At 64.2% G+C, this 56,605-nt stretch carries 55 protein-coding genes (2 of these 55 only partly in view); 31 read left to right on the top strand and 24 right to left on the bottom strand.

Annotation, left to right across the window (positions count from 1 at the left end; translation table 11 throughout):
- From LB554_RS08915 to LB554_RS08890, 6 genes are all read left to right on the top strand, one after another.
- Positions 1-509, top strand: partial view of a carbohydrate ABC transporter permease gene (locus LB554_RS08915; protein ID WP_015314489.1) — the 3' portion only. 316 nt of this gene lie to the left of the window's left edge; the window shows 509 of its 825 coding nt (coding positions 317-825); the start codon falls outside the window, past its left edge; its stop codon occupies positions 507-509.
- A 50-nt stretch (positions 510-559) separates the two neighbouring features.
- Positions 560-1,564 carry an ABC transporter ATP-binding protein gene (locus tag LB554_RS08910; protein WP_015314488.1) on the top strand — a complete coding sequence of 335 codons (1,005 nt, stop codon included), beginning with the start codon at positions 560-562 and terminating at the stop codon, positions 1,562-1,564.
- A gap of 38 nt (positions 1,565-1,602) precedes the next feature.
- Entirely contained in the window at positions 1,603-2,373 is a 771-nt protein-coding gene (locus tag LB554_RS08905; RefSeq protein ID WP_224584159.1) for an L-iditol 2-dehydrogenase, read from the top strand.
- 164 nt (positions 2,374-2,537) lie between these two features.
- Positions 2,538-4,016, top strand: a complete 1,479-nt coding sequence (locus tag LB554_RS08900; protein ID WP_224584158.1) for a mannitol dehydrogenase family protein — start codon at positions 2,538-2,540, stop codon at positions 4,014-4,016.
- Positions 4,017-4,031: 15 nt separating this feature from the next.
- Positions 4,032-4,715 carry an HAD family hydrolase gene (locus LB554_RS08895; protein WP_141905986.1) on the top strand — a complete coding sequence of 228 codons (684 nt, stop codon included), beginning with the start codon at positions 4,032-4,034 and terminating at the stop codon, positions 4,713-4,715.
- Positions 4,712-6,298: an FGGY-family carbohydrate kinase gene (locus LB554_RS08890; protein WP_224584157.1), complete on the top strand. Its 1,587-nt coding sequence runs from the start codon at positions 4,712-4,714 to the stop codon at positions 6,296-6,298. The genes LB554_RS08895 and LB554_RS08890 overlap by 4 nt, the downstream gene beginning before the upstream one ends.
- Before the next feature lie 10 nt (positions 6,299-6,308).
- On the opposite strand, the gene LB554_RS08885 is transcribed toward LB554_RS08890, so the two are convergent.
- The 6 genes from LB554_RS08885 to LB554_RS08860 all read right to left on the bottom strand — a co-directional run bounded on the left by LB554_RS08885 (position 6,309) and on the right by LB554_RS08860 (position 12,684).
- Positions 6,309-7,394 carry an ABC transporter ATP-binding protein gene (locus LB554_RS08885; protein WP_141905988.1) on the bottom strand — a complete coding sequence of 362 codons (1,086 nt, stop codon included), beginning with the start codon at positions 7,392-7,394 and terminating at the stop codon, positions 6,309-6,311.
- Positions 7,395-7,396: 2 nt separating this feature from the next.
- Positions 7,397-8,443: an NAD(P)-dependent alcohol dehydrogenase gene (locus LB554_RS08880; RefSeq protein WP_224584156.1), complete on the bottom strand. Its 1,047-nt coding sequence runs from the start codon at positions 8,441-8,443 to the stop codon at positions 7,397-7,399.
- A gap of 15 nt (positions 8,444-8,458) precedes the next feature.
- Positions 8,459-9,271, bottom strand: a complete 813-nt coding sequence (locus tag LB554_RS08875) for a carbohydrate ABC transporter permease (protein WP_140824224.1) — start codon at positions 9,269-9,271, stop codon at positions 8,459-8,461.
- Positions 9,268-10,134 carry a carbohydrate ABC transporter permease gene (locus tag LB554_RS08870; RefSeq protein ID WP_224584155.1) on the bottom strand — a complete coding sequence of 289 codons (867 nt, stop codon included), beginning with the start codon at positions 10,132-10,134 and terminating at the stop codon, positions 9,268-9,270. The genes LB554_RS08875 and LB554_RS08870 overlap by 4 nt, the downstream gene beginning before the upstream one ends.
- A gap of 118 nt (positions 10,135-10,252) precedes the next feature.
- Positions 10,253-11,524: an ABC transporter substrate-binding protein gene (locus tag LB554_RS08865; RefSeq protein ID WP_140719264.1), complete on the bottom strand. Its 1,272-nt coding sequence runs from the start codon at positions 11,522-11,524 to the stop codon at positions 10,253-10,255.
- A 242-nt stretch (positions 11,525-11,766) separates the two neighbouring features.
- Positions 11,767-12,684 carry an AraC family transcriptional regulator gene (locus tag LB554_RS08860; protein WP_015314478.1) on the bottom strand — a complete coding sequence of 306 codons (918 nt, stop codon included), beginning with the start codon at positions 12,682-12,684 and terminating at the stop codon, positions 11,767-11,769.
- 241 nt (positions 12,685-12,925) lie between these two features.
- On the opposite strand from LB554_RS08860, the gene LB554_RS08855 reads away from it, so the two are divergent.
- Both LB554_RS08855 and LB554_RS08850 read left to right on the top strand, forming a co-directional pair.
- Entirely contained in the window at positions 12,926-14,329 is a 1,404-nt protein-coding gene (locus tag LB554_RS08855; protein WP_224525221.1) for an MATE family efflux transporter, read from the top strand.
- Between the two features lie 173 nt (positions 14,330-14,502).
- On the top strand, positions 14,503-15,420 hold the full coding sequence (locus LB554_RS08850; RefSeq protein WP_224584154.1) for an NADP-dependent oxidoreductase: 918 nt from the start codon (positions 14,503-14,505) through the stop codon (positions 15,418-15,420).
- 147 nt (positions 15,421-15,567) lie between these two features.
- Here LB554_RS08850 and LB554_RS08845 read toward each other — a convergent pair whose 3' ends face one another.
- The 4 genes from LB554_RS08845 to speB all read right to left on the bottom strand — a co-directional run bounded on the left by LB554_RS08845 (position 15,568) and on the right by speB (position 18,807).
- Positions 15,568-16,215 (bottom strand): amino acid ABC transporter permease, encoded by a 648-nt coding sequence (locus tag LB554_RS08845; RefSeq protein WP_224525224.1) that lies wholly within the window; start codon positions 16,213-16,215, stop codon positions 15,568-15,570.
- Complete coding sequence (locus LB554_RS08840; RefSeq protein WP_015314474.1) at positions 16,212-16,868, bottom strand: amino acid ABC transporter permease; 657 nt, start codon at positions 16,866-16,868, stop codon at positions 16,212-16,214. Before LB554_RS08840 ends, LB554_RS08845 begins: the two co-directional genes overlap by 4 nt.
- Positions 16,869-16,874: 6 nt before the next feature.
- Complete coding sequence (locus LB554_RS08835) at positions 16,875-17,672, bottom strand: transporter substrate-binding domain-containing protein (RefSeq protein WP_411962619.1); 798 nt, start codon at positions 17,670-17,672, stop codon at positions 16,875-16,877.
- Positions 17,673-17,745: 73 nt separating this feature from the next.
- Positions 17,746-18,807 carry an agmatinase gene (gene speB / locus LB554_RS08830; RefSeq protein WP_140711757.1) on the bottom strand — a complete coding sequence of 354 codons (1,062 nt, stop codon included), beginning with the start codon at positions 18,805-18,807 and terminating at the stop codon, positions 17,746-17,748.
- Positions 18,808-19,017: 210 nt separating this feature from the next.
- Here speB and gcvA point away from each other — a divergent pair, with 210 nt between their 5' ends.
- The 8 genes from gcvA to LB554_RS08790 all read left to right on the top strand — a co-directional run bounded on the left by gcvA (position 19,018) and on the right by LB554_RS08790 (position 27,819).
- A complete protein-coding gene (gene gcvA, locus LB554_RS08825; RefSeq protein WP_224584150.1) occupies positions 19,018-19,986 on the top strand; it encodes a transcriptional regulator GcvA in 969 nt (322 codons plus the stop codon).
- Between the two features lie 118 nt (positions 19,987-20,104).
- Positions 20,105-21,409 (top strand): nicotinate phosphoribosyltransferase, encoded by a 1,305-nt coding sequence (gene pncB / locus LB554_RS08820; RefSeq protein WP_015314470.1) that lies wholly within the window; start codon positions 20,105-20,107, stop codon positions 21,407-21,409.
- Positions 21,410-21,486: 77 nt separating this feature from the next.
- Positions 21,487-22,857, top strand: a complete 1,371-nt coding sequence (locus tag LB554_RS08815; RefSeq protein ID WP_224584148.1) for a hypothetical protein — start codon at positions 21,487-21,489, stop codon at positions 22,855-22,857.
- Between the two features lie 158 nt (positions 22,858-23,015).
- Positions 23,016-24,320, top strand: a complete 1,305-nt coding sequence (locus tag LB554_RS08810) for an ABC transporter substrate-binding protein (RefSeq protein WP_140824215.1) — start codon at positions 23,016-23,018, stop codon at positions 24,318-24,320.
- A gap of 217 nt (positions 24,321-24,537) precedes the next feature.
- Entirely contained in the window at positions 24,538-25,419 is an 882-nt protein-coding gene (locus tag LB554_RS08805) for a branched-chain amino acid ABC transporter permease (protein ID WP_224584146.1), read from the top strand.
- Positions 25,416-26,378, top strand: a complete 963-nt coding sequence (locus LB554_RS08800; protein WP_224584144.1) for a branched-chain amino acid ABC transporter permease — start codon at positions 25,416-25,418, stop codon at positions 26,376-26,378. The genes LB554_RS08805 and LB554_RS08800 overlap by 4 nt, the downstream gene beginning before the upstream one ends.
- Positions 26,375-27,100 carry an ABC transporter ATP-binding protein gene (locus LB554_RS08795; protein ID WP_224584142.1) on the top strand — a complete coding sequence of 242 codons (726 nt, stop codon included), beginning with the start codon at positions 26,375-26,377 and terminating at the stop codon, positions 27,098-27,100. The genes LB554_RS08800 and LB554_RS08795 overlap by 4 nt, the downstream gene beginning before the upstream one ends.
- Complete coding sequence (locus tag LB554_RS08790; protein WP_140875858.1) at positions 27,097-27,819, top strand: ABC transporter ATP-binding protein; 723 nt, start codon at positions 27,097-27,099, stop codon at positions 27,817-27,819. Before LB554_RS08795 ends, LB554_RS08790 begins: the two co-directional genes overlap by 4 nt.
- On the opposite strand, the gene LB554_RS08785 is transcribed toward LB554_RS08790, so the two are convergent.
- Together LB554_RS08785 and pncA are read right to left on the bottom strand one after the other, a co-directional pair.
- Complete coding sequence (locus LB554_RS08785) at positions 27,820-29,202, bottom strand: sodium:proton antiporter (protein ID WP_224584231.1); 1,383 nt, start codon at positions 29,200-29,202, stop codon at positions 27,820-27,822.
- Positions 29,203-29,268: 66 nt separating this feature from the next.
- A complete protein-coding gene (gene pncA, locus LB554_RS08780) occupies positions 29,269-29,883 on the bottom strand; it encodes a bifunctional nicotinamidase/pyrazinamidase (protein ID WP_224584140.1) in 615 nt (204 codons plus the stop codon).
- A 333-nt stretch (positions 29,884-30,216) separates the two neighbouring features.
- Between pncA and LB554_RS08775 the strand changes: the two genes are divergently transcribed.
- From LB554_RS08775 to LB554_RS08750, 6 genes are read left to right on the top strand one after another with little or no spacing between them, the layout of a single operon-like run.
- Positions 30,217-31,071 carry an FAD binding domain-containing protein gene (locus tag LB554_RS08775; RefSeq protein ID WP_140789972.1) on the top strand — a complete coding sequence of 285 codons (855 nt, stop codon included), beginning with the start codon at positions 30,217-30,219 and terminating at the stop codon, positions 31,069-31,071.
- Positions 31,068-33,821, top strand: a complete 2,754-nt coding sequence (locus tag LB554_RS08770; RefSeq protein WP_140789970.1) for a molybdopterin-dependent oxidoreductase — start codon at positions 31,068-31,070, stop codon at positions 33,819-33,821. The genes LB554_RS08775 and LB554_RS08770 overlap by 4 nt, the downstream gene beginning before the upstream one ends.
- Complete coding sequence (locus tag LB554_RS08765) at positions 33,818-35,359, top strand: 6-hydroxynicotinate reductase (RefSeq protein ID WP_140789968.1); 1,542 nt, start codon at positions 33,818-33,820, stop codon at positions 35,357-35,359. Before LB554_RS08770 ends, LB554_RS08765 begins: the two co-directional genes overlap by 4 nt.
- Entirely contained in the window at positions 35,359-36,243 is an 885-nt protein-coding gene (locus tag LB554_RS08760; RefSeq protein WP_224584138.1) for a UPF0280 family protein, read from the top strand. The genes LB554_RS08765 and LB554_RS08760 overlap by 1 nt, the downstream gene beginning before the upstream one ends.
- Complete coding sequence (locus LB554_RS08755; RefSeq protein WP_140660161.1) at positions 36,236-36,820, top strand: amino acid synthesis family protein; 585 nt, start codon at positions 36,236-36,238, stop codon at positions 36,818-36,820. Before LB554_RS08760 ends, LB554_RS08755 begins: the two co-directional genes overlap by 8 nt.
- Positions 36,817-37,278, top strand: coding sequence for a MarR family winged helix-turn-helix transcriptional regulator (locus LB554_RS08750; RefSeq protein WP_140660160.1), 462 nt, complete (start codon positions 36,817-36,819; stop codon positions 37,276-37,278). The genes LB554_RS08755 and LB554_RS08750 overlap by 4 nt, the downstream gene beginning before the upstream one ends.
- 116 nt (positions 37,279-37,394) lie before the next feature.
- Here LB554_RS08750 and LB554_RS08745 read toward each other — a convergent pair whose 3' ends face one another.
- From LB554_RS08745 to LB554_RS08735, 3 genes are read right to left on the bottom strand one after another with little or no spacing between them, the layout of a single operon-like run.
- A complete protein-coding gene (locus LB554_RS08745; RefSeq protein WP_224584136.1) occupies positions 37,395-38,363 on the bottom strand; it encodes a substrate-binding domain-containing protein in 969 nt (322 codons plus the stop codon).
- Complete coding sequence (locus tag LB554_RS08740; RefSeq protein WP_224584134.1) at positions 38,360-39,673, bottom strand: ABC transporter permease; 1,314 nt, start codon at positions 39,671-39,673, stop codon at positions 38,360-38,362. Before LB554_RS08740 ends, LB554_RS08745 begins: the two co-directional genes overlap by 4 nt.
- Positions 39,670-41,256, bottom strand: a complete 1,587-nt coding sequence (locus LB554_RS08735) for a sugar ABC transporter ATP-binding protein (RefSeq protein WP_224584132.1) — start codon at positions 41,254-41,256, stop codon at positions 39,670-39,672. The genes LB554_RS08740 and LB554_RS08735 overlap by 4 nt, the downstream gene beginning before the upstream one ends.
- Before the next feature lie 221 nt (positions 41,257-41,477).
- On the opposite strand from LB554_RS08735, the gene LB554_RS08730 reads away from it, so the two are divergent.
- Positions 41,478-42,497, top strand: coding sequence for a LacI family DNA-binding transcriptional regulator (locus tag LB554_RS08730; RefSeq protein ID WP_224584130.1), 1,020 nt, complete (start codon positions 41,478-41,480; stop codon positions 42,495-42,497).
- A gap of 47 nt (positions 42,498-42,544) precedes the next feature.
- On the opposite strand, the gene LB554_RS08725 is transcribed toward LB554_RS08730, so the two are convergent.
- From LB554_RS08725 to LB554_RS08705, 5 genes are all read right to left on the bottom strand, one after another.
- Entirely contained in the window at positions 42,545-43,339 is a 795-nt protein-coding gene (locus LB554_RS08725) for an inositol monophosphatase family protein (RefSeq protein WP_140711725.1), read from the bottom strand.
- Positions 43,340-43,416: 77 nt separating this feature from the next.
- On the bottom strand, positions 43,417-44,418 hold the full coding sequence (locus LB554_RS08720; protein ID WP_140719225.1) for an LLM class flavin-dependent oxidoreductase: 1,002 nt from the start codon (positions 44,416-44,418) through the stop codon (positions 43,417-43,419).
- The gene (locus tag LB554_RS08715; protein WP_224584128.1) at positions 44,415-45,248 is read right to left on the bottom strand and encodes an arylamine N-acetyltransferase family protein; all 834 of its coding nucleotides are present in this window, start codon (positions 45,246-45,248) and stop codon (positions 44,415-44,417) included. The genes LB554_RS08720 and LB554_RS08715 overlap by 4 nt, the downstream gene beginning before the upstream one ends.
- 70 nt (positions 45,249-45,318) lie before the next feature.
- Positions 45,319-46,488 (bottom strand): AI-2E family transporter, encoded by a 1,170-nt coding sequence (locus LB554_RS08710; protein WP_015314446.1) that lies wholly within the window; start codon positions 46,486-46,488, stop codon positions 45,319-45,321.
- Between the two features lie 395 nt (positions 46,489-46,883).
- Positions 46,884-47,945: an LLM class flavin-dependent oxidoreductase gene (locus tag LB554_RS08705; protein ID WP_015314445.1), complete on the bottom strand. Its 1,062-nt coding sequence runs from the start codon at positions 47,943-47,945 to the stop codon at positions 46,884-46,886.
- A 339-nt stretch (positions 47,946-48,284) separates the two neighbouring features.
- Here LB554_RS08705 and LB554_RS08700 point away from each other — a divergent pair, with 339 nt between their 5' ends.
- The gene (locus tag LB554_RS08700) at positions 48,285-48,713 is read left to right on the top strand and encodes a DUF6481 family protein (protein WP_015314444.1); all 429 of its coding nucleotides are present in this window, start codon (positions 48,285-48,287) and stop codon (positions 48,711-48,713) included.
- 156 nt (positions 48,714-48,869) lie between these two features.
- Here the strand turns inward: LB554_RS08700 and sugE are convergent, their stop codons facing one another.
- Positions 48,870-49,184 (bottom strand): quaternary ammonium compound efflux SMR transporter SugE, encoded by a 315-nt coding sequence (gene sugE, locus LB554_RS08695; RefSeq protein WP_140615240.1) that lies wholly within the window; start codon positions 49,182-49,184, stop codon positions 48,870-48,872.
- Between the two features lie 197 nt (positions 49,185-49,381).
- On the bottom strand, positions 49,382-49,507 hold the full coding sequence (locus tag LB554_RS29425) for a hypothetical protein (protein WP_015314442.1): 126 nt from the start codon (positions 49,505-49,507) through the stop codon (positions 49,382-49,384).
- Between the two features lie 211 nt (positions 49,508-49,718).
- Here LB554_RS29425 and LB554_RS08690 point away from each other — a divergent pair, with 211 nt between their 5' ends.
- The 3 genes from LB554_RS08690 to LB554_RS08680 all read left to right on the top strand — a co-directional run bounded on the left by LB554_RS08690 (position 49,719) and on the right by LB554_RS08680 (position 52,131).
- A complete protein-coding gene (locus LB554_RS08690; RefSeq protein ID WP_015314441.1) occupies positions 49,719-50,528 on the top strand; it encodes a transglutaminase-like domain-containing protein in 810 nt (269 codons plus the stop codon).
- Positions 50,529-50,646: 118 nt separating this feature from the next.
- Positions 50,647-51,600, top strand: coding sequence for a cation diffusion facilitator family transporter (locus LB554_RS08685; protein WP_224584126.1), 954 nt, complete (start codon positions 50,647-50,649; stop codon positions 51,598-51,600).
- Positions 51,601-51,726: 126 nt separating this feature from the next.
- Entirely contained in the window at positions 51,727-52,131 is a 405-nt protein-coding gene (locus LB554_RS08680; protein WP_015314439.1) for a GFA family protein, read from the top strand.
- 3 nt (positions 52,132-52,134) lie between these two features.
- Here LB554_RS08680 and LB554_RS08675 read toward each other — a convergent pair whose 3' ends face one another.
- Complete coding sequence (locus tag LB554_RS08675) at positions 52,135-53,391, bottom strand: DNA recombination protein RmuC (RefSeq protein ID WP_224584125.1); 1,257 nt, start codon at positions 53,389-53,391, stop codon at positions 52,135-52,137.
- A gap of 103 nt (positions 53,392-53,494) precedes the next feature.
- On the opposite strand from LB554_RS08675, the gene def reads away from it, so the two are divergent.
- The 4 genes from def to truA are packed head-to-tail and all read left to right on the top strand — an operon-like array spanning position 53,495 to position 56,262.
- Positions 53,495-54,025, top strand: a complete 531-nt coding sequence (def, locus tag LB554_RS08670; RefSeq protein ID WP_140711713.1) for a peptide deformylase — start codon at positions 53,495-53,497, stop codon at positions 54,023-54,025.
- Between the two features lie 4 nt (positions 54,026-54,029).
- On the top strand, positions 54,030-54,983 hold the full coding sequence (gene fmt / locus LB554_RS08665; protein WP_224584123.1) for a methionyl-tRNA formyltransferase: 954 nt from the start codon (positions 54,030-54,032) through the stop codon (positions 54,981-54,983).
- Positions 54,980-55,486 (top strand): GNAT family N-acetyltransferase, encoded by a 507-nt coding sequence (locus tag LB554_RS08660; RefSeq protein WP_015314435.1) that lies wholly within the window; start codon positions 54,980-54,982, stop codon positions 55,484-55,486. The genes fmt and LB554_RS08660 overlap by 4 nt, the downstream gene beginning before the upstream one ends.
- Positions 55,487-55,509: 23 nt before the next feature.
- On the top strand, positions 55,510-56,262 hold the full coding sequence (gene truA / locus LB554_RS08655; RefSeq protein WP_224584121.1) for a tRNA pseudouridine(38-40) synthase TruA: 753 nt from the start codon (positions 55,510-55,512) through the stop codon (positions 56,260-56,262).
- Between the two features lie 31 nt (positions 56,263-56,293).
- Here the strand turns inward: truA and LB554_RS08650 are convergent, their stop codons facing one another.
- Positions 56,294-56,605, bottom strand: the 3' portion of a protein-coding gene (locus LB554_RS08650) for a transporter (protein ID WP_140711709.1). It continues 321 nt past the right edge of the window; only the last 312 of its 633 coding nucleotides appear in the window; its start codon lies off the right edge, out of view; its stop codon occupies positions 56,294-56,296.

Raw genomic sequence — 56,605 nt, 5'->3', positions numbered from 1 at the left:
TATTGATGTGGATGCTGTCCACCAAGATGATGCCGGCAGTCGCCGTGCTGTTCCCGATCTACCTGATCTTCCGCAATCTCGGCCTGCTCGACTCGCGCATCGGCCTGATGATCATGCTGATGCTGATCAACCTGCCGATCGTGGTGTGGATGCTCTACACCTACTTCCGCGAAATCCCAGGCGAAATCCTGGAAGCCTCGCGTATGGACGGCGCATCCTTGTGGGGTGAAATCTGGTACGTGCTGACGCCGATGGCGGTGCCGGGCATTGCTTCGACCATGCTGCTCAACATCATCCTGGCCTGGAACGAGGCGTTCTGGACGATCCGGCTGACCACCACGGAAGCCGCCCCACTCACCGCCTTCATCAGCTCCTTCTCCAGCCCGCAAGGCCTGTTCTGGGCCAAGCTTTCGGCCGCCTCGACCCTCGCCATCGCGCCGATCCTGATCATGGGCTGGTTCAGCCAGAAGCAGCTGGTGCGCGGCCTGACATTTGGCGCGGTGAAGTGACGGAAATTGCCTGAAGCAATCGGCGAAAAACAGCCCTCGGGGAGGAAACCATGGGAAACATCACGCTCAAGAACGTCTCCAAGTCCTTTGGTTCGACGTCCATCATCCCCGGCCTCGACCTGGTGATCGAAAACGGCGAGTTCGTCGTCTTCGTCGGCCCGTCGGGTTGCGGCAAGTCCACGCTGCTCAGGCTGATCGCTGGCCTTGAGGACACCAGCGGCGGCACCATCAACATCGATGGCCGCGACGTCACCGGCGAGGCGCCGGCCAAGCGCAAGCTTGCCATGGTGTTCCAGTCCTACGCGCTCTACCCGCATATGACGGTGGCCAAGAACATCGCTTTCCCGCTGAAGATGGCGGGCGAGGACCAGGCGACCATCGACAGGAAGGTGAAGGACGCGGCGCGCGTGCTCAACCTTACCAACTACCTCGAACGCCGCCCCGGCCAGCTCTCCGGCGGCCAGCGCCAGCGCGTCGCCATCGGCCGCGCCATTGTGCGCCAGCCCTCGGCCTTCCTGTTCGACGAACCGCTGTCCAACCTCGACGCGGCACTGCGCGGCACCATGCGGCTGGAGATCAGCGAACTGCACCATCAGCTGAAAACCACGATGATCTACGTCACCCACGATCAGGTCGAGGCGATGACCATGGCTGACAAGATCGTCGTGCTCAACGCCGGCAATATCGAGCAGGTTGGCTCGCCGATGGAACTCTACAAGACGCCGAAGAACCTGTTCGTCGCCGGCTTCATCGGCTCGCCCAAGATGAACCTGATCGAAGGCGCGCCGGCTGGCAAATACACCGCCAAGACCATCGGCATCCGGCCCGAACATATGCAGATATCGACCACGGCGGGCGACTGGAAGGCGACGGTCGGCGTGGCCGAGCATCTGGGCTCCGACACGTTCCTGCACGTTCAAGCCGACGGCGTCGGGCCGCTGACGGTGCGCGCCGACGGCGAACTGGCGGTCCGCCATGGCGACACGATCTATCTCACCCCTGACAAGGCCAAGCTGCATCGCTTCGGCGCTGACGGCAAGGCGATGGCCCAGTGAGGGTGGGCCAGTGAGGATGGGCCGGTGAGGATGGGACAGTGAGGCTGCAAGGCAAATCGGCGCTGATCACGGGATCGGCGCGAGGCATCGGCAGGGCTTTCGCCGAAGCCTATGTGCGCGAGGGCGCCACTGTCGCGATTGCCGATATCAACCTTGAAGCAGCGCAGAAGACGGCCGCCGCGATCGGCGACAACGCCTATGCCGTGAAACTCGACGTCACCGACCAGGCCTCCATCGATGCGGCGGTGAAGGCGGTGGAGGACAAGGCGGGCGGTCTCGACATCCTGATCAACAACGCCGCTTTGTTCGACCTGGCCCCGATCGTGGAGATATCTCGGGCGAGCTATGAAAAGCTTTTCTCCGTCAATGTCGCAGGCACGCTGTTCATGCTGCAGGCAGCCGCCCGGTCGATGATCGCGCGGGGCAAGGGCGGCAGGATCATCAACATGGCAAGCCAGGCCGGGCGACGAGGCGAGCCGCTGGTCGCGGTCTATTGCGCCACCAAGGCCGCGGTCATCTCGCTGACCCAGTCGGCCGGGCTCGATCTGATCAGGCACCGCATCAACGTCAACGGCATCGCGCCCGGCGTCGTCGACAGCGACATGTGGGACGAGGTCGATGCCTTGTTCGCCAAATACGAGAACCGGCCGAAGGGCGAGAAAAAGCGGCTGGTCGGCGAAGGCGTGCCTTACGGCCGCATGGGCAAGCCGGAAGACCTCGCCGGCATGGCCGTGTTCCTCGCCAGTGACGAGGCCGAATACATCGTCGCCCAGACCTACAATGTCGATGGCGGCCAATGGATGAGTTGAAAAGAACGATTTGAGGGGGACGGCGCCTCTTTCTTTCCTCCGGAGAAGGCGCCGCGGGGGCGGGTGAGGGGCCGCATGCTGGAACACCAGGTGCGGCCCCTCATCCTCGCCCTCCCGAAGGAGGCGAAACAGTCGGGCGGCAAATCGGCCAAAGGGTAAAGCAGATGACCGTGAAACTTTCGTCCTCGAGCCTCGTCAGGCTTCCGCCCAAGGTCGCAGGTCCGAACTATGACCGCTCGGCGCTGAAAGCCGGCATCGTGCATTTCGGTGTCGGCAATTTTCACCGCTCGCACCAGGCCGTCTATCTCGACGACCTGTTCGGTCAGGGCATCGGTCATGATTGGGCGCTGGTCGGCGCCGGCGTGTTCGACGGCGAGAAGATCGGCCGCGGCAAGCTTGAAGAGCAGGATTGGCTGACCACAGTGGTCGAGCAGGACGAGGGCCATATGAGCGCCCGCGTCACCGGCGCGATGATCGATTTCCTGATGCCGGGAGATGCCGCCGCCATCATCGATCGGCTGGCTGATCCGGCGATCAGGATCGTTTCGCTGACCATCACCGAAGGCGGCTATTTCATCGACCCGGCCTCCGGCGTCTTCAACCCGACCCATCCCGACATCGTCGCCGACGCGCAGCCGGGCGCCACACCGAAGACTGTGTTCGGCATTATCCTGGCCGGGCTGGTGCGACGCCGCCAGGATGGTATCGTGCCGTTCACCGTGATGTCCTGCGACAACATTCCCCACAACGGCCATGTCACGTCGGATGGTGTTATCGGCCTTGCCCGCCTGATCGACGAGGATCTGGCGAGCTGGGTCAGCGAGACGGTCGCCTTCCCGAACGCCATGGTCGACCGCATCACGCCGGCCACCAGCGACCGCGAGCGCAAGATCCTCGCCGACGATTTTGGCATCGAGGACAACTGGCCGGTGTTCTGCGAGCCGTTCCGGCAATGGGTGCTGGAAGACCATTTCACCGATGGCCGCCCGCCGTTGGAAAAGGTCGGCGTGCAGTTCGTCAAGGACGTCGCCCCTTATGAGCTGATGAAGATCCGCATCCTCAATGGTGGCCATGCCACGATAGCCTATCCGGCTGGGCTGATGGACATCCACTTCGTCCATGAGGCGATGGAGGAGCCGCTGGTGCGCGGGTTCCTCGACAAGCTCGAGCACGACGAGATCATCCCGACGGTGCCGCCGGTGCCGGACACGGTGCTGGAAGACTATTACCAGCTCATCGAGAAGCGCTTCTCCAATCCCAAGATCGGCGACACGGTGCGCCGGCTCTGCCTCGACGGGTCCAATCGCCAGCCGAAATTCATCATCCCGACCATCGCCGACCGGCTGAAGGCCGGCAAAGGCGTTGCCGGACTGGCGCTGGAATCGGCCCTTTGGTGCCGCTACTGCTTCGGTACGACGGACAGCGGCGCCGTCATCGAGCCCAACGACCCGAGCTGGGACCGGCTGAAGGCAACGGCAAAGGCGGCAAAGGACGCGCCCGCCGCGTGGCTTGCGATGGACGATATCTATGGCGACGTCGGCCGCGCCGCCGGCTTCGTCGAGGCCTTCGCCCACGCGCTCAACGTGCTCTGGGCCAATGGCACGCGCGCCACGCTGACGCGCTACCTCGCCGGCAAGCTCTGAGAGCCAGCCGGCATCATGACGCCTGAACTGGTCATCTTCGACTGCGACGGCGTGCTGGTCGATAGCGAGGCGCTCTCCGTCTCGGCGCTGCTCGGCATGATCGAACTCGCCGGCGGCAGTCTCGGCGAGGACGCTGCCTACGAGCATTTCCTCGGCAAGAGCATGAAAAGCGTGCGCGAGATCCTCAGCCGCGACTTCGGCCTGGAGATCACCGACCAGCATCTCACCGCCATGCGCGTCGACCTCATGCGAAAGTTTCGCGAGGAGCTGATGCCGATCCCCGGCGTCAAGGAGATGCTGCCGAAGCTCGGCCTGCCGTACTGCGTCGCCTCTTCCGGCACGCTGGAACGCATTCGTTACGCGCTCGACATCACCGGTCTGCTGACGCTGATGGAGCCGCATCTGTTCAGCGCGGCCATGGTTGCCAAGGGAAAGCCGGCGCCCGACCTTTTCCTCCACGCCGCCGCCACCATGCGAGCCCATCCGCGCAGGTGTCTCGTCATCGAGGACAGCCCGGCCGGTGTCGCCGCCGCACGCGCGGCAGGCATGCGCGTGCTTGCCTTTACCGGTGGCGCGCACGCTGGCAATCCGGCATTGAAAGCGCGGCTTGCGTCGACCGAACCGGACTTTATATTCGCTGACATGCTGCAATTGCCCGATCTGATTGCAGGCCTGGGAGCGAGAGTTAGAGCATCTTGACGAAACAGTTTGTCTGCGCGGTCGATGTCGGCACCGGGAGCGCTCGCGCGGGCATTCTCGACGCCAGTGGCACCTTGCTCGGCCGCGCCGAGCGGCCGATCGCCATGAACCAGCCGAAGCCGGATCATGCCGAGCATGATTCGCGCGATATCTGGTCCGCCGTCTGCACCGCCGTGCGTGCCGCGCGGGAAAAGGCCGGCGTCGCCGCCGGGGATATTGCCGGTATTTCCTTCGATGCCACCTGTTCTCTGGTCGTGCGGGACAGGCAAGGCGGCCAGCTCAGTGTGTCGACGACCGGCGACAAGCGCTGGGACACCATTGTCTGGCTCGATCACCGCGCCATCGCCGAAGCCGACGAATGCACGGCGAGCGGCCACGAGGTGCTGAATTATATCGGCGGCGTCATGTCGCCCGAGATGGCGACGCCGAAGCTGATGTGGCTGAAGCGTAATCTACCGAAGACATGGAATGAAGCCGGCTACCTGTTCGACCTGGCCGATTTCCTGACATGGCAGGCAACGGGCTCGCTGGCCCGCTCGCAATGCACACTGACAGCGAAATGGACTTATCTGGCGCACCAGGACACCGCATGGCAGCGCGATTTCTTCGAACTCGTCCGCCTCGACGATCTTTTTGACCATGGCAATCTGCCCGAAAAGGCAAGCCCGGTCGGCGCCGATATCGGTCCGTTGACGGCGCAGGCAGCGGCGGAACTCGGCTTGACCGAAAACTGCCGCGTCGGCGCAGGCGTCATCGACGCCTATGCCGGGGCGCTTGGCGTGCTCGGCGGCTTTGCCGGCGACGACCAGAATATCGGCCGCCATCTGGCGCTGATCGCCGGCACATCCTCCTGCGTCATGGCGATGTCGCCCGACCCGCAGCCTTTCGCCGGTGTCTGGGGCCCTTACTACGGCGCCGCGCTGCCGAAGCTGTGGCTGTCGGAAGGCGGCCAGTCGGCGACCGGGGCGCTGCTCGACCACATCATCCGCTGGCACGGCGCCGGCGGCGAGCCGAACGCGGCCATGCATGCCAGGATTGCCGGGCGCGTCGCCGAACTGCGCGCCGCCGAGGGCGAGAACCTTGCCGCGCGGCTGCATGTGCTGCCGGATTTCCACGGCAACCGCTCGCCGCTGGCCGACCCGCACGCCGTCGGCGTCGTCAGCGGGCTGACGCTGGATTCCTCTTTCGACAGCCTGTGCAAGCTCTACTGGCGCACCGCCGTCGGCATCGCGCTCGGCGTGCGCCATGTGCTGGAGGCGCTGAACGAGAACGGCTACCTGATCGACACGCTGCACGTCACCGGCGGCCACACCAAGAACCCGCTCTTGATGGAGCTCTATGCCGACGCCACCGGCTGTACGGTGGTCGAGCCGCTGGCCGACGAGGCGGTGCTGCTCGGCACCGGCATGGTGGCGGCGACCGCCGCCGGGCTGTTCCCCGACCTCAACGCCGCCTGCCTTGCCATGCAGCAGGGCGGCAAGACACGCGCCGCCAACCCGGCGGCTGGCGCCCGCTTCGATCGCGACTACCGCATTTTCCTGGAGATGCACCGGCAGCGGCAGGTGCTCGACGCCATCCGGTAGGTTTGGCGCTCTATTGCTTGCGCAGGGACGCGCCCGATGTCGCGTCGAACAGGTGGATCGCTTCCTCCTCGAACGTATAGCGGACGGGCGCATGCAGCACCGGGCATTCGCGTGCCGGAACCAGTGCGCTGATCTCCTTGCCGCCGGAGCCGAAGGTCACCAGCGCGTCATTGCCATGGAATTCGATGAGATCAGCAGTGCCTTGCAATATGCCGACGGCGCCGGCGCCGGCCGTCTTCAGGTCCGGCGGGCGGATGCCCAGCACGGCGCGATCGCCCGGCTGGAGATGAAAACCCGCCCCGTCTATCGAAAGCACCGTTCCGGCGCCGGTCAGCGTCCAGCCGTTGCCGGCGCGGGCGACCGTCACATCGGCAAAATTCATGTTCGGCGTGCCGATGAAGCCGGCCACGAAAATATTGCCCGGCCGCCGGTAGATTTCCGCTGGCGAGCCGATCTGCTCGATGACGCCGTCCTTGAGCAGCACGATGCGGTCGGCAAGCGTCATCGCCTCCAGCTGGTCGTGGGTGACATAGACGGTGGTGGTCTTCAGCGACTGGTGCAGCCGCGCGATCTCGACGCGCATGTGGTTGCGCAATTTGGCGTCGAGATTGGACAACGGCTCGTCGAACAGGAACACCTTGGGCGTCTTGATCATGGCCCGGGCGATCGCCACGCGCTGCTGCTGGCCGCCGGAAAGTTCGGCCGGTTTGCGGCCGAGATAGGGGTCGAGCCCCAGCGTCCCCGACACCGCTTCGACCCGCTTGCGGATCTCGGCCGCCGGCACCTTCTGGCGCCGCAGCCCGAAGGCGATGTTGTCGAAGATCGTCATGTGCGGATAGAGCGCGTAGTTCTGGAACACCATGGCGATGCCGCGATCCCCCGGATCGAGGTCGTTGACCACCTTGCCGCCGATCGAGACCTCGCCGCCGCTGATGTCCTCCAGACCCGCCAGCATCCTGAGCAAGGTCGACTTGCCGCAGCCGGACGGGCCTAGGAACACGACGAATTCGTGCTCTTCAATGCTGAGGTTGAGATCGCGGATGACCGTGGTGGCGCCGTAGGCCTTGTCGACGTGGGAGCAAACGATCGCGGACATGGTCAGCCCTTTTCGCCTGTAAGCAGGATCTGCAGCTTCACGTCCTGCGGCTTGCCTTCGGCGGCCCGTTCGAACGCCTTGATGCTGTCGGCGAAATCATAGGTGCCGGTGATCAGCGGCTTGAGGTCGACCTTGCCGGAGGCGATGAGCTGCAGGGCGCGGTCGAAGATGTTGGCGTAGCGGAACACCGTCTCGATGCGCACTTCCTTCGAGATCGCCGCCGGTACGTTGAGGGTCACCGGCTCCACCGGCAGCCCGACCAGCACCACCGCGCCACCTGGCCGCACGACATCGAACAGGTCGGCGAAGGCCTTGGGGCTCCCGCTCGCCTCGAAGACGATGTCGGCGCCCCAATTGTTGGTCGCCGCCGCGACGGCGTCGACCAGCGACTGCTCGTCGATATTGACCGGCACGATGCCGGCATATTGCGCTGCGATCTTCAGCTTGGGCGCGGAAAAGTCGGAAATCAGCACTTTCGAACAGCCGCCGGCAAGGGCGGCAAGCGCGATCATGATGCCGATCGGGCCGCAGCCGACGACGACGGCGACATCGCCTGGAACGATGCGGGCACGGCTCGCCGCCTGCATGCCGATGGCGAAGGGCTCGACCATGGCGCCCTCGGCGAAGGAGACATTGTCGGGCAGCCTGTAGGTGAAAGCCGCCGGGTGCACGGCATAGGGAGCAAGAATGCCGTGCACCGGCGGCGTCGCCCAGAAAGTGACGTCCGGGTCGACATTGTAGATGCCGAGTTTTGTCGCGCGCGACGACAGGTTCGGCACGCCGGGCTCCATGCAGACGCGGTCGCCGACCTTCAGACTCCTGACATTGGCGCCGACCTCGACGATTGTGCCGGCGGCTTCGTGGCCGAGCACCATCGGCGCCCGCACGACATAGCTGCCGATGGCGCCATGCGTATAATAGTGCACGTCGCTGCCGCAGACGCCGACCGTGTGGATGGCGATCCTGACGTCGTCGGGTCCGACATCGAGCGGCAACGCGATCTCGCGCAGCGACAGTTCGCCTTTTTTCTCAAGTACCAAAGCCCGCATCGGGTCGTCCTCACTTCAAGTCTTTTTTTGCCGGAAAACGGAATTCAGGAAACCGCTGAGAACGCCGAGGAAAAGCAGCGGCGGCAGCGACAGGAGCACGACCGAGGCGTTCAAAATCCCCCACGGCACGTTCATGCCTTGCTGGGAGAGTTCGGAGGCGACGATCGGCAAGGTCTTGGCATTGGAACTCGACAGCATCAGCGCGATCAGGAACTCGTTCCAGACCAGCACGAAGCTGAAGGCAATCGCGCCGATCAGCGAACGGGCAGCCACGGGCAGCGCGATCCGCCAGAACACCGCGTAAGCGCCGTAACCGTCAACGAAGGCGGCTTCCTCGATTTCCTTCGGCACGGCTTGGAAGGCTGGAATGGCCAGCCACATGATCACCGAGATGGTCAGCAGGGAGTAGGTGACGATCAAAGCCGGCAAAGTGTCGTAGAGGCCGAGTTGCAACCAGATCACCATCAGCGGGATCGCCACCGCCACCGGCGGCAGGAAACGCAGCGACAGCACGAAGAACTGGATGTCGCCGGCCCAGCGGTTGGGATAGCGCGCCACCGCGTAGGCCGCGGGCAGGCCAAGCACGACGCCGATCAGCACGGCCGTGCCGCAGGCGACGACCGAATTGTAGAGGCCGGTGATGACGCTGTCGCGGCCAAGGATATAGCTGATATTGGCTAGCGTCGGCGTGAACACGACGCGCGGAACGCGGGTGATGATGTCGACGCTGTTCTTCAGCGAATTGAGCGCAGTCCACAGCAGCGGGAACACGGCCAGAAATCCGGCGAAGGCCAGGACGGCCTTGGCGATGATGCGGCCGGGCCTCATGCCTGCACCCGCTTCCACAGCATGGTGAAGGTGATGACGGTGGCGATCATCATCAGCACGGCCATCGCCGAGGCGTAGGAGACCTTGCCGGACTCGATGAAGCCTTGCGAGAAGGCGTACATGTCGAGCGTTTCGGTTGCCACGCCGGGGCCGCCGCGGGTCATCACATAGATCAGGTCGAAGGAGCGCAGCGACTCGATCATCTTGACGAACATCAGGCTGATCAGCGGCGCCTTCAGCATCGGCAAGGTGACGTAGGCGTGGATCTGCCAGCGCCGGGCGTGGTCGAGTCGGGCCGCCTCGATCGGCTGCGGCGGCAACGTCTCCAGCAGCTTGAGCACGATGACGGCGAAGAACAGGCCCCACTGCCAGACATCGACCGAGGCGACGGCGAACAGCGCCGTCGCGGGCTTGGACAGCGGGTCGAAGATCAAGCCGCCGGTAATGAGCCGGTAGGGATAGGTGGCGATGCCGTAGAGGGGATGGTAGGCGAACTTCCAGACGAAAGCGGCCGAGACGCGCGGCAGCAGCACCGGGATGATGAACAGCAGGCAGTAGAGATTGCGCAGGCGCGGCGAGGCGGCCTCGAACATCAGCACGCCGAGCCCGATCGCCACCACCATCGTTGCCACGACGGTGACCACCTCCCACTTCACCGACACCCAGACGGCGTTGAGGAAGCGGCGGTCGGAGAATAGATCAAAGAAGTTCGAGAACCAGACCCAGGAATAGGCCGTCGAGCTCAGCTCGCGGTTCTGCAGGGCGATGATGATCGCGTAGAGCGTCGGCACCATCGACAGGATCAGCAGAATGACCAGCGTCGGCACGACAAAGGTGACCGGCAGGGATGAACGTCGAGGCATTGGTCTCAGGCCTTGCTGTGTCTCTGATATCTGGACATGACGGGCAGGCCCTCATGCGACGCACAGATTCCGGCGGTCCCGAGACTGCCGCGAACCGCGCGCCGCAAGAGGGAGGGACCTACTTCTTCACCAGCTCATTGGCATAGGCCTCGAGCTCGTTGAGGCTGCCCTTGACGTCGGTGCGCGTGCCGGCGATCAATTCCTCGAGGATGATGCCCCAGCGGTCGCCGAGATCCGGCCAGCGTGGATCCTGCCAGAAGTTCACGGCCGTCACCTTGCCTGTTTCGGCAAGCGCCTGGCCGAGATCGGCGCCGTAGATATCGGCGAACTCCTTGCTGGACAGGATGCTGGTGCGGTTCAGCTCACCGAACTGGTGGGCGTCGAGCCGGCGCTTCTCGTTTTCCTTCGACGTTGCCCAGGCGATGAACAGGCCGGCGCATTTCTTCGAAGCGTCGTCGGCATTGGCTTTTGCCGCGATGGCGAGGCCATGACCGTAGCCGCCGCCGGGAAGTGGCGAGGGCGGCGGCAGGAAGCCGATCTTGCCGACCACTTGCGAGGTTTTCGGATCGACCGCCATGCCCGAAAGCGGCGTCGATTCGACGAGGATCGCGACCTGGCCCGACAGGAAGGCGCCGGTCGATTCGTCCCAGCTGCCGGTCTGCGTGCCGGGTGCCGAATCCTTGAACAGCTTCAAATAGGTCTCGGTCGCCTTGACCGCGGCCTCGGAATTGAAGGCCGGCTTGTCGCCGTCGAACCACTTGCCGCCATAGGCCTTGAAGAACGGCATCCAGCGCCAGACATTGGCGCCCGAGCCGCGTGCGCCCCGCAACGCGATGCCATACATGCCCTTGTCGGCATTGGTCAGCTTCGGCACGTCGGCGATCAGCTCGTCCAGCGTCTTGGGCGGCTGGATGCCGGCGGCCTCCAGCACGTCCTTGCGGTAGACCATCAGGTCGCCGCCGCCGGTCAGCGGCGCGAACCAGACCTTGCCGTCATAGGTGGCGACCTTCTGGCGGCCCGGGTCGAAGTCGGCATAGTCGTAGTCGGCCGGATAAAAATCGGTCAGCGGCACGATCCACTTCGACGAGGCGAAAAGCGCCACATTTGCTTCATCGACATAGTAGACGTTGTAGTTGCCCACTGTGGACGCGTCCGCGCGCGACTTGGCGCGGCGATCGTTCTCATTGAGATAATCGATCTTGAAGCTCGCGCCGGAGAGCTTCTCGAACTCGGCCTTTGAGTCCTCCAGAAGCGTCAGGCCGTCGCGTGGCTGCGCCAGCACCTTGACCGGTGCCGAGCAGACCGGCGCCTGCGCCAGGGCTAGGGTTGAAACGGTAGCGGAAAGCACGAAAGCTGCGCCAAGGCTGGCAGCGAGCCGAACTGGTTTCATGATCTTTTTCTCCTCCAGGAATACGTCGCAGGAAACGCAGGTCATCGGGTTGCGCGATCCTCACCATCGCCCGGACGACATGCCACCCGTCGCCAAAATGCGCAGTTGCGATGGGGCAAGCTAGAAGCCCCGTTGCAGCCGACCTGTACTTTTATGCATTGTGCAGCGCAAAAATCGGCGCCCATATAGGGGACGCGTCACACGAGTATCGATCTGGTCCAAAAGGGTGATTCAGGATGCGCTTATGCGCGCATCGCCAGACGCTGCCGCGACAGCTTGCGATAGGATGACGGCGTCATCTTGTGCTTGCGCAGGAAGGCGCGGTTGAAGTTGGATATGTTCATGTAGCCGACCTGGAAACAGATGTCGGTGATCGGCACATCGGTATCAGCCAGGAGCTTGCACGCCTGCCACAGCCTGAGCTTGGCAAGATGGTCGCTGAAGGAATTGCCGGTGTTCTTCTGGAAGAACCGCGAGAAGGTGCTTTCGCTCATGCCGGCCAGCTCGGCCACGTCAGGCAGCTTCAGATCCTCGGCGAAATGCTGGAACAGATAGGTCAGCGTGCGCTGGATGATGTCGAGCGAGGCGGCATCGAGAACCGGCTGGAAGTTCGGTGACGACAACAGCTCATACTCATCGGTCCGGGCCAGCAGGTCGACCAGTTCGAGGAACAGGCAGAACCGGGCCAGCCCATGCACCGTACCCATCCGCTCCATCAGCGCGGCGCCTTCAAGCGCGGTCCCGCCGTGGAAGACCATGCCGCGCAGAGACCGTTCCAGGAACGGCTCCAGTTCGCGCAATTCCGGCAGCATGTCAGCCGATCCTCGCAGCCGCTCGGCATCGAATTGCAGCACGATGTCGCGACCCTCGATCAACTCGCCTGGCTGCACCGCGGTGACCCAGTCATGCGGCAGGCCGCCACCGACGATGGTGAGGTAGCCCGGCCCGAACTCGCCAATATGGTCGCCGACCAGGACCACGCCGGAGGATTTCCGCAGCAGGTGGATCTCGTATTCCGGATGGAAGTTCCAGACGTTGCGCTCCCAGGGATAGTCGTCCAGCCGCCACAGGAAACTGTCGCTCGCCTCGGTGACGATATGCTCGAAGGAAGGCGCCGTGCGCGGGATCGCCGCCGTGTTCTTTCTGCGTCTGAACGCCATCCTGCTTCCCATATTCGCCCGCCGCCGACGTTTTAATCCGGAGCAGCCCGGGCCGGCAAGGGAACGAGGCGACGCCTCCCGGCAATGGCGCTGGCTCAATCTGTTCTCGCGCCCCTCCCTTGCCTTCATGTCGCATTTCGTTCAAGAGACGGCGCAAACGCCGCGAAACCGAAGGTTTTGCCGTTTGCAATGCGGCTTCCGGCTCTTTGCCGACGCGCCGCAACCTTGAAAGAGCAGGACAATGTCCGCGATCGAAGCCGGCGCTCGCGCGCCGGAAAATCTTTGGCGTCAGGAAATCAGGGCGACGCTGGCGCTGGCCTGGCCGATGGTGCTGACCAATCTCGGCCAGACGGCGATGACCGCCACTGACGTCATGATGATGGGCCGCCTCGGCGCGGACACGCTGGCCAGCGGCGCGCTCGGCGCCAACCTGTATTTCATGCCGCTGATCTTCGGCCTCGGCCTGATGCTGGCGACCTCGCCGATGATCGCCACCGAGCTTGGCCGCCGCCGCTATTCCGTACGTGACCTGCGCCGCACCGTGCGCCAGGGCCTGTGGTTGGCGATCCTGATCTCGGTCCCGATCTGGCTCGTGCTGTGGCACGGCGAGGCCATCCTGCTGGCCATGGGCCAGGAGCCGGCGCTGGCGCGTCAGGCCGGCATTTACCTGCGCTGGCTGGAGTGGGCGGTGCTGCCCTTCTACGGCTACATCGTGCTGCGCTCGTTCATCTCGGCGCTGGAGCGGCCGGGCTGGGCGCTGGTCATCGTCTTCGTCGCCGTGGCCTTCAACGTGTTCGCCAACTGGGTGTTCATGTTCGGCAATCTCGGTGTTCCGGCCATGGGCATCGCCGGCTCGGGCCTTGCGACCTCGCTGTCCTCAACGCTGATGTTCGCCGGCATGGCTGTCGTGGTGATGTGGGAGAAAAAATTCCGGCGCTATCACCTGTTCGGCCGCTTCTGGCGATCCGACTGGCCGCGCTTCAAGGGCCTGCTGCGGCTCGGCCTGCCGATCGCCGGCATCCTTGCCTTCGAGGTGACGATCTTCAATGCCGCCGCCCTGCTGATGGGCCTGATCGACGCGGATTCGCTGGCCGCGCACGCCATCGCCATCCAGATCGCCTCGATTTCCTTCATGGTGCCGCTCGGCCTCAACCAGGCGGTGACAGTGCGGGTCGGGCTTGCCCATGGCGCCGGCAATCCCGAAGGTGTGTCGCGTGCCGGCTGGACCGCCTTCGTCATCGGCGTTTCCTTCATGGCGCTGATGGGGCTGGTGATGGTGCTTTGGCCGCATCTCCTGATCAGCGCCTTCATCGACCTTGGCAATCCCGCCAATGCCAGGGTGATCGCGCTAGCCGTTTCGTTCCTGGTTTTCGCCGCCCTGTTCCAGGTCTTCGACGGCGCGCAGGCGGTTGCCGCCGGCATGCTGCGCGGCCTGCACGACACCAAGGTCCCGATGATCTATGCCGCGATCGGCTATTGGGGTGTCGGCCTGCCGCTCGGCGTGCTGCTCGCCTTCCATTTCGGCTTCCACGGCGTCGGCATCTGGATCGGCCTGTCTTCGGGGCTGGCCGTGGTGGCAGCGCTGCTTCTTGCCCGCTGGCTGCGCCGCGACCGCATCGTGCCGTCAGGCGCGTTCGGACATTGAACGCAAGACGGCCGCCGACCCGGCGGCCGTTCGTCCCAACATTGTGACTCATCAAATGGCGCCTTCAGATCGGCCCACGGACGCCCGCTAGAGAAGGCCCTGGCATGAGATATTGAACGGTTCCCAAGCGGCAAACGTTTCCACCAAGAGACAAATGACCGAGGAGAATTATCATGAAGGCAATTGTGGTGACGGACCAGGCTGCGGGAACGGCCGGGATGAAGCTGGTGGAGCGGCCTGAGCCGCAGCCAGCGATAAACGATGTCGTCGTTCAGGTTCATGCTTCGGGATTCGTCCCGACCGAGCTGGCATGGCCCTCGACCTGGACCGACCGCCGCGGCCTTGACCGAACACCGTCGATCCTTGGGCACGAGCTGGCCGGAGTTGTCATCGCACTCGGGTACGGCACAACGGGACTGTCGGTAGGTCAGAGAGTATTCGGCCTCGCCGACTGGCATCGCGACGGCACGCTCGCGGAGTATGTAGCCATGGAAGCACGCAACCTCGCGCCGCTGCCGGGCGCCGTCGACTTCACGGTGGGCGCAAGCCTGCCGATCTCGGGTCTCACCGCGTGGCAGGGACTCTTCCAGCATGGCCGGCTTCAGGCGGGGCAGAGCGTCCTCGCGCACGGTGCGGCCGGCGCGGTCGGGTCGATGGTGACGCAACTTGCACGAGAGGCGGGCGCCTACGTCATCGGCACCGGACGCGCCGCCGACCGTCAGACGGTGCTCGAATTTGGCGCGAATGAGTTCGTCGACCTCGAGAACGACGCCCTCGAAGACGTGGGCGAAGTCGCTCTCGTGTTCGATGTGATCGGCGGGGAAATCGGGAAGCGGTCCGCCGGCCTGATTCGAGCCGGAGGAACACTGGTGTCCGTCGTCGGATCGACAGAGGCGCGGCCTGCCGACGGCCTGGCGGTCGACTTCGTTGTCGAGTCCGATCGTGGCCAACTGAGGGAGATCGTCCAGCGGGTGCGGGACGGACGACTGCGGACGAACATCGGCAACGTTTCGACCCTCAACGATGCCGTCGCCGCCTTCAACCCTATCGGGCGACGCACTGGGAAGACGATCATCCGCGTTCGTCCGTGAGGATTTGGAAATGGCGAGGGGCAAGGGTCCTCGTCGGTCGAAAGCTGAGCATCCAGCAGATCAAATGACCTTCAAGAGGCGTTCGAACGCTAGGCACCGGGAGTTTGCGGCCGCCGTCGATGTTGGCCAGCGCAACATGCTCTCGGCTCATCGAGCCGCCGCTCGTTGTTCGAGCCGTCGCGCATACTGCGTCAGCGGAAAGCATAGGGCGAAGAAGATCAGCGCCACCAGCCCATAGACCTTGAACGGTTCGAAGGTGGCGTTGTTGATGGCGTTTGAGGTTCGCACCAGCTCCTCGAAGCCGATGATCGAGGTCAGCGCGGTCGACTTGATCAGCTGCACCAGGAAACCGACCGTCGGCGCGCGGGTGATCGCGAACGCCTGCGGCAGGATGATCAGCCTGAGCTCCTGCAGATAGTGCAGGCCGAGGCTGGCGCCGGCATCCCATTGGCCCAATGGCAGCGCATCGACGCCAGAGCGCCAGATTTCGGCCAGATAGGCGCTGGCGAAGAAGGTGAGGCCGAGCACCGCCGCCGTCCACGGCTCGATGCGCAGGCCAAGCATCGGCAGGCCGAAGAACATGAGGAACAGCTGCATCAAGAGCGGCGTCCCCTGGAACAAGGCGATGTAACCGGAGGCGAAGCGTCGGCTCCATTTATTCTTGGCGATCCTCAGGAACAGCACCGCCATTCCGACCAGCGCGCCGCCGACGAAGGCGGCCAGCGACAAAAGCACCGTCCAGCGCGCGGCAAGCAGAAGGTTGCGCACGATGTCCCAGAGGGTGAATTCGATCATGACACGCCAGCTCCGAGCGCGCGGCGGCCGCCTGCAACCAGCAGCCGCCGCAAGGCCATCGACATCAAGAGATAGACCAGCGTGACGACGAAATACGTCTCGAAAGAACGGAAAGTGCGCGCCTGCAGCATGTCGGCCTCATAGGTGAGCTCGCGCACCGCGATCTGCGACACCACGGCTGATTCCAGCATCATGATGACGATCTGGCTGGTCAGCGCGGGATAGATGATCTTGAGCGCCTGCGGCAGCACGATCTTGATGAACACCTGGCGCGGCCTCAGCCCAAGCGCCAGGGCCGCTTCCGTCTGCCCGTGCGGCACCGCGTCAAGGCCGGCGCCGACGATCTCGATCGTGTAGGCGGCCATGTTGAGCGTCATCGCCAGCATGGCGGCCAGGATCGGATCGAGCCTGATGCCGAGGCTAGGCAGGCCGAAGAAGATGAAGAACAGCTGCACCAGGAACGGCGTGTTGCGCATCACCTCGACATACCAGCCGATGGCCCGGCGCAGCAGCGCGGGGCCGCTTCGCCGCCCGGCGGCACCGAGGATGCTGAGCAGCGTGCCCGCAAGCGTGGTGACGGCGATCAAAAGGATCGTCGTCGCCGCGCCGTGCGCGATGTCGGCCACGGCACCTGGAAGCCAGCCGAAGGCCACGGCAACTCAATCCTTGAGGTTGTCGGGATTGAGCGGCGTCTTCAGCCAGGCCTTCGAGCTTTCGTCAAGCTTGCCGTCGGCCAGCATCTTGGCAATGGCGTCGTTGACCGCCTTCTTGAGGGCATCCTCATGCTTGTTGAGGCCGATATGCGAAGGCGAGGTCAGAAGCTGAAACTTCTGCTCCGGCTTCAGCGCATCCTGCTTGGCCAGCACCTGCGCGCCGACATCGTTGCCGACGACCATCAATTGGGTCTGGCCTGAGATGAAGGCCTGGATCACTGAATTGTAGTTGTCGAAACGCTTGATGTCCGCCGAGGCCGGTGCTGCTTCGGTGAGCGAGGTGTCTTCCAACGTGCCGCGATTGACGGCGATCGACTTGCCGGCAAGATCTTCCTTGCCTTTGACTGGCATTGCCGCCGGACCGATCACCGCGATGTAATAGGGCGCGTAGGCAGCGGCGAAGTCGATGACCTGCTCGCGCTCTTTCGAGTAGCCGACGCTCATCAGGATGTCGACGCGATGGTCGTTCAAATAGGGGATGCGGTTCTGGCCGGTGACGGCAACGGTGTTGAGCTTCACCTTGAGCGCGTCGGCGATGTACTGCGCCACATCCATGTCATAGCCCTTGAGGCTCATGTCGGCACTGGCCGAGGAAAAGGGCGGGAAGTCGGCGAAGACGCCGACATTGATGGTGCCGGCCTTGGTGATGTCGGCCAGCGCGTCGGCATTGGCGGCTTGCGTGGCGAAGCCGGCTAACCCCACGAGCAGAACGGCGGCGATGGATGATTTGCGGTGGATTGTCATTGTCATTCCCCTTCTGGAAGCTTTGATTGTTTGGGTCGGCCGCCGGCTCCAGTGCGGCGGCCGCCTTTCTCTGTCAGGCCCCCTTGCCTGATACTGCCGGGCTGAACACCATCAGGCTCAGGATCTCGAACAGCACCTGCGCGCCGGCGTGCGCCGTGTTGGTGGTGGCGTCATATTGCGGCGCCACCTCGACGACATCGCCACCGACAATGTTGAGACCCTTGAGGCCGCGCAGCAGTTCGAGCACTTCGCGCGTCGTCAGCCCGCCGACTTCCGGCGTGCCGGTGCCCGGTGCGAAGGCGGGATCGACGCTGTCGATGTCGAAGGACACATAGGTCGGGCCGTCACCGACTATTCTGCGCGCCTTCTCGATGATGGCGGGAATGCCGAGACCGGTCACCTCCTCGGCATGGACCACGGTCATCCCGGACTCGTAGGTGAATTCCCACAAATATTCGGCCGAGCCGCGGATGCCGATCTGGATGGTGCGCGTCGGATCGAGCACGCCGTCCAGCACCGCGTTGCGGAACGGGCCCCCATGGTGGAATTTGGTCAGGTCGAACAGGCCGCTGGTGTCGCAATGGGCGTCGATGTGGATCAGGCCGACCGGCGCCTTCTTGCCGACCGCCTTCAGGATCGGGTGGGTGATCGAATGGTCGCCGCCGACCGACAACGGGATGACCCCGGCGTCGACGATCTGGTTGATGCGCCGCTCGATATCCTCATGGCTGGTCTCCAGCCGGTAGCGGCTCTGGAACGGAACGTCGCCGATGTCGGCGACCCTGAGTTCATGCGTCGGCGCGCATTCCAGCACATGATTGTAGGGGCCGATGCGCTCGATCGCCCGCAAGGCGCGCGGCCCGAAGCGCGAGCCCGGCCGGTTGGTGACGCCGAGATCCATCGGCACGCCTGTTATCGCCACCTGCAGGTCGCCGAAGTCCGGATTGTCCGCTGCGATTTCGCGGTAGGGCGCGGCAAGGAAGGTCGGGATGCCGGAATAGGGCGCCAGCCGCGTGCCGCTCTTGGAAAAGATCTTGTCGGCGACCTTGCGAAATTTCGGGTCGAACATCTCGCCGCCATGGCTCTCGCCATATTTGCGACGCAGCGCATCGAGCTTGCCGCGATCGTATCCCATATCCGCTCCTCCTCGGCTGACGCAGTAGTGCCGGCGGTGACCTCGGGCGAACCGACCGTCATCCGGCCGGGCCGTTGTCCGGCTGGCAGTCTGCAGATTTCACGTCTTGATGTTGTTCCGGATCAAAGTGTCCGGCAGCCGCTTTGAAAAAGCAATTGATATTGTTAGGGTGTTTCCTGTGAGAAAATCTCACAATAAAGCCGAGCATCCATGGCCAAGCGCCTGCCACCTCTCAACCCGCTGCGCGCCTTCGAGGCCACGGCCCGCCATGCCTCGCTGACCAAGGCGGCGAGCGAACTGAATGTCACGCACGGCGCCATCAGCCATCAGATCAAGGCGCTGGAGCAATCGCTTGGCGTCAAGCTGTTCGAGCGCGTCGGCCAGCGGGTCAAGCTGACCCCGCATGGCGCCGAACTTTTGCCGGCGGTATCGGTCGCCTTCGACGGCATCGCCGCCGCCACCCAACGGCTGACGCGGCCGGCAAGCAGCGGCGCGCTGTCGGTGTCCTGCGTGCCTGCGTTGCTGCTCTTGTGGATGACGCCGAGGCTGGGCAGCTTCACCGCGCAATATCCCGACATTCAGCTGACGCTCATTCCCTCCAACGATCCCAGGGATATCCGGGCGCCGCATATCGATGTCTGCGTGCACTATGGCGATGGCAGCTGGGCCGATTGCTGGATGCGCAAATGGTCGGGCCTGGAACTGTTCCCGGTCGTCAGCCCGACGCTGATCAACAACCGGCCGATCCGCAATGTTCGCGACCTCGCCGACCATGTCTTGCTGCATGGCGACGATGGCCGCGAGTGGCACACCTGGTTGGCCGCCGCCGACGCGCTGGACCTGGAGCGCGGCCGGCGCCATCATCTCGGCGATGCACGCATGACAGCGGAAGCCGCCGTCCATGGCCACGGCGTTGCGCTGGGCGACTCGGTGACGGCAAGCGCCCTGCTGGCCAGGGGCATGCTGGTCGCGCCGTTCAGTCTGTCAGTGCCGGCGGTCGACGATTTCTATGTCGTTTGCCGCAACGAAATGCGGACGACGCCGATCGTGCAGGTGTTCATCGACTGGCTGTTTGCCGAGAAGGCCGAGGATGACGGCCGCGCCGACGCCCCGGTTGCGGGCCGCCTCGTCACCCGCCGCAAACGTCCCGCGCTTAAGGTGATGGGCAAACCCACATAGCCGCATGCAGGGCTTTCTTTTTGTCGGGCCAGCCTGAAAGCGGGCAGCGTTTTTGCCAATTCGATGCTATGAGGCCTGTCGCGATTGTGGGTGGCAGGCAGCGAAGGCGGCAGCAAGCATGGCAAAGACCGATATTGCGCGGCGTGTCTATAACCACACCTGGAAGCTCGACCCGATCGTGCGCAGCCTGCTCGATACGGATTTCTACAAGCTTTTGATGCTGCAGATGATCTGGGGCATGTACCCCAAGGTCGACACCACCTTCTCGCTGATCAATCGGACGACTTCGGTCCGCCTCGCCGACGAGATCGATGAAGGCGAGCTGCGCGAACAACTCGACCATGCCCGCACCTTGCGCTTCTCCAAGAAGGAAATGATCTGGCTGGCCGGCAACAATTTCTACGGCCGCAAGCAGATTTTCGAGCCGGAATTCCTCGCCTGGCTGGAAGGCTTCCGGCTGCCCGACTATGAGCTTTCCAAGCGTGACGGCCAGTACGAGCTCTCTTTCTCCGGCCCCTGGATGTACACCACGCTTTGGGAGATCCCCGCGCTCGCCATCATCAATGAATTGCGTTCGCGTGCCGCTTTGCGATCGTTCGGGCCTTTTACGCTCGACGTGCTCTATGCCCGCGCCAAGGCCAAGATGTGGGCCAAGACCGAACGGCTGAAGGCGCTGCCCGGCATCCGCATCTCGGATTTCGGTACCCGCCGGCGCCATTCCTTCCTGTGGCAGCGCTGGTGCGTCGAGGCGCTCAAGGAAGGCATCGGCGAGGCTTTCACCGGCACCTCCAACGTGCTGCTGGCCATGGACAATGATCTCGAAGCGCTGGGCACCAACGCGCATGAACTGCCGATGGTGTTTGCCGCCCTTGCCAATTCGGAAAAAGAGCTGAAGCAGTCGCCCTACAAGGTGTTGCAGGACTGGCAGCGCTACTATGGCGGCAATCTCTTGATCGTGCTGCCCGATGCCTTCGGTACCGCCTCGTTCCTGCGCGACGCGCCGGACTGGGTCGCCGACTGGACCGGCTTCCGCCCCGACAGCGCGCCGCCGATCGAAGGTGGCGAAAAAATCATCGACTGGTGGCGCGAGAAGGGCAAGGACCCCAGGCAGAAGCTGCTGATCTTCTCCGACGGGCTTGAGGTCGAGACCATCGAGGAGACCTACCGTCATTTCAAGGGCAAGGTGCGCATGTCCTTCGGCTGGGGCACCAACCTGACCAACGACTTCGAAGGCTGCGCGCCGACGCAAACCAACAGCCTCGACGCCATATCGCTGGTCTGCAAGGTCACCGAGGCCAATGGCCGGCCGGCGGTCAAGCTTTCCGACAACCCGGCCAAGGCGACCGGCGATCTCAAGGAGATCGAGCGGTATTTGAGGATATTTGGGCAGAAGGATCGCGTGGAGCAACTGGTCAAGGTTTGAGGGTGGTCGGGCTCTTGGACAGTTCGAGTTCTGTCGTAGAACGCCTCCGTCTGCCGTTCGCCTTATGGTTCTCGGCCTTGTGGCTCGTCTCCCCCACTCTCGCCTTCGCCCACGCCTCCGACCGCGGCCACGTCCTGCTCCTTCCTACCGGCTATTATCTCGCCGGCGGCGCTTTCGCCGTGGCCGCCAGTTTCCTTGTCTTGGCATTGCTGCCGTCCGACACCCTCGACCGTTTCTGGCGCCGACGCCTGCCGCTATTCGCCTTCGGCGACAGCGTCCGCGCAGCCATCAGCCTGGCATCCTTTGCCGGCTTTGCAATTCTCCTCGCCGCCGGCTTCATCGGCAGCCGCGACCCGCTCTCCAACCCGCTGCCACTGGTGGTGTGGACGCTGCTATGGGCCGGCCTGACACTGCTGCAAGGCGTGTTCGGCGATATCTGGTCGTGGCTCAACCCCTGGTACGGCCCGTGGCGGCTACTGTCGCGGCTGACCGGCGGAAGCGATGACGGGTTCAGGCAACTTCCGCAATGGCTCGGCTGCTGGCCGGCTGTCATGCTGTTTTTTGCCTTCGCCTGGTTCGAACTCGTCTATCCCGCTCCCGACGATCCGGCGCGGCTGGCCTTTGCCGCCGGCCTCTACTGGCTGTTCACCCTGCTGGCCATGCTGGTGTTCGGTTACGAAAAATGGAGCCGCAGCGGTGAATTCCTCGGCATCTTCTTTTCGGTGGTGGCGCGCTTCGCGCCGATCAAGCGCGGCGACAAAGGCCGTCTTGCGCTGTGCTGGCCGGGCGCCAAACTGCTCCGGGCCCAGCCGCTGCCCGCCAGCGGCATCGCCTTCCTGCTGCTCGCTTTGTCCTCGGTCTCCTTCGACGGCCTGTCGAAGACCTTCTCCTGGCTCGGCCTGTTCGGCATCAATCCGCTCGAGTTTCCGGGCCGCACGGCCGTGATCGGCAGCGGCACGCTTGGGCTCGTTATGACATTCGTGCTGCTCGCGGCGGTGTTCCTGCTTGCCGTCGTCCTCGGCCAGCGTCTTGCCCGCGGCGGCCAGCCTTTCGCCCAGGCAGCCGGCATGCTGGTGTGGTCGATCGTGCCGATCGCGCTCGCCTACCATGTCGCGCATTATCTGACGGCGCTGCTGGTCGACGGCCAATATGCGCTGGCCTCCCTGTCCGATCCCTTCGCGCTTGGCTGGAACCTGTTCGGCACCGCCGACATGCAGGTCGAGGCCGGCATCGTCGCCGGCGCGGTGTCGGCATGGTGGCTGTGGAATGTCCAGGCGGGCGCCATCATCCTTGGCCATGTGCTCGCTGTCCTCGTCGCGCACGGCTTTGCCTGGCGCCTGCATCCCCAGCCTGCCCGCGCCGCGCTCAGTCAGTTTCCGCTCACCGTGTTGATGATCGCCTACACCATTTTCGGTCTCTGGCTGCTTGCCACGCCGACAGTCGGATGAGACAAGCCATCTCCTGTGAGCCATGCCCCGAAGGAAAGCTCGCTTGCCAGGCCAAGCCTTTGGTGATTTAGTTTGTATACATGCAATTTTGCATCCTCTTGCCGAGGATGTTCGAGCCGCCTTATCGTTGGTCAAAACACAAAAACAGGGGAACGAACGTGACTGACAAGAACGGATTTTTCGATCTCTCCAAAACCACACTCACCCGCCGTACCACGCTGAAGGGCCTCGCCGCCGGCGCTGGCCTCGCCATGGCGCCCGGCTTCGTCCGCTACTCCCAGGCACAGAGTTCGGCGCCGATCAAGATCGGCTTCCAGTCGCACCGCACCGGCATTGGCGCCGCCTATGGCCGCTGGTACGAGAAGACGACCGCCGCTGCGATCAAGGCGATCAATGCCGCCGGCGGCATCAATGGCCGTCAGGTCGAGGTGATCATCGAGGATGACGGCACCGATCCCGGCCGCGGCGCCGAAGTGATCGGCAAGTTCGCCACCCAGCACAAGACCGACATCGTCTTCGGTACGCTGTTCTCGCATGTCGTCATCGGATCGGCGCCTGCCGCCGGCGAAAACAAGATGCCCTACTTCGTCGTCAGCGAAGGTCACCATGTCGCCTCGACCAAGCTCAACCGCTATGTCTTCCAGCCCGGCATCACCGACGTGAAGAGCCAGATCCAGTCGATGGCGCCATGGATCGCGGCCAATGCCGGCAAGAAGGTGACGCAGATATTCCCCGATTTCGCCTTCGGCTACGACCATCGCGACTACCTGCCGCCGGCGCTGAAGGCGCAAGGCGCCGAGGTGATCGCGCAGATCGCCATTCCGCCGACGGAATCGTCCTTCACCAAATACTTCCCGCAAATCCCGCCCGAGACCGAGGTGATCTACCACGTCATGGTCGGCCCGGCGGTGCTCACCTTCGTCAAGGAACTCGGCGAGTTCTACGGTTCCAACCGGCCGCAACTCTTCGGCTTCATCGATTCGCTGGAAGCCGTGGACATCAACAGCCCCGGCCTCGAATTCCTCGACGGCAGCCATTTCTGGGAAGGCTCGCCGCGCTACGCCCAGCCCGACGACACCGAAGCGCAGAAGGCCTATCGGGCCGCTGTCGGCATCGACGACAATGGCGCCGCCGTCGGCGACGCCAAGGATGTCTCCACCGCCGCGCACATGTTCGGCTGCTGGGAAACGCTCTACGTCGTCAAGAAGGCGATGGAAGACGCCGGCTACAAGGGGCCGGAAGACCGCGCCAAGCTGGTCGAGGCGACCGAGGCGCTGAAGGAATTCGCCGAAGGCCCGGAGCATCCGCAGGGGCCAAAAACCTTCAATGGCAAGATCCACCAGTGCTTTGGCATCCAGAATATCTCCAAGGTCGAGGGCGGCAAGCTGAAGGTCGTGCACAAGACCAAGATCGAGGACGGGCTTTACGAGGCCGAAGGGGATTACACGACGCAGGCGCTGTGAACTTGGCCATCTAGCAAGCGTGAGCGCCGAGGCACCCCCCTCTGCCCTGCCGGCCATCTCCCCCGCAAGGGGGGAGATCGGCAGTTCGTATGGCAGCGCCCATCTGCCCGCGTTGATGATTGGCGAAAACAGCGAGGACATCCAATCTCCCCCCTTGCGGGGGAGATGCCCGGCAGGGCAGAGGGGGGTGCCTCGCGCATCCGTTGGTGCATAACAAATGCACTTTGGACCCCACCTTCTCCTCGCAACCCTTGAAGGCCTCGTCACCTCGGCCGTGCTGGCGTTGACGGCGCTGGGCTTGTCGCTGGTGTTCGGCGTCATGCGTGTCGTCAACGTCGCCCATGGCGAGTTCTTCATGCTGGGCGCCGTGCTTGCCTGGGCGATCACATCGGCAATTGGCGGCCATCCGGCTCTTGGCTTCCTGGCGGCGCTGGTGATCGCGCCGCTGATCGTCGGCGCCATCGCGCTGGTCGCCGAACGGCTGGTGCTGAGCCGGCTCAACTACAATCCGGAAGCCACCATCGTCGCCACCATCGGCATGCTCTACATCATCCAGCAGCTGGCGCTGACCTTCTATGGCCCCGAAGCGCGGCCCGTGGAGCCGCCGTTCAGCTATCGCATCCTTCTGCCGTGGTTCGGCTATTCCGGCTACAAGCTGTCGATCATCGCCGCATCCGCTCTTCTGCTGATCGCGACATGGCTGGTGCTGACGCGCACCAGGATCGGCCTCATCATGCGTGCCACGCAGTATGACAGCGAGACGGCGCAGGCCTTCGGCATCCCGGTCGGCCGCGTCTATGGCGGCGTCTTCGCGCTCGGCGCCATGCTGGCGGCCATCGCCGCGGTGCTGATCGTGCCGATCAGCCAGGCGCACTACCTGATGGGGCAGGATCCGCTGCTCTTGTCTTTCATCGTCGTCATCATCGGCGGCCTCGGCTCGTTGCGCGGCACGGTCGTCGCCGCCGTGCTGATCGGCGTCTCCGACGGCATCATATCGATGTTCTTCTCGCCGACGCTGGCCAAGATCATCGCCACGCTGCTGGTCGCCATGGTGCTGGTGTTCCGGCCGCAAGGCCTGTTCGGGACGGCATCGCGATGAGCGAAGCTTCGCCGGCAAAGGCCTATGCGCTGCATCTCGGCGTGATCGCCCTGCTCTTCGTGCTGAGCTTCCTCTTGCCTGGCTATTATCACGGCCTGCTCGCCCGCATCATGGTGCTGGCGGTCTTCGCCATGGGCTACAACATGCTGTTCGGCTATGTCGGCCTGCTCAGCCTCGGCCACGCGATGTTTTTTGGCGCCGGGCTTTATGGCGCCGGCCTTGCCGTCATCCAGCTCGGCTGGAGCGTGCCGCTGGCGTTCCTCGCCGGCATTGCCTGCGGCGCGGCGTTGGCGCTGGTGATCGGGCTCCTGGCGCTGCGCACCACGGGCGTGGCCTTCATGATCGTCACCATGATGTTCGCGCAGGTGTTTTATCTGGCCATTCTCTACTTCGCGGCCTGGACCGGCGGCGATCAGGGTCAGGTCGTGCCGCAGCCGGCGCGTGTTCTCAATCTCGGCGCCACCTTGCTCGATCTCACCAACCCGACCGTACGCTACATGACGGCGCTCGGCTTGTTTTCGCTCGTGCTGCTGATCACGCTTGCCGTCGTCCGGTCCAGATACGGTCGCGTGCTGATCGCGATCCGGGAGAATGAGGAACGCACGAAGATGCTGGGCTACGACACCTTCTCCAACAAGCTTGCCGCCATTATCGTCTCCGGCACGATCTGCGCGGCGTCCGGTGCCGCCTACGCGCTGCTGTTCGGCTATGTCGGGTCGAGTTTCGCCTCGGTACAGTATTCGATCCTGCCGCTGCTGTGGGTGCTGCTCGGCGGTGCGGCCACAACGCTTGGACCACTGATCGGCACGCTGTTCATGTACTATGTCATCGACGTCACCAGCGGCTACACGTCGGCCTACCTGCTGATCGTTGGCATGGCACTCATTCTGCTGGTGCTGTTTTTCCCGAAAGGCATTCTCGGCACCATCCGCCAGCGCTGGCTTGGTTGGCTGCCATGACGCCGCTGCTGACCACCAAGGGCCTGTCGCGCAGCTTCGGCGGCCTGCGTGCGGTCGACAATGTCGACTTCACCCTGATGCCGGGCGAGATCCGCGCCGTCATCGGTCCGAACGGCGCCGGCAAGACAACCTTCGTCAGTCTGATCAGCGGCCGCATCCAGCCGTCTTCGGGAGCGATCGTCTTCGACGGTGCCGACATCACCGGCCTGCCGACCTATGCCAGGGTCCGCCGGGGCATCGCCTACACCTTCCAGATCACCAGCGTCTTTGCCAACCTCAGCGTCTATGACAATGTCGCGCTGCCGGTGCAGCTCACGCTCAGCGATCGCCGCTCGAAGGCTGAGCTGCGTGCCGGCGTCATCTCTGCGCTTGAACGTACAGGGCTGGCCGACCGCACCCATATGCCGGCCGGGCAATTGTCCTACGGCCATCAACGATTGCTCGAGGTGGCGATGGGCCTGGCGCTGAAACCGCGCCTGCTGATCCTCGACGAGCCGACGCAAGGTCTGGCCGACAGCGAGATCGACAATTTCATCGAACTCGTGCGCGACATCGCCAAGAACGCCACCGTGCTGCTGATCGAGCACAACATGCCGGTCGTGATGCAGCTTGCCGATCGCATCACCGTCTTCAACGCCGGCAGGATCCTGGCCGAGGGCACGCCCGAGGCGATCCGCGAGAACGCTGCGGTTCAGGAAGCCTATCTGGGAACGGCGCCATGACGGAGGCGAGCACGGTCGAAGCGCTGACGATTTCCGGGCTCGATTGCTTCTATGGCGAGGTCCAGGTGCTCTATGGGCTCGACCTGGTGCTGAACAAGGGCGAGGTGCTGTGCCTGTTCGGCCGCAACGGCGCCGGCAAGACGACGACGCTGAAGGCGATCATGGGCCTGGTTCCCGCGCGTGCCGGCTCGATCAGGCTCGCAGGGCAGGAATTGACCGGCCTGCCGGCGCATGAAGTGCCGAAGGCCGGTGTCGCCTACGTGCCGCAGGGCAGGCGGCTGTTCGCCGAGATGACGGTGGCCGAAAACATCGAGATCGGGCTGATGGCGCGCGGCAAGGGCAAGGCGACGCGCGAGAACGTTCTCGACCTCTTCCCGCTGCTGCGTCAGCGGCTGCGGCAGCGCTCGGGCACCTTGTCCGGCGGCGAGCAGCAGATGCTGGCCATGGCGCGCGCGCTTTGCCTTGAGCCGCAGGTGCTTTTGCTCGACGAACCGACCGAAGGGTTGATGCCGTCGATGATCGCCAGGATTCGCGAGACGGTGTCGAAGCTGCGCGAGATGGATGTCTCCACCATCCTGGTCGAACAGCGGGTCGATGCCGTGCTGTCGGTCGCCGATCGTGTCTGCTTCATCGAAAACGGCCGCAACCGCGAGACGGTCGATGTCGAGGCCCTGCGCGTCGACCCCTCGGCGGTCCGGCGCTATGTCGGCGTGGGCTGATCAACCGAAAAACAGAAAACCCGCGACCAAGAAGGTCGGTACCAGCACCAGCCCGGACCACAGCATGTACCCAAAGAAGCCCGGCATCTTGACGCCGCGATGTCTGGCAATCGCATAGACCATGAAGTTGGGTGCGTTGCCGATATAGGTGTTGGCGCCCATGAACACGGCGCCGGCCGAGATTGCGGCAAGCGTCGAGGCGAACTCCGTCATCAGGTGGCGAGGATCGCCGCCCGCCAGCTCGAAAAACACCAGGTAGGTCGGTGCATTGTCGAGGAAGGACGACAATGCACCGGTCAGCCAGAAATAGGCGAGGTCGTTGGGCGTGCCTTGCGCCGAGGTGACGAGCGCGACCAGCGGCGCCAGCGCACCGTTGTGGCCGGCCCTCAAAATGGCGACGACCGGGACGATGCAGATGAAGATGCCGGCGAACAGTTTGGCCACTTCCGCGATCGGACCCCAGTTGAAGCCGTTCGCCTCGCGGTGGCTCTTGTAGGAGAGCGGAAGCGATAGCAGGGCCAGCGCGAGGATGATCGCGTCGCGGACCAGGTTCTGCAGTTCGAGACCGACGCCGAACACGGAAAAACTCACGCCCGGCTTCCACGCCGCCGACAGCAGGATGGCCCCGATCACGCCGACCAGCAGCGGGAGGTTGGCCAGGCCGCGCAGGCGCACCTTCGTATCGGGTGTCGGATCCTTGATCTTCGGTGCGCCGGCCTCGCGCCGGTGCAGGATGAGGTCGATCGCCAGGAACGCCGCCAGCACGACGACGCCAACGAACAGCGTCTCCCGGTAGAGGTTGGTGGTCGTCCAGAAGAAATCGACACCGCGCAGGAAGCCGACGAACAGCGGGGGGTCGCCGAGCGGCGTCAGCGAGCCGCCAATGTTGGACACAAGGAAAATGAAGAAGATGACGACATGGGCATTGAAAGGCCTGTTGTCGTTGGCGCGCAGGATCGGCCGGATCAGTATCATCGAGGCGCCGGTCGTTCCGATCACCGAGGCCAGCAGCGCCCCGACGATCAGCAGCCCGGCATTGACCAGCGGCGTGCCGTGGATGTTGCCGGCAAGCAGGATGCCGCCTGAAATCGTGTAGAGCGCAAACAGCAGGACAATGAACGACATGTATTCGGTGAGCAGCGCGTGCAGCACCGCCTCGGTCGCCGCGGGAGCACCGAAGGCAATCGCGAGCGGCACGATCACCAGCGCCGCCCACAAGGCCGCGATCTTGCCGTAGTGATGTTCCCAGACATGGTGGAACAGCAGCGGACCGGTCGCGATCGACAACAGCAGCCCGGCAAACGGCAAGGCCCACCACAGCGACATGGCGCCGCCAGGCAGGCCGTGCTCTTCGGCCGCGAAGGCCTGTGCCGGAAACAGCATCGCGACGATGATCGCGCCGCCCGCCCCGGTCGCTATCGGCAAGTATCCCCTTCTACCCCCCACGAGTCAGCCCGAAGTGCGATCTTCGAGCGTCACGCCGGCATCGCGCATCTTCGCCAGCATTGTCTCGAGGGATCCGTTGAGATCGATGCCACGGCAGGCATCGAGCCTGACCGTGGTTCTAAACCCTTGTTTGACCGCATCCAGCGCCGAGAAGGCGACGCAGAAATCGGTCGCCAGGCCGACCAGGGTCAGTGTGTCGATGCCGCGCTCCCGCAGATAGCCGGCGAGCCCCGTGGGCGTCGCGTGATCATTCTCGAAGAAGGCGGAATAGCTGTCGATGGCGGAGCGAAAGCCTTTGCGGATGAGGAGTTCGGCCTTGGTCCAGGCAAGTCCGGAATGGAAATCCGAGCCGAGACTGCCCTGTATGCAGTGGTCCGGCCACAGCGTCTGCGGACCATAGGGCATCTCGATCGTCGAATAGGGCTGCGACCCAGGGTGGCTGGAGGCGAAGCTGGAATGGCCGGCGGGGTGCCAGTCCTGTGTCAGCACGACATGGTCTGTTCGCCGGATCATGTCGTTGACCAGCGGCACGATCTCGTCGCCGCCGGCAACGGCCAGCGCGCCGCCCGGGCAAAAGTCGTTCTGCAGGTCGATGACAACGAGCGCTTCGTCGGCCATGGGCTTCCTTCCTGTCAGGCTGGGGTCGGGCTCCGAACGAGGCACCCGGCGAAAGAAAAAGCCGCTGGCGCGACTGAGGAGAAACTTGACCAGATGAGGGGCCGCGTCAACCTCCAGCGGCATAACAAATGCGTGGCGATGCCAGCCGGCGCAAACTCTGGCTTTGACAATTTCCGCCGTCTTGATATCATTTGCATACGAATGAATTTGCCGGTCGAAGCCGGTAAAGACTTTCCCTAGGCAAGCGCCTCGGGAGGGCCAGTTTCGGGCAAAGCCCATTTTATCGGGAAGGCCCACCTTATCGGGAAGGCCCACCTTATTGGGAAGGAAAGCGTGATCCGTTACGCGAAACCCACCACGGTCGACGAGGCCCTCGCGCTGCTTAGCGGGCGCGCTTGGCGTATCCTTGCCGGCGGTACGGATTTCTATCCGGCGCAGGGCAGCAAACCGTTTCGTGACAATGTCCTCGACATCAACGGCCTGACAGCGCTGCGCGGCATCGCCGAGACCGGCAGCCACTGGATCATCGGCGCGCGCACGACATGGACCGACATCATCCGCCATCCCTTGCCGCCGGCCTTTGATGCGTTGAAACAGGCCGCGCGGGAAGTGGGTTCACCACAAATCCAGAACGTCGCCTCGGTCGCCGGCAATCTCTGCAACGCCTCGCCGGCCGCCGACGGTGTGCCGGGGCTGCTGGTCCTTGATGCCGAGGTCGAGCTGCGCTCGGCGACGGCGACGCGCCGTCTGCCCTTGGCGGCGTTCATCCTCGGCAACCGCCGTACGGCCTTGCGGCCTGGCGAGATGCTGACGGCCATCCACGTGCCGAAACCCGCCGGCACATCGGCCTTCATCAAGCTCGGGGCGCGGCGCTATCTCGTTATTTCCATTGCCATGGTGGCGGTGCGTCTGGTTGCCGAGAATGGCACTGTCGCGCAGGCGGCCGTCGCCGTCGGCTCGTGTTCGGCCGTGGCGAGGCGGCTTGCCGGTGTCGAGGCGGCGCTGCGCGGGCTTCCCTTGGACGCCGGGCTTGTTGCCGCGGTCCGGTCGGCGCCGATGGCTGAGCTGCAGCCGATCGCCGATGTGCGCGGCAGCGCTGAATACAGGCTCGACGCGGTGCGCGAGATCGTTGCGCGCGCCGCGCTTGAGGCCGCGGGCAAGCCCACGGACGACAAGGTGGCCGCATGAGCATGGATCGCGCCGATATCGCCTTCGCGGTCAATGGCGCCGCCGTCTCGGTCAACGTGCCACCGCTGCGCCGGCTGTCCTTGGTGCTGCGTGACGAATTGCGGCTGACCGGTACAAAGGTCGGCTGCGACGCCGGCGACTGCGGCGCCTGCACGGTGCTGGTCGACGGCGACCCCGTCTGCGCCTGCCTGATGTCGGCGGCCTCCGCTTCCGGCACTATGGTGACGACGGTCGAGGGCCTCGCCAATGGGCGCCTGTCGGCGCTGCAAGCCTCGTTTCTGGCGCATGGCGCCGCGCAATGCGGCATCTGCACGCCGGCGCTGCTGGTCGCGGCTTCAGCGCTGCTGGATACGAAACCCAGGCCGACCGAGACCGAGGTGCAGGATGCGTTGGGCGGCATTCTCTGCCGCTGCACCGGCTACCGCAAGATCATCACCGCGGTGATGGAGGCTTCCCTCCAGACCGCGAGCCTGGACTTCCGTCTGCCTCGGTCCGGCCAGGCCATCGGCGCGTCGCCGGTCAGGCTCGACGGTGTGCCAAAGGTGACCGGTGCCGAGAAATTCGGCGGCGATTCCTTTCCGGCCGATGCGCTTGCGGTGCTGGTGATCCGCTCGCCGCATCATCATGCCGGCTTCGCCTTCGGCGACATCGATGGCTGGGCAAGCAGCCATCCCGGTATCACGGGTGTTTTCACGGCAGCCGATATCCCGGGAAAAAACTGTTTCGGCGTTATCGGCCCGTTCGCCGACCAGCCGGCGTTGGCCGAGGGCTTTGCCCGGCTTCGCGGCGAGGCTGTCGCGCTGGTCGCCGGCGAACGCGAGGCGATCCTCGATCTCGATCTGTCGGATTTCCCCGTCCGCTGGACCGAACTGCCGCATGTTCTCCAGCCCGGCGATGCGCAGGCCGAAGGTGCGGCGCTGATCCATGAAAACCGCCCGGCCAATTTGCTGACCAAGGGCTTCGTCGAACGCGGCGATCCCGAGTCGGCACTTGCCGATGCGGCGTTCACCGCGAGCGATGCGATCGACACCTCCTATGTCGAGCACGCCTATATCGAGCCGGAAGCCGGCTATGCATATCTCGACGGCGACACGCTCGTCGTCGTCGCCTGTACGCAGGCGCCTTACATGGATCGTGACGACACGGCGAAAGTGCTCGGCCTTGCCGTCGACAAGGTGCGCATCGTGCCGACCGCGACCGGCGGTGGCTTTGGCTCCAAGCTCGACGTTTCCCTGCAGCCGCTGATCGGCCTTGTCGCGCTGAAGACCGGGCGGCCCGCGGCCCTTGCCTACACCCGCAACGAATCCATGATGTCGACCACCAAGCGCCATCCGGCGCGGATGAAGGCCACCGTCGGCGCAGATGCCGAGGGCCATGTCACAGGCATGATCTTCGAAGGCGATTTCAACACCGGAGCCTATGCGAGCTGGGGACCGACGGTTGCCAACCGCGTGCCGGTGCATGCCTCCGGTCCTTATTTCACGCCGAATTACCGCGCCGAGGGCCGCGCCATCCACACAAATGGGCCGATTGCCGGTGCCTTCCGTGGCTTCGGCGTGCCGCAGGCGACGATCATGCAAGAGACGCTCTATGACGAGCTCGCCGGCAAGCTCGGTATCGATCGGCTTGATTTTCGCCTGAAGAATTGCCTTCGGAACGGATCCGAAACGGTTACCGGGCAGCTCCTGGAGTCCGGCGTCGGCATCGCCGAATGCCTCGAAGCGTTGCGGCCGCATTGGGCGCGGGCGACGGCCGATGCCGACGCTTTCAACAGCGCCAACCTGGACAGGAAACGCGGCGTCGGTGTCGCTTCGTGCTGGTATGGCTGCGGCAACACCTCGCTGCCCAATCCGTCGACCATCCGGGTCGGCATCGCGGCTGACGGCGCGGTCATCCTGCATCAGGGCGCGGTCGATATCGGCCAAGGGTCCAACACCGTCATCACGCAGATCTGCGCCGACGCGCTCGGCCTGCCGCTGGAAAAATTCCGGCTGAAGAGCGCCGATACGGCGATCAGTCCCGATGCTGGGAAGACCTCGGCCTCGCGCCAGACCTTCGTCACCGGCAAGGCGGCCGAGAAGGCAGGACGCGCCCTGCGCGAGAAGATCCTGCGCTTTGCCAATGTCTCGGACAAGGCTTCGCTTGAACTGGATGGCCCGGCGATCGTCATCCGCGAAGGCGAGGCGACACGAAGCATCGATCTTGCCGCGCTCGGCGTGGATACGGACGGCTTCGTCTTCCGTGCCGAGGAGACCTACGACCCGCCAACGCTGCCGCTCGATGCCAAGGGCCAGGGCAAACCCTATGCGGTCTATGGCTATGGCGCGCAGATCGCCGAACTTGAGGTCGACCTCAGGCTCGGCACGGTCACGCTGATCAGGATCATCGCCGCGCACGACGTCGGCAAGGCGATCAACCCGCTGCTGGTCGAGGGCCAGATCGAGGGCGGTATCGCGCAAGGCATCGGCATGGCACTGATGGAAGAATACATCCCCGGCCGCACCGAGAATTTGCATGACTATCTCATCCCGACCATCGGCGACGTGCCGCCGATCGAGACCATCCTTGTCGAGGTGCCCGATCCCGAAGGGCCGTTCGGCGCCAAGGGCCTGGGCGAGCACGTGCTGATCCCGACGGCGCCGGCGATCCTCAATGCCATTCGTCACGCCACCGGCGTGCTGGTCACCAAGGTGCCGGCAACGCCAAGCCGCATCCTGGCGGCCATCCGCGAGAAGGAGGCACGCGCATGAGCGAGCTTGCCGAGCGTTTCGAAACCCATGATCCCGGCGAGAAGCTGGTGGCGGAAAAGATCCGCTGCGATGCCTGTCCCGTCATGTGCTACATCGCTGACGGACGCACCGGAGCCTGCGACCGCTATGGCAATATCGCGGGCCGCATCGTGCGCATGGACCCGCTGACCATCCTCGACCATGCGGCCGAGACCGGGGCCGCCATTGTCCCCTTTGTCGCCGAGGGCGAGCAGTGGGATGGCGAACTCATCAACACCGGCCGCCGCTTCGTCACCGCAATCGGCGCCGGCACAACCTATCCCGACTACAAGCCCGCTCCCTTCATCGTCAGCCAGAAAGTGGAAGGCGTCGATCTCGTCACCGTGGTGACCGAAGGCATCTTCTCCTATTGCGGCGTCAAGGTGAAGATAGATACCGACCGTCATATCGGACCCGAAACAGCTGTTGTGCGGGCTGAGGGCGAAGCCATCGGCCATGTCACGACGGGAGAATATGGCTCGCAGATGCTGTCGCTGGGCGGCGTGCATCATCTGACCGGCGGCTCCAAGGCGGAAGGCCGCGCCACCTGCGATGCGCTGCTCAACCTGTGCAACCGCAAACCGGTGGAACTCACCATCGACGGCGGCGCCACGGTCATTGTCGAAGCCGGCAAACCACCCGTCATCGACGGCAAGCAGGAACATCGCATGCGCGTCGGCTGCGGCTCGGCCACCATCGGCATGTTCGCCACGCAATGGCGCGGGCTGGTCGACGAGGTGGTGGTGGTCGACGACCACATTACCGGCGTCGTTTCCGAACACCAGGCCGGCAAGGTGCTGGGCTGGCAGGATACCGGTATCAAGATCGTCGGCCGCCGCTCGACGCCGGGCCGCTATTTCAAGGTCTCCGAGCCCGGCCTCGGCTGGGGTGGCACCAGCATTTCAGATCCGCTGTCGATCCTCGGCGAATGGAACGCCAAGAAGGGCGCGCGGCCGGGCCTGTCGCTGCTGATGGTTTCGACCACCGGCGAGCAGTTCGCCTATTACGAGCTCGACGACGACTTGAAACCGGTCGAAAAACCGTTTCCGGAGCGGCTGCAAAAATCGGTCAACCTGATCGAGGACAATTGCGAGCCGGCTTTGTGCACCGTGCTGTTCATCGGCGGCGCCGGCGGCTCACTGCGTGCCGGCGTCACCGAAAACCCGGTCAATCTCACCCGTTCCGTGCAAGGCCTGAAAACCTACGTCACGGTCGGCGGCGCGCCGGTCTATGTCTGGCCGGGCGGCGGCATCACGCTGATGGTCGATGTCACCAGGGTTCCGCCAGGCGCCTTCGGCTACGTGCCGACGCCAGCGCTGGTGGCGCCGATCGAGTTCACGCTGCGTCGCGACGACTATGTCAGGCTTGGCGGCTACGAGGCTGAAATCCGCAGCGTCGCGGATATTGTCGCCAAGGGCGGCGAGTACCTCAATCCCCGACGCGGCACGGGTGCCCCGGCCAGCAATCCATGGCCGCCGCTGGTGCAGTTGCGCCGCGCGGGCTCGGATGAGGCCGGCTGATGGAAGGCCCGCAAGCGCATTGGCTGCAGGATGGCAAGCGGCTGCATCTCAACCATGGGCCGATCGACCTGATCGTCGAGGCCTTCGGCGAGGCTGACGAGTGTCGCGCCGCCTATGCCCAAGCCGTCGCGCGCTTCCAGACGATGCTGATCGAGTTGGTCGAGGAGCTTCCCGAACTGCGCCTCCCGGCATTTTTCTTGGCGCCGCGAACCTTCACCGGCCCGACGGCGCGCCGCATGGAAGCAGCCGTCATGCCCCTGGCGGAATGCTTCATCACGCCGATGGCCGCCGTCGCCGGATCGGTAGCCGACGAAATGCTTGCCGCGCTGCTTGCCGGCCGCAAGCTCGACCGCGCCTATGTCAACAATGGCGGCGACAGCGCCCTCCATCTCGACAAGGCCACGTCGATTGGCTTGGCGGTCGCCGGGACCGGCAACGGCATGGCCGACCGGATCACGATCCGCGCGCAAGATGGGGTGCGTGGTGTCGCAACCAGCGGCTGGCGTGGCCGCTCCTTCTCGCTTGGCATTGCCGATGCCGTCACCGTGCTCGCGCGCACCGGCGCCGAGGCAGATGCGGCGGCGACGCTTATCGCCAACGCCGTCGACCTGCCCGGCAATCCCGCCATCAGGCGCACTCCCGCAAGCGACCTGTCGCCCGACAGCGATCTTGGCGCACGGCTGGTGACACAAGGCGTCGGCACGCTTGCCTCTGGCGAGGTGGCGCGGGCGCTGGACAATGGCCTCGCCGTCGCCGAAGATTTTCGGCGGCGCGGCCTGATTGCCGCATCGGCGCTGTTTCTTGGTGGGGAGGCCCGTATCAGCGGCTCCGTTGCACTCGGCCCGCCCAACAAGCATGAACCGGAGGAAGTTGCCCATGCCTGAGTTTCCGATCCGCAAGATCGCGGTGCTGAGCGAAGAGATTTTTCACGACGGCGGACCGGTCGCGGCGGTGCCGCGCCGGCGTGCCGCCGCCATGGCGGTGGTCAAGAACCCTTTCGCCGGGCGCTATGTCGAGGAGCTGCAGAGCGCCATGGACGATCTGAAGCCGCTCGGCCTGCTGCTTGCCGACCGGCTGATCGCGGCGCTCGGCGGCGACGTGAAACAGATCGACGGCTACGGCAAGGGCGCCATTGTCGGCAGCGCAGGCGAGCTGGAACACGGCGCGCTGTGGCATGTACCCGGCGGTTACGCGATGCGCGAGCGGCTGGGCGATGCCAAGGCGATCGTGCCCTCGGCCAAGAAGGTCGGCGCCTTCGGATCAAAGCTCGACGTACCGCTCGGCCACATCAACGCCGCCTATGTGCGCAGCCATTTCGACGCCATGGAGGTCGGCATCAGCGACGGCCCCCGTCCTGACGAGATCCTGTTCTGCCTCGCCATGACCTGTGGCCCGCGCATCCACAACCGCATGGGTGGCCTCGCTGCGGATGACATAAAAGCCTGGGACGGGCTGCGGTGAGCGGCGAGGACAACCTGCTCAAGCTGGTCGAGACCGAAGAGGCCGACGATCACGACTACCTCCTGCAGGAACAGGTCGGCTTCATCCTGCGCAAGGCGCACCAGCGCCATGTCTCGATCTTCGCCGCCCGTATCGCCGATCTGACGCCGCCGCAATTCGCCGCACTGGCCAAGCTGCGCGATGTCGGCGAGACCTCGCAGAATCAGCTTGGCACGTTGATCGCCATGGATGCCGCGACGGTGAAGGGCGTCATCGACCGGCTGAAGGCGCGTGGCCTGGTCGAGCTGTCCCGGCATGAGGTCGACAAAAGGCGGCTGCTGGTCAATCTGACGGCCGAGGGTCGCGACGCGATCGAGCGGCTGATCCCGCTTGCCCGGGAAATCACACAGGAAACGCTGGCGCCGCTCACGAACAAGGAAATCGCCACCTTCATGAAGCTGCTGGCGAAGCTGGCGTAGAGCGGCGGCGGCGAGGTCCTTTCCTCTCCCCCGATCGACGGGGGAGAGGAAGGTGCCAAGCTGTCCCTCGGACGAAGAACCTGGACCTTGGGCCGGCGCTTATCTCCGGCGAAAACTCACAGGCCGTTGTCCTTCAGCACCTGGGCGGCGTTTTCCTTGGTGATCTTCTGCGTCGGCAAGGTGATGGTCTTTTCCACCTTCTCGCCGTTGAGGAACTTGATCGCCTGGCGCAAGCCTTCCGCGCCTGGGGTGACATAGGTGAAGGTCGCCGTCAGCTCGCCCTTGTTCACCATCTGCACGCCTTCGTTGGGCAGGCCGTCGATGCCGATGAACTTGATGTCCTTCTCGCGGCCGACGTCCTTGGCGGCCAGATAGGCACCGTAGGCCATCGGGTCGTTGTGGCCGTAGACGAGATCGATCTTCTCGTTGGTCTTCAGCGCGTTGGCCATCAGATTGTAGGCTTGGTCCTGCTTCCAGTCGCCCGACTGCTGGTCGAGCAAATATTTGATGCCCGGTTCCTTGTCGGTGAATTCATGGAAGCCGTCATGGCGGTCATGCGCCGGCTGGGTGCCCATGCCGCCCCAGATCTCGACGACATTGCCCGCTGCCTTGCCCTTGCCGCCGAGCAGTTCGACGGCGTATTCGCCGGCCGCGCGGCCGATCAGCTTGTTGTCGCCGCCGACGAACTGCGTGTAGTCCTTGGTGTCGACATTGCGGTCGAGCACGAAGACCGGGATCTTGGCGTCGATCGCCTGCTGCACGACGCCGGTCAGGCCGGCGGATTCTTTCGGCGAGACCAGCAGCGCGTCGACTTCCTGGCGGATCAGGTTCTCGACGTCGGCGACCTGTTTCTCCGTCTTGTCCTCGCCGTCGGTGATGATCAGCTCGACCTCCGGATGCTTGGCGGCCTCGGCAATGATGTCCTTGTTGAACTGGGCGCGCCAGGGCTCGATGGTGGTCACCTGCGAAAAGCCGATCTTCCACTTCTTGTCCTGGGCGAAGGCATCGCCGGTGGACAGCAGTGCCGTGGTGGTCAGCAGTGCCGCGCCGAGTGCGGCAAGCTTCAGCATGTCACGTCGTTTCATTTCTTGTTTCCTCCGAGATTGAGAGACGGTGTCTCTTGCGACGGCCGTTTTGCGGCGGCCGTTTCCTTGTGCGCCGCCCCGGGCAGGCGCAGATAGGCCATGAGATCGCCGGCGTTGCGCTCCTGCACGAGCACGGTGCCGATGATGATCATCCCCTTCAGCACCAGCTGAAGGTTCGAATTGATGTTGTGGAGCTGCAATATGTTGGACAGCAGCCCGAAGATCAGCACGCCGCAGAAGGTGCCTGTCAGGCTGCCGCGCCCGCCCATCAGGCTGGTGCCGCCGATGACCACGGCCGCGATGGCGTCGAGTTCCAGCCCGGCGCCGGCATCCGGCTTGCCTTGCCGGTACTGCGCCACGTAGAGCACCGCGGCGATTCCGGCGAGCAGGCCTGATATGGCATAGGTGGCGATCTTGACGCGGCCGGCGGCGATGCCGGAGAGCCTGGCCGCCTCCTCGTTGCCGCCGATCGCATAGACATAGCGGCCGAAGGGCGTGAAGCGCAGGACCGCGCCATAGATGACGATGGCGCCGAGGAAGAACAGGCCGGGCATCGGGATGACGCCGAACACCAGCGAGCGCAGCAGCTCGAAATCGGCGGTTGCGTTGGAACCGGTATAGACCGGCAGCACGGCATTGTTCTGGCCGGCGGTGAGCCGGGCGATGCCGAGCGCCGTCACCATCATCGCCAGCGTGACGATGAACGGCTGCAGCCGCCCGCCAACGATGATGAAACCGTTGATGGCGCCGAACAGCAGGCCGACGCAGGGCGCCACCAGCAGCACGCCGAGAACGCCGAATTTGGGCTCGATCTGCGGCAGCAGGTACCACAGCGAAAGACAGCACAGGATGACGCCGACGGTTGCCGGCGTGATCAGCCCGCGAACGGTGTCCAGCCTGACATCGCGAACGGCGGCATCCGCGCCGGCGCGGGACTTCTCCACATTGAGGAAGATGAAGCGCGTGACGACGAAGCCGAGGCACAGCGCGACCAGCGCGACGGTCGGCACGCCCAGCACGACACCGGGCGTCACGCCCGGAACCGTCAGCAGCATGGCGCACACCACCGAGCAGATGGCCATCAGCGAACCGACGGAAAGGTCGATGCCGCCGGTGATGATCACCGCGGTCATGCCGGTGGCGATCAGCCCGGTGGTCGACACCTGGCGCAGCACGTCGAGCAGATTGCCGTAGGAGAGAAAGATGTTGTTGCCCTTGGAACTCACCGGGGAGCCCAGCACTCCGATCAGGAAGATGGCGATCAGCCCCCAGTAGAGCTTGGTGCGGGACAGGAGTTTCAGTGCGGTCATGCGGCGGGTCTCGATAGGGTCCGGCGCGGTGCCGCGAGGCGCATGATGGCCTCCTCGCTCGCCGCGCCGCGCGAAAGGATGCCTGTCTGGCGGCCGTCGGCCATCACCAGGATGCGGTCGGAAAGATGCAGCAATTCCGGCAGCTCGGAGCTGATGACGGCGATGGCCAGGCCATCGCGCGCCAGCCGGAAGATGAGGTCGTAGATTTCGCGCTTGGCGCCGACATCGATGCCGCGTGTCGGCTCGTCGAGCAACAGCACCCTCGGCCTGGTCGCCAGCCACTTGCCGATGACGACCTTCTGCTGGTTGCCGCCCGACAGCGTGCCGGCGGGCTGGTCGATGTCGCGGCAGCGTATGCCGAGCGCCTTGACCGCCTGCCGCGCCAGCCCCTGCTCTCCGGCCAGCGAGCGGATGCCGAAGCGCGCCAGCGCGCCGACCAGCGGCAGCGCCACATTGTCCGATATCGACGCTTGCAGGTGCAGGCCTTGCGTCTTGCGGTCCTCGGTCACCAGCGCGATGCCAAGGCGTCTTGCATCGCGCGGCGAGCGGATATCCACCGGCTGGCCGTCGAGCAGGATCTCGCCGCCGGCACGGCCATCGCTCGAGCCGAAGATCGCTTCCATGATCTCGGTGCGGCCTGAGCCCAGCAACCCGCCAATGCCGAGGATTTCTCCGGCGGCCAGATCGAAGCTGACGCCGCCGACCACCTGCCGCCAGCCCTGGCGGTCGGGCTTCGACAGCGACAGGTCGCTGACCGAAAGCACGGTCCTGCCGCCGGGATCCCGCTCACCTTGGGAGGATGCGAGCAGGTCCCGTCCGACCATCGCCGAAATGATGGCGTTTTCGTCGAGTTCGGCCATCGGCCGCGTCAGCACATGGCGTCCGTCACGGAAGACGGTGACGCGACCGGCCAGATGCATCACCTCGTCGATGCGGTGCGAAATGTAGACGATGGCGACGCCGCTATCGGCAAGCTGGCCGATGATGCGGAACAACCGCCGGCATTCGGCCGGCGACAGGGCCGAGGTCGGCTCGTCCATGATCAGGATGCGCGCCGACATCGACAGCGCCTTGGCGATCTCGACCAGTTGCTGTTCGCCGACACGCAAGGCGCCGACGCGAGCGTCCGGATCGAGTTCGATGCCGAGCCGCTGCAGGAGGGCGCTTGCCGCGCGGCTGCTCGCCTTGCGGTCGACGATCAGCCCGGCGATCAGCTTTTCACGGCCAAGAAAGATGTTGTCGGCGACGCTGAGCTCCGGCACCAGGTTGAGTTCCTGGTGGATGATGGCGATGCCGGCATCCTCGGCGTCGCGCACGCCGGCGAAGCCGACCGGCCGGCCATCGACGCTGACCGTGCCTTCATAGCCGGTATAGACGCCGGAGAGGATCTTCATCAGCGTCGATTTGCCGGCGCCGTTCTCGCCCATCAGGGCATGGACCTCGCCGCGTCGCAGTTCGAAGCCGACATCGACGAGCGCGGCGATGCCGCCAAAGCTCTTGGAAATGTGCTCGGCGCTCAGAACGATGTCCGGCCGATCCGATGCCGCATTGCGCGTCGAAGAAGGGGAACTGCTCTCTTGCATGACAATGGCGGCCTCCCTTCCGTCGTCGTCAACTCCAGGCAAACGCTAATCTAAACGTTTCGATAGTGTCAAGCCGATATCAGGTGCCAGAAGTTTGATGCATTTCGATTCTTGCTTAAAAAGACAGGATTCCGTAGGTATTGGCGGCAGAGGGGGGACGAAACGTTTCGAAAATGACAACGTCAGGGCGAAAAAAACAGCGCAAATCCACCGCGCCCACCATGCTTCACGTGGCGGAGGCCGCGCGTGTCTCGGTCGCCACCGTGTCGGCGCTGATCAATGGTACGGCGACCGTCAGCCCGGAACTCAGCCAGCGTATCGAACAGGCAATCCGCGATATCGGCTACAAGCGCAACGCCATCGCCCGCAGCCTGAAGATGGGCACGACCCGCACCATCGGCCTGACCGTCCCGCACATCACCAACCCATTCTTCACCGCCGTCGTTTCGGTGATCCAGCAGGCCTTCGACCGCGCCGGCTATGCCGTCATGCTGTGCTGCACCGACGAGGATTTGAACACCCAGGACGACCAGATCAGGCTGCTGCTCGACCGCATGGTCGACGGGCTGATCGTGGCGCGCGTCGGTGACGGCGCGATCCTCGAGCGGATCGTCGTCGACGCCAATGTGCCGGTCGTGTTGCTGGACCGTCTGTGCGAGGGCGTGGACACCGATGCCGTGGTTCTCGACAACCAGCGCGCGGTGTTCGACGCCATCAGCTATCTGATCAATCTCGGCCATCGGCGGATCGGCTACATTACCGGCACCTCGGATATTTCACCCATGCATGACCGGATGACCGGATATTGCGAGGCGCTCCAGGCCGCCGGCTTGCCGGTGGCCGAGGAACTGGTTCGTTCCGGCAATTTCCACGAGATCGACGGCTACAACGCGACCATGCAGCTGCTGTCGCTGCATGAGCGGCCAAGCGCCATCTTCTCGGCCAACAACCCGATGGTGATCGGCACGATGAAGGCGATCCGCGACATCGGCCTGTCCTGTCCGGAGGACATTTCGGTAGCCTGCTTCGACGATTTTCCCTGGTCCGACGTGTTCCAGCCGCAACTGACGACGGTGGCGCAGCCGGTGCAGGCGATCGGCGAACAGGCGGCGAATCTGCTGCTCGACCGTCTCGCTGGCAACAGGGACGCGCCGCCACGCAAGCTCGTCCTCAAGGGCCGTTTGATGATCCGCAATTCATGCCGCCCGCTGGGGACAGTGGTGCAGAGCGTGAGCGCCTGAGCATGCCGAAAGTGTGAAGCGGTTTTCGGGCAATTCCCGGGATTTGATCAGGGCGTGAACACCCCGGAACACAGTTCCTGCAGCTTCGAAAAGATGCCTTTGCCGCCGGTGATAATTTGCGTCCCGCTCTGCAGCACTGTCTTCGGATCCGCCTTCAGCACAGTGCCGCCGGCCTCCTCGATCAGCAGCATGCCGGCGAGGCAGTCCCAGGGGTTCATGTGTTCTTCCACATAGCCAAGCAGCCGGCCCGAGGCGACATAGGCAAGCATCAGCGCGCCTGACGCGTTGCGGAAGAAGACGCCGCCCTCGGCCAGGATCTTCTTGATCAGCACGGCGATGTTCTCGGCTTCGGCCCGGTTTGAGAAGCCGGTGCCCACCGAGCCTTCTTGCAAGCTGGTGGCCGCACTCGTTTTGATCGGCCTGCCGTTGACGAAGGCACCGCCGCCCAGCCTGCCATGGAAGGTCTCGCCGGTCGACGGCTCGTGGATGACGCCGACGATCGTCTCGCCATCCCTTGCGCAGGCGATCACCACGCACCAGGCCGGAATGCCGCGTACGAAATTGGCGGTGCCGTCGATGGGGTCTATGACCCAGGCATGGCCGGTCGAGCCGGCGACCGAGGCGTGCTCCTCGCCGATGATGCCGTCTTGCGGATAGTCGGCGGCGATTGCAGCGCGGATGAACAGCTCGACCTCGCGGTCGGCCTGCGAGACCAGGTCCTGATGGCCCTTGCTCTCGATGGTCAGGCTGTCGAGATCGCGGAAATATCTCAGGCCGAGTTCGCCGCCGCGCCGCGCCAGGTCGATGGCAAACTGCTCGCGTCTATCGAGATCATGGGGCAAGGCAGGGCTCGCTGTTGCGAAGGATACCCCGCACTTAGCAGAGCATCGACGTCGGCAAAAGCTCCAGGCCGCCTGTTTCAGGCCGCTTGCGACAACGATCTGTGCGCCTCGGCCAAAATCTCGAAGGAGCGCACGCGGGCGGCGTGGTCCGATATCTGCGCCGTGACCATCAACTCGTCGGCGCCGGTGCGTCGCACGAACGCATCGATGCCTTGCCGGACTGTTTCCGGTGAGCCGACGACGGCGCAGGACAGCGCCTGGCTGAGCATGGACTTGGCCATCGGGTCGAGATCCCGGTCATAGTTCTCGACCGGGGGCGGCAATTTTCCGGGCCTGCCGGTGCGCAGATTGACAAAGGCCTGCTGCAGCGAAGTAAACAGCAGCCGCGCCTCTGCGTCGGTGGGTGCCGCGAAGACGTTGAGGCCGAGCATGACATGCGGCTTTTCGAGCTGCTCCGACGGCTGGAAGCGCGAGCGGTAGATGTCCAGCGCATGATCGAGTTCCGCCGGCGCGAAATGCGAGGCGAAGGCGTAGGGCAGGCCGAGCATGGCGGCGAGCTGCGCGCCGTAGAGGCTCGACCCGAGAATCCAGATCGGCACCGTCTGGCCCTCGCCGGGCACGGCACGCAGACGCTGGCCTTCCTCGGCCGGCAGGAAATAGCCCATCAGCTCGACGACATCCTGCGGGAAATTGTCGGCGCCGGCCTCGAGATTGCGGCGCAGCGCGCGCGCCGTGTTCATGTCGGTGCCGGGAGCGCGACCGAGGCCAAGGTCGATGCGGCCGGGAAACAGGGCGGCGAGCGTGCCGAATTGCTCGGCGATCACCAGCGGCGCATGGTTGGGCAGCATGATGCCGCCGGCGCCGACACGAATGGTTTTGGTGCCGCCGGCGACATGGGCGATGACGACCGATGTGGCCGCGCTGGCGATGCCCGGCATATTGTGATGTTCGGCCAGCCAGTAGCGCTTGTAGCCGAGCCGCTCGGCGTGGCGGGCGAGATCGAGCGAATTGGCGAGCGATTGCGAGGCATCGCTGCCTTCGACGATCGGCGACAAGTCGAGAACGGAAAGTTCGGTCATATACTGGTCTCCACGATCTTCTTCTCGCGCACCTGGGCCTCGAAGGCCTTGCGGTCGGGAATGGTGATGCCGAGCTGGCCTTCCAGCGTGTCGGCAAGTTCGGCGGCGGTGGCGATCTGCTTCTGCTCGGTGCGGCCATCGACGTGATGGATCGATAGGCGATCGCCGCGCAGCGCATAGCGCCGGTCGGGTGCGGCGCGGGCCGCTATGACGGAGGTGAGGAAATGCGATGCCGGGTTGGTCGACAGGAAGTAATTGGCGACGGAATAGTCGACCTCATAGTGCGGCTGCAGGTCGAAGCGATACAGCGAGCGCCAGTCGCCGCCGATCAAGGCCTGCAGGCGGAAATGATCGCCGGCCTCGATGATGCGGAATGTCTCGTGCGGCGTTTTTTGTTCCCGGCCGGGCTTCAGCAGCAGCGGCGCCGTAAGCGTCAGGCCGCCGAATCCGACGTCGGCGATATAGGTGTGGCCGTCAAGTTCGACGCGCAAAAGCATGTGGCTACGCGCCGTGATGGCGTCCTCGCTCTGACCCCAAAGCACACGCGCGGCAAGGCCGCCGACCTTGAAGCCGAGCGCCTTCAGCGTGTGCATGAAGAGGAGATTGTGCTCGAAGCAATAGCCGCCACGCCCACCAAGGACGATCTTGCCCTGCAGCGAGGCGACATCCAGTCCGACCGGGCGTCCCAGAAACGGATCCATATTCTCGAACGGGATCGCCTGCGGATGCAGGAAATGGAGCGTCTTCAGCGTGTCGAGCGAAGCTTGTCCGGAACCGGCATGGCCGATCCGGGCGAAATAGGCGTCGAGGTCGAAGGGAACGTCATTCATCGGGAAGGGCACCGGGCACTGATCGGCCGGATATAGGCATTCGATCCCGCCGTCGCAAACCGTGCGCCGGTTATCCGGCTGCCGCGGCGTCCTGCTCGTCGGCTTCGTCCTCAACGACCGCGGTGTGTTGGGCGGCGAGAAAGTTGCCGACATGGCTGAGGCTCTCGAAATGATCGCAGAACACCTTGACGACGACCAGCAGCGGCACCGCCATCAGCGCGCCGACGAAGCCCCACAGCCATGACCAGAATGCGATGGCGATGAAGATCGCCACGGCGTTGATCTCGAGCCGCCGCCCGACCACCATCGGCGTCACGAACTGGCCTTCGATGATGTCGCACAAAACCAGGAAAGCAGGCGCCAACAGCGCATAGGCGATCGTGTCGAAGGTGATGAGCGCGATGACGGTGACCAGGACAAGCGTGATCATGGCCCCGACATAGGGCAGGAAATTGAGCAGGGCGGCCGCCGCGCCCCAGACCAACGGATTGGGCATGCCGAGCGCCCACAGGCCGAGGCCGATGACCGTGCCGAGGCCGGTGTTGATGATGGTGACGGTGAGCAGATAGTGCGAGATTTCCCGCTCGACGTCGTAGACGACGCGCAGCGCCCGCTTCTTTTCGGTGAGGCTGGCGAAGGACTGGATGATCTTCTCGTAGAACATCGTGCCCGAGGCGAGCAGGAACAGCGACAGCACGAAGATGATGGTCAGGCTTGTTCCAGCCGACAGGATGTTGCTCGCCGCCGACGAGAAGAAGCCGGACTGCGCTACCGCGACCTTTTGCACACCCGGTTCCTGCGATGTCTCGGTCAGCCCCTCGATCTGGTGCGCGATGTCCATGATCCTCTCGAGCGGCCGTCGCAACTGCGCCAATCGCTCGGTCAGCTGCTGGCCGATGGACGATGTGTTGTTGATGAGATCGATGACAGGCCCACTGAGCACATAGCCTGCACTTGCGAAGACGAAGATCGACACAAGCACCAGAAGCGTCGCCGAAACCACTTCGGGAATGCCGCGCTTGCGCAGCAGCCGCACGATTGGGGTCAGCGTCAGCGCCAGCAGGAAGGCCAGGATGACCGGCATGAAAAAAGCGCGCGCGAAATAGAGCGCATAGACGGTCATGAACAGGAAGATACCGATGAGCAACGAGCGCATGAGACGCGTATCGGCACGCGCCGCCACTCGCGATTCTTCGGCTTCGGCAACGCCTGCGCCCAAAGCGGTAGGTTCGGCCTTCATCGCGATCCCCTCGGCGGGCACATCACAACTGATGCAATCCGCAGACGGAAACGCCAGCGCGGCTTCAAGGTTCCGTTAGCCGGCACTGACGGCGTGGCCGCCTTCGAGCGGCGGCGCCGTCAATATAGCTCAAACCGACGGCTCGGCTGCGAGCGTTCCACGATTACATGCCGTGTAATTGAGTCCGGGCAGGCGGCGGGCCTAGTACGGGAGCAGGCCAGTCGGCACTCCCCAAACCGTCGCCGCCCAGGAACTGCGCATCGAGTGCCTGTTCCCAGCCGACGAGGCGACCGAAATCCATCATGCCGCGATGATGGATGCGGCCGTACACCGGGCAACGCGATAAGCATGCTCATCCAGGGCTCATGGAATGAGGCTCGCGGGCCTCCTTAAGTTCACGCGACAGGCGCCGCCACGGTCGGCGCGGATTTCGCGGTTTCCTTGCGTACGATCGGCGCCACCTTGGTGCCGTAGAGCTCGATCGCCTTCATGATCTTGGCGTGCGGCATGGTGCCGATCGCCATCTGCAGCAGGAAGCGGTCATTACCGAACACCCTGTGCTGGGTCACGATCTTTTCCGCCACCTGCTCCGGATTGCCGACGAACAGCGCGCCGTCGGGACCACGCGACTGGTCGAAATGCGCACGCGATGTCGGACCCCAACCGCGCTCACGGCCGATGCGGTTCATCACCTCGGCCTGGGGGCCGTAGAAGTCGTCCGCCGCCTGCTCGGTCGTGTCGGCGATGAAGCCATGCACGTTGATGCTGGTCGCCAACCCCGTCGGATCGCCGCCAGCGCGCTTGGCGGCCTCACGGTAGAGGTCGAACAGCGGCGCGAAGCGCGCCGGTTCGCCGCCGATGATGGCAAGCGCCAGCGGCAGGCCGAGCGCGCCCGCCCGAGCGGCCGATTGCGGCGTTCCGCCAATGGCGATCCAGACCGGCAGCCTGTCCTGGAAGGGCCTGGGATAGACGCCGCGATCGTTGATCGGCGCGCGCAGCCTACCCGACCAGGTAACCTTCACCTGATCGCGGATGGCCAGCAGCAGGTCGAGCTTTTCGGCGAACAGCTCGTCATAGTCTTCGAGGTTGTAGCCGAATAGCGGGAAGGATTCGATGAACGAACCTCGCCCAGCCATGATCTCGGCGCGGCCGCCCGACAGAAGGTCGAGCGTGGAAAACTGCTGGAAAACGCGCACCGGATCGTCGGAGGACAATACCGTCACCGCACTGGTCAGCTTGATGCGCTTCGAACGCTCCGCCGCCGCGGCCAAAGCCACGACCGGTGCCGAGGCGGCATAGTCCGGCCGGTGGTGTTCGCCGAGGCCGAAGACGTCGAGCCCGACCTGGTCGGCAAGTTCGATCTCCTCGATCAGGTTGCGCAGCCGCTCATGCGGACCGATGGCGCCGGGACCCGGCACAGGGCTCACATCGGCAAAAGTGTAGAGGCCGAGTTCCATTTGGATGTCATCCCAGTGTGTTGATTGTTGCGCTAGGGTCGGATGATTTTAGCTCTGTTCGACCTGAAATCTGAATCCGACCCTAAATCGAAGAGATAGATAGAGCATGATATCGTCCGAAAACCGCTTTCCCCTTTTCGGCATCATGCTCCAGAGGTAGCGACGCGTCCGTCGCGCCGCCAGAGGCTGGCTGGTGAACAGTGCATGTCGATTTCGGCGGAAAATGCGTCTCCCGGGTGCAACATCCCGGAATTTCATGGCTGGCATGCCGTTTTGGCGCTTGAACTCCCGGTTTTCGCGCGTATGTAAGCGTCGCGAATAGACTTCAAGGAAGTGGACTTGGCTATCTACAGGGAAAAAGACATTTTCGAGCGGCGCAATGCCGCGACCGAGGCAAAGAAGGCGCTTCTGGAGCGCTTCAAGTCAAAGCCGGCAGCAGACGATCCCGCGGTGCTGGCACGACAGGCCGAACGCAAGGCGATCCTTGCGGCTCGTGAGATCCGCGAGGCCGAGAAGGCCAAGCTGAAGCAGGAAAAGCTGGCACGCGAGGCGATTGAGAAAGCCGAGCGTGAGGCAGCAGCCGAAGCTGCGCGCATTGCCGCCGAAGAGGCAGCGCAAGCGGATGCCAAGCTTCGGGAAGCTGAAGAGAACGAGCGTATCGCTCGTTTGCTTGCCGATGAAGCAGAGCGCAAGGCAAAGCGCGACGCACGCTATGCGGCACGCAAGCAGCGCACCGGCAGGACACCGCCCGGCTTTACGGGTCGCTAACAGCGCACTCGCCTCGATGGATGATGAATGAGGGACGCGCCAAGGCGCGGCCCTTTTTCGCGTGTCGGTGTTGCCCACGGGGAGCCTCCCTGCATCCAGGGACGTCGATTCATGATGTCAGCTCGGTCGATAGCGCCAGTCGGTGGACAGGGCCGTTCAGGCCGCGAGTTTCAGCCCCATGATGCCGCAGACGATCAACGCGATGCAGCCGAGCCTGATCGCCGTCGCGGGCTCGCCCAGCAGCCAGACGCCGAGCAGCGCCGTGCCGACGGTGCCGATACCGGTCCACACCGCATAGGCTGTGCCGACAGGCAGGGTCTTCAGCGCCAGGCCAAGCAAGGTCAAACTGACGATCATCGACGCGACCGTGAGCACGGTCGGAACAAGCCTGGTGAAGCCGTCGGTGTATTTGAGCCCGATCGCCCAGCCGATTTCGAACAGGCCGGCGAAGAACAGAAGAATCCATGACATCGGAACGCTCCATCCAGAACATCCGGCCGAAAGGTCTTCGGATGCTCAATCAAACAATGGGCGGGCCGTCCCAACCGGATTTCGGGAATGCGAGGTCGTCCCCGCATCGTCGATATAGGGTGTCTGAACGCCCAATCAACAATTCGCCGGCGGCATGTCGGACGCCGCCGGTGAAATCCATGCACGCTTGGCGATATCTACTTTTCCTTGATCCTCGTCGCCTTGACCGGCGGCGCCTTCAGGGCCGGAGCGGCTACAGGCTTCTTGGCGTCTTTCTTTGGTTTGCGGGCTTCCTTGCCTGCCTTCATCGCACCTTTAGCCATGATTCGTTCCTCCAGTTGCGGGAAACGGAGTGAAACAAGACAAACGCCAGACTGCAAGAGGCGAGTGCCTGCTGCCAGCGCCGGCAGGCCGCTTTCAACCGGTTTCTAATTTGCTCGTAAACCCCGGCAGTCCATGCCATGCTTGTCTTCGCACTGCAGCATCGACCCGTGCACCGCCGGGTGATCGTCAGGCAGGCCCGTCAGGACGACAATGCGGATCCATATCGGCTGCGAGATGAGCTTCGACTTTCCGCAGGAAACGCCGCTCATCTCAATGCTCAATGTCCACTATTCCCGCGCCTCCGATCTTGAGCGCCCGGATTTCCTGACCTCCAACCCGCCAGTGCCGATTGAGAGTTATCGCGACAGTTTCGGCAACTGGTGCAACCGGCTCGTCGCCCCGCCCGGGCGTTTCACTTTCGGTACGGATGCGGTGATCCGCGACTCCGGCACGTTCGAGATGGGCGAGTTGATGGCGTGGCAGCATGAGGTGCGCGACCTGCCGGCTGAAACGCTGCTGTTCCTGCTGCCCAGCCGGTTTTGCGAAAGCGACCTCTTGGCAAGCGAGGCATGGCGGCTGTTCGGCCATATGCCATCAGGCATCCCGCGCGTGCAGGCGGTGTGCGATTTCGTCCACAACCACATCGTCTTCGACTACGGCAACGCACGGGTGACGCGCACCGCCGCGGAAGCCTGGCGCGAACGGAGCGGCGTGTGCCGCGATTTCGCGCATCTTGCCGTCACGTTTTGCCGGGCACTCAATATCCCGACGCGCTACTGCACAGGCTACATCAGCGACATCGGCATGCCGAAGCCTTGGGCGAGCATGGATTTCTGCGCCTGGATGGAGGTTTATCTCGGCGGCCGCTGGCACGCTTTCGATCCGCGCAACAACGCGCCACGCATCGGCCGCATCCTGATCGCCTCCGGCCGCGACGCGGCGGATGTGCCGCTAACCCATATCTTCGGGCCAGGGTTGCTTGCGGGCTTCAAAGTGTGGACCGACGAGATCCAGGAATAGCTGGCCTTCCCGCCAGCAGGTTTCGAACACATTGAACGACCCGACGATTGGCGCGTTGTGATGGCTGTGCAACTCCGCGGCAGAGCCGCTACACTGCCTCGAAGAGGATAGAACCTGCATGGCTGGACACGGCGGCTCCAGAACGGTCATCTACGCGGCGCTCGCCGGCAATCTCGCCATAGCGTTGACCAAATTCGCCGCCGCCTTTTTCACCGGCAGTTCGGCCATGCTGTCGGAAGGCGTGCATTCGCTGGTCGATACAGGCAATGGCGGCCTGCTGCTCTACGGCATGCACCGGGCGGCACGCCCCGCGGACAGCTCGCACCCGCTCGGCCATGGCCGTGAACTCTATTTCTGGAGCTTCATCGTCGCCCTTCTGGTCTTCGCGCTGGGCGCCGGCGTGTCGTTCTACGAGGGCATCATCCACATCATGGCGCCGGAGCCGGTCGCCAACGCTAGGGTGAACTACATCGTTCTCGGCCTGTCCTTCCTGTTCGAAGGCAGCTCCTGGCTGGTGGCGCTGAAGGAATTCCGCAAGCAGAAGGGCAAGCAGGGCTGGCTGCAAGCCGTGCAATCGAGCAAGGACCCGAGCGTCTATACGGTGCTGTTCGAAGACAGTGCAGCCCTTCTCGGCCTGGCCGTCGCCTTTGCCGGCATATTGGCTGCGGAGATTTTCAAGATGCCCGAACTCGACGGCGCCGCCTCGATCGGCATCTCACTCATCCTCGGCACGACGGCAATCTTCCTGGCGCGTGAAAGCAAGGGCCTGCTCATCGGCGAGCCGGCCTCACCCGAGGTGCAGAGGAAGGTGCTGGCGATCGTCCAGCAGGATCCGGCGGTGCAGCGGGCGAACGGCGTGCTGACGGTGCATATGGGTCCGGAAGAAATCGTCGCCGGCCTGAGCATCGAATTCGAGGACCATTTGTCGGCGCCGGAGATCGAGGCCTGTGTCGAGCGCATCGAGGCGCGGTTGAAGAAGGAGATGCCTGAGATCACGCGGCTGTTCGTCAAGCCGCAGACGTCAGGCACCTGGGAAAAGCGGCGCAAGCTGATCGAATCCGCGTCCGGATAGATTCGAGTACGAACTTTGCGACACCGCGGTCCACTTTTCGGGATTCTGGCCTCTGGACCAGCGCCCTGCCGTTGCCTCGGGTCTCCGTGCCGCTAAAATCAGCCGATCGAAGTTGGAGGAATGACAATGAAGATCGACGGCGGCTGCCATTGTGGCGCCATCACCTATGAGGCGGAGGTCGACCCGGAGAAGACCTCGATCTGCCATTGTACCGATTGCCAGCAACTGACCGGTACGGCATTTCGCGTTACCGTTCCTGCGACGGAGGATCACTACCGGATCACCAGCGGCGAACCGAAGATCTACATCAAGACCGTGGCGAGCGGCGCCAAGCGAACGCAGGCTTTTTGTGCCGACTGCGGCTCGCATCTCTATGCGACATCGGTCGGCGACGGTCCGAAGGTCTATGGGATCAGGGTCGGGACCTCGCGGCAGCGCCAGAACCTGGTCCCGAGACACCAGAAATGGCACCGGTCGGCGCTGCACTGGCTTCCGGAATTCGAGGGTATGACGACGGTCGAAGAGCAGTAGCGTTCAGTCGTCGCCTTCGACGACCCTCAATCTCAGCTGCCCGGTCTTTGAATCGGCAGCGCGCGGTGCGGCCTCCACCTTGGCAGGGGCGCCGCCGCGCGGGGCGTCGGGCTCGCCTTCTCCGAATTCCAGCGCCTCGATCTTCTGGCCACGCTTGGTCACTTTCGAGGTCGAGACGAGTATGTCTTCGATGTCCTTGGCCGACTGGCCGAAATGGCCCTGCAATTTGCGCACCCGCTCGTCGACACGCTGGACGTCTTCCATCAGCCTGATGACTTCGCCTTGGATCAGATGCGCCTGCTCGCGCATGCGCGCATCCTTGAGGATCGCCTGGATGACCTGGATCGACAGCATCAAGAGCGAAGGCGAGACGATGATGACGCGGGCACGGTGCGCCTTCTGGACAACCGCTTCGAAATTCTCGTGGATTTCGGCGAACACCGATTCCGACGGCACGAACATGAAGGCGGTGTCCTGCGTTTCGCCCTGCAGCAGGTATTTTTCCGAAATGTCGCGGACATGGACCTCGATATCGCGGCGGAAGGCCTGGGCCGCGACCTTCTGCAGGTCGGCGTTATCGGCGGCCCGGATGGCATTCCACGCTTCCAGGGGAAATTTGGCATCGATGGCAAGCGACGGCGCGCCGTTCGGCATTTTCACCAGGCAGTCCGGCCGGCTGCCGTTCGACAGCGTCGCCTGGAATTCGTAGGCGCCGTGCGGCAGGCCGTCGGCGACGATCGCCTCCATGCGCGACTGGCCGAAGGCGCCGCGCGTCTGCTTGTTGGAGAGGATCGCCTGCAGCTGCACGACCTGGCCGGCCAGCGACTGGATGTTGCCTTGCGCGGTGTCGATGACCGCCAGCCGCTCCTGCAGTTTCGCGAGGCTCTCATGCGTGGACTTGGTCTGCTCGGTCATGGTCTGGCCGATGCGGCCGGTCATGGCGTCGAGTCGCTGGCCGATCGACTGCGTCAATTCGGCTTGGCGGGCGCCGAACACTTCGGCGATGGCGCCCATGCGGCCCTGCATCTCGGCCTGGGATTGCAGAATGCCGGCCATCCGCGCCTCGGCGTCGCGGGCATGGTCGGCGGCTTCCGCTGCGGCGACCGCGCGCGCCTTGGCCGAGCGCCACAGCGCGATGACGAGCGCCACGAACAAGCCGAGAAACAGCAATGTGGCGACGGCCAAGACGTGGCCGAGCGTGATTGTCGAGGCGCCGAGCCGCGCGACGGGCTCCGAAAGGATGGTGCTCAGATCATTCATGTGGACAGCATAGCCGATTCGGCGGTCTGGCACAGATCAAAACGTGAACGAGGCGCACGCGCACCGGTTGACGCCTTTCTATTGAGGTCTTAGGTGAAACGCCATGCCGATCAAGCCGCTCATCATTCTTCCCGATCCCATCCTGCGCCAGGTCTCCAAGCCGGTGGAGCGCGTCGACGCGCCGGTGCGCAAACTTGCCGACGATATGCTGGCGACCATGTATGACGCACCCGGCATCGGGTTGGCGGCAATCCAGGTCGGCGAGCCCCTGCGCATGCTGGTGATCGATCTCGCCAAGGAAGACGAAGCCCCGGCGCCACATGTCTTCATCAATCCGGAAATTCTCGAAAGCGCCGACGCGCGGTCCGTCTACGAGGAAGGCTGTCTGTCGATCCCTGATTACTATGCCGAGGTCGAGCGCCCGGCTTCGGTGAGGGTCAAATATCTGGACCGTGACGGCAAGCTGCAGGAGATCGAGGCCGAGGGGCTGATGGCAACCTGCCTGCAGCACGAGATCGACCACCTCAACGGCGTGCTGTTCATCGACCACATCTCGAAGCTGAAGCGCGACATGGTGGTGAAGAAGTTCAAGAAGCTCGCCAGGGACAAGGCGCCAGGCAAGCTGGTGGGATAGGGCAATGCCCCTTCGCGTCATCTTCATGGGCACGCCGGAGTTTTCGGTGCCGACGCTGCGCGCCATCGCCGAGGCTGGCCACGAGATTTCAGCCGTCTACACGCAGCCGCCGCGCGCCGCCGGCCGGCGCGGGCTGGAACTGACGCCGTCACCGGTGCAGCGCGAGGCCGGGCGGCTTGGCATCGAGGTGCGTGCACCGGCATCGTTGAAAAGCGAGGCCGAGCAGGCCGCTTTTGCCGACCTGGGCGCCGATATCGCCGTGGTCGTCGCCTATGGATTGCTGTTGCCGAAGGCAGTTCTGGAGGCACCCCGGCTTGGCTGCGTCAACGGCCATGCGTCGCTTTTGCCGCGCTGGCGTGGCGCCGCGCCCATCCAGCGCGCCATCATGGCGGGAGACACCGAGACCGGCATGATGGTGATGCGCATGGAGGCGGGGCTGGATACCGGCCCGGTGGGACTGGTTGAAAAATGCGCCATCGGCCCCGATATGACAGCCGGCGATCTGCATGATCGGTTGATGAGTGTCGGCGCTGCCCTGATGGTGGAAGCGTTGGCGCGGCTGGAACAGAACACCCTGGCATTTACCGCGCAGGCGGCCGAAGGGGTGACTTACGCCAGGAAAATCGATAAATCCGAGACGCGCGTGGAGTGGACACGGCCCGCGGCCGAGGTTCACAATCATATTCGTGGCCTGTCACCGGTGCCCGGCGCCTGGTCCGAGATTGAAATTGGCGGCCGTATGGAACGGCTGAAACTGCTTCGCTCGACGCTATCCGAAGGCGTGTCGCCTTCGGAAGATTTGGGCGAGTCGGGAGGAATTCTCGATGACCGGCTGACAATCGCCTGCGGAAAAGGCGCGGTCAGGCTGGTCGAAGTTCAACGTGCGGGCGGAAAGCCCGCCGCCGCGTCGGAATTCCTGCGCGGAGCCAAGATCGAAAAAGGACTGAAATTCTCATGAGCATGATGTCGATACGCGCGGCGACGCCGCGGGACCGCGAGGCCATCCGCCTCGTCGAGGAACACGCTTTCGGCCAGCAAACGGAGGCCGGACTGGTCGACGCGTTGGTGACCGGCGGTGACGCCGTCGTCGAACTGGTGGCGGAAGAGGACGGCCAGGCCGTCGGCCATATCCTGTTCTCACGGCTGTTCGTTCAGAGCGGCGGCAAGAGTTTTGCCGCCGTGGCGCTTGCGCCGCTGGCGGTGGAGCCTTCCTTCCATGGCAGCGGCATCGGCGGCGCGTTGATCCGCGAGGCCCATATTCGGCTCAAGGACGCCGGCGAGACACTGGCCGTCGTGCTGGGCGATCCGGCCTATTACGGCCGTTTCGGCTATAGCCACGCCCGCGCAGAAAAGTTCGAAAGCGAATACCAGGGCGAGGCGCTGCAGGCGCTGGCCTGGGGCGAAGCTCCCGAATCCGGCAGGCTGGTCTACGCCTCCGCCTTCACCGCTCTCGCCGCCTAGGCGGGGGCGTATAGCCGACCGGCATGCCGCGTTTTCGCCTCGATATCGAATATGACGGCAGCCTGTTTGCCGGCTGGCAGCATCAGGCCGACCAGCCTTCGGTGCAGCAGGCGATCGAGCAGGCGATCGAGAAATTCTGCGGCGAGGCGGTCCGGCTGCGCGCCGCCGGCCGCACCGATGCCGGCGTGCACGCGACCGCGCAGGTGGCGCATGTCGACCTTGCCAAGGCGTGGCCCGACGACAAGGTGCGCGATGCCGTCAATGCACACCTGCAGGCGGCCGGCGCGCGCATAGTCATCCTGAAGGCCACGATCGTCCCGGACGATTTCGATGCCCGTTTCTCCGCCATCGGCCGGCACTATCTCTACCGCATCCTCAACCGGCGGGCGCCCTCGGCGCTGGAGAAGGGTAAGGTGTGGTGGGTGCCGAAGCGGCTCGATGCCGCCGCCATGCACGAGGCGGCGAAGCTCCTGCTCGGCCGGCACGACTTCACCACCTTCCGCTCGACGCAGTGCCAGGCTAACAGCCCGATCAGGACATTGGAGCGGCTCGATGTGAGCCGGGCGGGCGATGATCTGATCGAGGTGAGGGCATCGGCACGATCCTTCCTGCACAACCAGGTGCGCTCGATGGTCGGCTCGCTGAAGCGGGTCGGCGACGGCGGCTGGACATCGGGCGACCTCAAGGCGGCGCTCGAGGCGCGAAACCGCGCCGCCTGCGGCCAGGTGGCGCCGCCCGACGGGCTTTTTCTCATTGGCGTCGATTATCCCGGGTAGAACCCTGGTTCTCCCGGGTAGAACCCTGGTTCTATCCGGGATAAAGCCCGGAAAGGCTCTGGCCCCCGACATCGTCCGGCGCGGAGATGCCAAGCAGCATCTGCAGCCCGAACAGCACCAGCAGCGAAGCGACGAACATGCCGACGAAAACGGCGGTGCCGAAGGCAGCGCCCCTGCCGATCGTCGCGTTGGTCATGCGCCAGGTCAGCACCATCGACAGGGAAAATAACAGCAGCGACACAAGGCTCGAGACCTGGCTTGCCGAGGACAGGAAAAGCCTGATCAGCGCCGAAGGCAGCATCAGCCAGGCAGTGATCGCCGAGGCCCAGTTGCTGGCCACGAC

The organism is Mesorhizobium sp. CO1-1-11, assembly GCF_020164995.1.
GTDB lineage: Bacteria > Pseudomonadota > Alphaproteobacteria > Rhizobiales > Rhizobiaceae > Mesorhizobium > Mesorhizobium australicum.
This window is presented reverse-complemented; position numbering and strand designations above follow the sequence as displayed.

Bases quoted from the DNA above. Each gene is read 5' to 3' on its own strand.
- LB554_RS08880 (WP_224584156.1), bottom strand. From the start codon at position 8,443: ATGCGGGCTTTGGTACTTGAGAAAAAAGGCGAACTGTCGCTGCGCGAG.
- LB554_RS08680 (WP_015314439.1), top strand. From the start codon at position 51,727: ATGAAGATCGACGGCGGCTGCCATTGTGGCGCCATCACCTATGAGGCG.
- LB554_RS08740 (WP_224584134.1), bottom strand. From the start codon at position 39,673: ATGACCGCACTGAAACTCCTGTCCCGCACCAAGCTCTACTGGGGGCTG.
- pncA (WP_224584140.1), bottom strand. From the start codon at position 29,883: ATGGCCGACGAAGCGCTCGTTGTCATCGACCTGCAGAACGACTTTTGC.
- LB554_RS08900 (WP_224584158.1), top strand. From the start codon at position 2,538: ATGACCGTGAAACTTTCGTCCTCGAGCCTCGTCAGGCTTCCGCCCAAG.
- LB554_RS08675 (WP_224584125.1), bottom strand. From the start codon at position 53,391: ATGAATGATCTGAGCACCATCCTTTCGGAGCCCGTCGCGCGGCTCGGC.
- LB554_RS08855 (WP_224525221.1), top strand. From the start codon at position 12,926: ATGTCCGCGATCGAAGCCGGCGCTCGCGCGCCGGAAAATCTTTGGCGT.
- def (WP_140711713.1), top strand. From the start codon at position 53,495: ATGCCGATCAAGCCGCTCATCATTCTTCCCGATCCCATCCTGCGCCAG.
- fmt (WP_224584123.1), top strand. From the start codon at position 54,030: ATGCCCCTTCGCGTCATCTTCATGGGCACGCCGGAGTTTTCGGTGCCG.
- LB554_RS08745 (WP_224584136.1), bottom strand. From the start codon at position 38,363: ATGAAACGACGTGACATGCTGAAGCTTGCCGCACTCGGCGCGGCACTG.
- speB (WP_140711757.1), bottom strand. From the start codon at position 18,807: ATGGGATACGATCGCGGCAAGCTCGATGCGCTGCGTCGCAAATATGGC.
- truA (WP_224584121.1), top strand. From the start codon at position 55,510: ATGCCGCGTTTTCGCCTCGATATCGAATATGACGGCAGCCTGTTTGCC.
- LB554_RS08755 (WP_140660161.1), top strand. From the start codon at position 36,236: ATGCCTGAGTTTCCGATCCGCAAGATCGCGGTGCTGAGCGAAGAGATT.
- LB554_RS08770 (WP_140789970.1), top strand. From the start codon at position 31,068: ATGAGCATGGATCGCGCCGATATCGCCTTCGCGGTCAATGGCGCCGCC.
- LB554_RS08865 (WP_140719264.1), bottom strand. From the start codon at position 11,524: ATGAAACCAGTTCGGCTCGCTGCCAGCCTTGGCGCAGCTTTCGTGCTT.
- LB554_RS08910 (WP_015314488.1), top strand. From the start codon at position 560: ATGGGAAACATCACGCTCAAGAACGTCTCCAAGTCCTTTGGTTCGACG.
- LB554_RS08870 (WP_224584155.1), bottom strand. From the start codon at position 10,134: ATGCCTCGACGTTCATCCCTGCCGGTCACCTTTGTCGTGCCGACGCTG.
- LB554_RS08730 (WP_224584130.1), top strand. From the start codon at position 41,478: ATGCTTCACGTGGCGGAGGCCGCGCGTGTCTCGGTCGCCACCGTGTCG.
- LB554_RS08765 (WP_140789968.1), top strand. From the start codon at position 33,818: ATGAGCGAGCTTGCCGAGCGTTTCGAAACCCATGATCCCGGCGAGAAG.
- sugE (WP_140615240.1), bottom strand. From the start codon at position 49,184: ATGTCATGGATTCTTCTGTTCTTCGCCGGCCTGTTCGAAATCGGCTGG.
- pncB (WP_015314470.1), top strand. From the start codon at position 20,105: ATGGCAAAGACCGATATTGCGCGGCGTGTCTATAACCACACCTGGAAG.
- LB554_RS08710 (WP_015314446.1), bottom strand. From the start codon at position 46,488: ATGAAGGCCGAACCTACCGCTTTGGGCGCAGGCGTTGCCGAAGCCGAA.
- LB554_RS08785 (WP_224584231.1), bottom strand. From the start codon at position 29,202: ATGCTGTTTCCGGCACAGGCCTTCGCGGCCGAAGAGCACGGCCTGCCT.
- LB554_RS08795 (WP_224584142.1), top strand. From the start codon at position 26,375: ATGACGCCGCTGCTGACCACCAAGGGCCTGTCGCGCAGCTTCGGCGGC.
- LB554_RS08885 (WP_141905988.1), bottom strand. From the start codon at position 7,394: ATGTCCGCGATCGTTTGCTCCCACGTCGACAAGGCCTACGGCGCCACC.
- LB554_RS08860 (WP_015314478.1), bottom strand. From the start codon at position 12,684: ATGGCGTTCAGACGCAGAAAGAACACGGCGGCGATCCCGCGCACGGCG.
- LB554_RS08685 (WP_224584126.1), top strand. From the start codon at position 50,647: ATGGCTGGACACGGCGGCTCCAGAACGGTCATCTACGCGGCGCTCGCC.
- LB554_RS08805 (WP_224584146.1), top strand. From the start codon at position 24,538: ATGCACTTTGGACCCCACCTTCTCCTCGCAACCCTTGAAGGCCTCGTC.
- LB554_RS29425 (WP_015314442.1), bottom strand. From the start codon at position 49,507: ATGGCTAAAGGTGCGATGAAGGCAGGCAAGGAAGCCCGCAAACCAAAG.
- LB554_RS08800 (WP_224584144.1), top strand. From the start codon at position 25,416: ATGAGCGAAGCTTCGCCGGCAAAGGCCTATGCGCTGCATCTCGGCGTG.
- LB554_RS08895 (WP_141905986.1), top strand. From the start codon at position 4,032: ATGACGCCTGAACTGGTCATCTTCGACTGCGACGGCGTGCTGGTCGAT.
- LB554_RS08735 (WP_224584132.1), bottom strand. From the start codon at position 41,256: ATGCAAGAGAGCAGTTCCCCTTCTTCGACGCGCAATGCGGCATCGGAT.
- LB554_RS08835 (WP_411962619.1), bottom strand. From the start codon at position 17,672: ATGACAATCCACCGCAAATCATCCATCGCCGCCGTTCTGCTCGTGGGG.
- LB554_RS08790 (WP_140875858.1), top strand. From the start codon at position 27,097: ATGACGGAGGCGAGCACGGTCGAAGCGCTGACGATTTCCGGGCTCGAT.
- gcvA (WP_224584150.1), top strand. From the start codon at position 19,018: ATGGCCAAGCGCCTGCCACCTCTCAACCCGCTGCGCGCCTTCGAGGCC.
- LB554_RS08850 (WP_224584154.1), top strand. From the start codon at position 14,503: ATGAAGGCAATTGTGGTGACGGACCAGGCTGCGGGAACGGCCGGGATG.
- LB554_RS08690 (WP_015314441.1), top strand. From the start codon at position 49,719: ATGCGGATCCATATCGGCTGCGAGATGAGCTTCGACTTTCCGCAGGAA.
- LB554_RS08715 (WP_224584128.1), bottom strand. From the start codon at position 45,248: ATGAATGACGTTCCCTTCGACCTCGACGCCTATTTCGCCCGGATCGGC.
- LB554_RS08705 (WP_015314445.1), bottom strand. From the start codon at position 47,945: ATGGAACTCGGCCTCTACACTTTTGCCGATGTGAGCCCTGTGCCGGGT.
- LB554_RS08760 (WP_224584138.1), top strand. From the start codon at position 35,359: ATGGAAGGCCCGCAAGCGCATTGGCTGCAGGATGGCAAGCGGCTGCAT.
- LB554_RS08720 (WP_140719225.1), bottom strand. From the start codon at position 44,418: ATGACCGAACTTTCCGTTCTCGACTTGTCGCCGATCGTCGAAGGCAGC.
- LB554_RS08875 (WP_140824224.1), bottom strand. From the start codon at position 9,271: ATGAGGCCCGGCCGCATCATCGCCAAGGCCGTCCTGGCCTTCGCCGGA.
- LB554_RS08660 (WP_015314435.1), top strand. From the start codon at position 54,980: ATGAGCATGATGTCGATACGCGCGGCGACGCCGCGGGACCGCGAGGCC.
- LB554_RS08845 (WP_224525224.1), bottom strand. From the start codon at position 16,215: ATGATCGAATTCACCCTCTGGGACATCGTGCGCAACCTTCTGCTTGCC.